The following is a 57671-nucleotide window of genomic DNA, read 5'->3' on the forward strand; positions in this document are numbered from 1 at the left end:
CGCCGACCACCAGCTGCCGGAGCCGCTCTCGAAGGAGAAGGTGAACCGCCGCTCGGGCTGCGGCAGTCCGCTGACCCCCAGCTCCTCCTCGGCCTCGCGCAGCGCCGCCTCGTCGTAGGTCTCGCCGGCGCCGAGCACCCCGCCGACGAACATGTCGTACATGGAGGGGAAGACCAGCTTGCGGGCCGTGCGGCGGTGCACGAAGATCCGGTCCTCGGCGTCCCGCACCAGGATGAAGGCGCACCGGTGCCGCAGCCCGCGGGCGTAGGCGTCGGCGCGCCGCGCCTGGCCGACGACGCGGTCCTCCTCGTCGACGATGTCGATGATCTCGTCCGCGGACAGCGGGGCCTGGTCGTCGGGGGAGCACGCCCGGTCGTCGGGGGAGCCCGGGGAGTCGCTCATACGGTCACCTGTCGGTCTTCCTGTTCGCTCGGTCCGGCGGCCGGCCTCGTTCCCGGCCGGCCACCTCGTGATCTCACGCGTCGGTCCTGCGGATTGAACCATCCAGTACCGACGGCGCGGCCGACCGCAGTTCGCGGATCAGCGCCCGCACCGCGAGCGTGCCGGCCAGTTCCGGGGTGGTGGCGTAGCCGACCGCGCGGGTCGGCCGCCGCGGGCCGAGATCGGTGACCGCGACCGCGGTCGGCGCGCCGAGCAGGGCCAGCCCCGGCATGATCGCCATGCCCAGCCCCCGCGCGACCATCGACAGCACCACGCTGTCGTCCCCGGCGTCAACCGTCGCCCGCGGGATCCAGTCCTGCTCCGACCACCAACGGCGGGTGTACGACGAGCAGTTCTCCGTCCAGTCCACCAGCGGCAGGGCCCGCGGATCGGCCGCGCCCACCGGATGCGCCAGGGCGTACGGCTCGTCGAAGAGGGCGGCCGTGACCAGGCCCGCGGGAGGCGGCGTCGCGCCGTCGAGCGTGGCGATCGCCAGGTCGGCCCGGCCGTCGGCCACCTCGCCCGCGGTGCCGCGCCCCACGTCGGGCACGATCCGCACCTCGGGCGTCAGCAGCGGATGGCTGGCGGTGAGCCGCTCCAGCGCCGGCGGCAGCAGGTGCGCGGCCGCGCTGCGGAACGCCGCGACGCGCACGGTACCGGTGGCCCGGCCGGTCGCCGCGCCGCGCGCCTCGTCGGGGAGGGTGTCCAGCAGCCGCAGGATCCGCCGCGCCTGGGCGGCGGCCCGCTCGCCGGCGGGCGTCGGCCGCGCGCCGTGCCGGCCGCGGTCGAACAGCACGGCGCCGACCTTGCGTTCGCAGGAGGCGATCGCGTGCGAGACGGCCGACTGCGTCAGGCCGAGGCGCCCGGCTGCCGCCGTGAACGAGCCCTCGCGGGCCACGGCGACCAGAACGCGCAGCTCCTGCGGGGCGAGTTCGCTCATGCCGCCACTGTAGGCGGTTCCATCAACGCCGCTCATGGAAGGGGCTCATCCATCGACGGCGGCCCCTGCACCCCGCGGCGGCGCGCTCCTAGCGTGGCCGCCATGACCACGCACCCCGCATCCGCGGCGTCCACCCCGCACCCCGCATCCGCGGCCTCCACCCCGCACCCCGCATCCCCGGCCTCCGCCCCGCGTGCCGTACCGGCCGCGCGTCCCGCGTCCGGCGCCGCGCCGCTCGCCGTCACCGTCCACCAGGTGGCCCGCCCCACCGGCCTGCCCACCCCCGCCGACTTCGCGTTCGCCGAGCACCCCGTCCCGGTCCCCGGACCCGGCACCGCCCTGGTGGAGAACGTCTACCTGTCCGTCGACCCGTACATGCGGGAGGCGATGGAGGAGGGCGGCTGGGAGCTGGGCACGCCGCTGGAGGGCCGTTCCATCGGCCGGGTGGTGCGCAGCCGCACCCCCGGGCTGCGCACCGGGGACCTGGTGTTCCACCGGTACGCCTGGCGCACCCACGCCGTGGTCACCGCCGAGGAGGTGCGGGTCCTGCCGTCGCTGGACGGCGTGCCGCTGCGCGCCTGGCTGAGCGTCCTCGGCGGCACCGGCCTGACCGCGTACGTCGGCCTCACCCGGACCGCACGGCTCGCGGCGGGCGAGACCGTCTTCGTCAACTCGGCGGCGGGCGGAGTCGGCACCGCCGTCGGCCAGTTCGCCCGGCTGCTCGGCGCCGGCCGGGTCCTCGGCAGCACCGGCAGCGCCGCCAAGGCCGCCCACCTGGTGCAGGACCTCGGGTTCGACGCGGCCTTCGACTACCACGACGGCCCGTTCGCCGAACTGCTCGGCGCGATCGCCCCGGACGGGATCGACGTCGGCTTCGAGAACGTCGGCGGCGGTCAACTGGAGGGCCTGATCGCGCACATGCGGCCCTCCGGCCGGATCGCCTGGTGCGGCAGCGTCGCCCAGTACAACGACCCCGCCGACCCGCCCGCCGCGCCCCGCAACCTCTACGACGTGGTCGGCAAGTCGCTGCGGCTGGAGGGATTCCTGGTCCGCGACCACCGCGACGCCCAGCGCGAGCTCGAGGAATTCCTGGTGCCGCACCTGCGCTCCGGGCGGGTCGTCCCCGACGACACCGTGGCCGCGGGCATCGGCACCGTCGTCGACGCGTTCATCGGGGTCTTGCGCGGGAGCAACACCGGCAAGATGATCGTCCAGGTCGGTGACCCAGAGGAGAAGTGACGGGAGAGTACGGTGACCGCACGCCAGACGCCCCGCCCGACGCCGCACCAGGCACCCCTGCGGGTCGCCAACTGCTCCGGCTACTACGGCGACCGCCTCGCCGCCGCCCGCGAGATGGTCGAGGGCGGGCCGATCGACGTGCTCACCGGCGACTACCTCGCCGAGCTGACGATGATGCTGCTGTGGAAGGCCCGGCAGCGCGACCCCGGCGGCGGCTACGCGCTGTCCTTCCTCGCGCAGATGCACGAGGTGCTGGGCACCTGCCTGGCGCGCGGCATCAAGGTCGTGGTCAACGCCGGCGGCCTCAACCCGGCCGGGCTCGCCGCCAAGCTCCGCGAACTCGCCGCGGCCGGCGGCCTGCAGCCCTCCGTCGCCCACGTCGAGGGCGACGACCTGCTCGCCCGGCTCCCCGAACTCCAGGCCCGCGGACACGACTTCGCCCACCTGGCGACCGGTCTGCCGCTCGCCGGGTCCGGTGTGGAACCGGTCACCGCCAACGCCTACCTCGGCGGCTGGGGCATCACGCAGGCGCTGCGGGCCGGCGCCGACGTGGTCGTGTGCGGCCGGGTCACCGACGCCTCGCTCGTCGTCGGCCCGGCCGCCTGGGCGTTCGACTGGGCCATGGACGACTGGGACGCGCTCGCCGGCGCGGTCACCGCGGGCCACATCATCGAGTGCGGCACCCAGGCCACCGGCGGCAACTACTCCTTCTTCACCGAGATCCCCGACCCCGTCCACCCCGGCTTCCCGCTCGCGGAGATCCACCCCGACGGCTCCAGCGTCATCACCAAGCACCCCGGCACCGGCGGTGCCGTCACCGTCGGCACCGTCACCGCCCAACTCCTGTACGAGACCGGCCATCCCGCCTATCTCAACCCGGACGTGGTGGCCCGGCTCGACACCGTGAGGCTCACCCAGCAGGGCCCCGACCGGGTCGCCGTCGGCCCGGTGACCGGCGAACCCGCGCCGCTGGACCTCAAGGTGTGCCTGAACCACCGCGGCGGCCACCGCAACTCCGCGACGTTCGTGCTCACCGGCCTCGACCTGGACGCCAAGGCCGACTTCGCCGAGGCCGCGCTGCGCGACGCCACCGGCGGGCCCACCGCCTTCGCCGTGTACGACCTGCGGCGCGAGCACGGCGGCGAGGCCGACCGGCTCACCCTCACCGTCAAGGACCCCGACCCGCACGCCGTCGGCCGCGGCTTCTTCACCGCCGTCGCCGGCACCGCGCTCGCCGGCTACCCCGGCCTCTACCTGGAGCACGCCACCGCCAAGGCCACCGAGTACGGGGTGTACTGGCCCGCGCTGGTGCCCTCCGCCGAGGTCGAGGCGGTGACCGTGCTGGGCGACGGCACCCGGCTGCCGGTCCCGCGGCCGCCCGCCGAACGGCCCGCCCGCGCGCTCCAGGCCGACGCGGAACCGCCCGCGCCGCCGTCGCTCGCCGACGTGCGGCCGCAGCCGCTGCGCCGCACCCGGGGCGACGTCCACGGCAGGGCCGGCCGCACCGTCCGGCTGCCGCTCGGCACCCTGATCGGCGCCCGCTCCGGCGACAAGGGCGGCGACGCCAACGTCGGGCTGTGGGCCAGGGACGACGACGCCTGGCGCTGGCTGCGCGGCCACCTGGACGTCGAGCGGCTGCGCGCCCTCCTCCCGGAGACCGCGAAACTGCCCGTCAGCCGCTACGAACTGCCCCGTCTGCGGGCCGTCAACTTCGTGGTGCACGGGCTCCTCGGCGACGGCGTCGCCGCCTCCACCCGGGCCGACCCGCAGGCCAAGGCGCTCGGCGAGCGGCTGCGCGGCTGCCTGGCCGACATCCCCGAGGACCTGGCCGACCCGGCGGCCGCGGAGTTCACACGGGTGCCGGAGGGATGACGCCGCCACACCGGGCGGCGGGCGGGTGCGCTCCCGTGCCGCGCGCGCGGAGGGGCATCATCGGGGCATGAGCAATCTCGATGTGAAACCGGCGGCCACGGTCTGCGGTGGCCGCGGCGACGTCTCCGGCAGCCCCGTCCGCGAACTGCTCAACCCGAGGACGGTGCCGCTGGGCGAGAGCACCGTCGTCCGCCGCCTGCTGCCCAACCTCGGGCGGCGGATGGTGGGCGCGTGGTGCTTCGTCGACCACTACGGGCCGGACGACATCGCCCACGAGCCCGGCATGCAGGTCCCGCCGCACCCGCACATGGGCCTGCAGACCGTCAGCTGGCTGCACGACGGCGAGGTCCTGCACCGCGACAGCCTCGGCAGCAAGCAGACGGTGCGGCCCCGCGAGCTGGGCCTGATGACGTCCGGGCGGGCCATCGCGCACTCCGAGGAGTCGCCCCGCGACCACGCCCGCTACCTGCACGGCGCCCAGTTGTGGGTCGCGCTGCCCGACGCCCACCGCGGCACCGAGCCGGCGTTCGAGCACCACGCGCAACTGCCCGAGGTCACCGGCGGGGGAGGGCTGCACGCCACCGTCATCCTCGGCGAGCTGGACGGCGCGGCCTCGCCCGGCACCACCTACAGCCCGATCGTCGGCGCCGACCTCACCCTCGGCGAGGGCACCGCCGCGCGCCTGCCGCTCGTGCCGGACTTCGAGTACGCCGTCCTCACCATGTCCGGCGAGCCCGAGGTCGACGGCGTGCGGCTCGCCCCCGGCTCCATGCTCTACCTGGGCACCGGACGCAGCGCCCTCCCGCTGGACGCGGCCGTGGAGAGCTCCCTGGTCCTGCTCGGCGGCGAGCCGTTCGAGGAGCAGATCATCATGTGGTGGAACTTCATCGGCCGCACGCCCGAGGAGATCGCCGAGGCCCGCGAGGCGTGGCAGTCCGGAGACCGCTTCGGCGAGGTGCACGGCTACGCCGGCGACCGCCTCCAGGCCCCGGCCCTCCCGCCCACTCCCCTGAAGCCGCGCGGACGCGTCCGCTGACCCTCAATCGCAGGCCGCCTGACGGCGACGGGCGCCGCAGACGTGGGCGACCTGGCCGACAGCCTCATCCGTGCCCAGCACACACCGGAGAGCCACGACGACACCGCCCTGCTCCTCATCCGCCGGCACTCCGCACCGCCACGACCGCCCTGCGCGGGCACCGGGCCGCGGTCACAGAAGCGAGCGGAGTTCACGCGCACTGGAAGGAGGCCGCGCCGGCGTAGCCGGCCATCGGCGCCCAGCCCTGCCACGTCCCGCCGGAGTAGCGGATGTTGTGGTAGACCCGGTTGTCCAGCCCCACCGCGACGATCTGCGCGCTGCCGTCGGTCATGCCGGTGATCGAGAGAGCCCGGGCGTTGAACTGGGTGGCGCCGGCGTACCCGCTCATGGGCTTCCAGCCCTGCCATGTCCCGCCGGAGTAGCGGATGTTGTGGTAGATGTCGCCGTCCAGACCGGTCGCGACGACCTGCGTGCTGCCGTCGGTCATGCCGGTGACCGACAGGGCCCCGGCATTGAACGTGCTGGCGCCGGCGAACCCGCTCACCGGCTGCCAGCCGGCCCATGTTCCGCTCGTGGCACGGGTGTTGTGGTAGATGTTGCCGTCCTTGCCGGTGGCGGCGATCTGGGTGGTGCCGTCGGTGAGGCCGGTGAGGGAGAGGGCTCCGGCATTGAACGTGCTGGCGCCGCCGTAGCCGCTCATGGGTTTCCAGCCCTGCCATGTTCCGCTGGTGGCGCGGATGTTGTGGTAGATGTTGCCGTCCTTGCCGGTGGCGGCGATCTGGGTGGTGCCGTCGGTGAGGCCGGTGAGGGAGAGGGCTCCGGCATTGAACGTGCTGGCGCCGCCGTAGCCGCTCATGGGTTTCCAGCCCTGCCATGTTCCGCTGGCAGCACGGATGTTGTGGTAGATGTCGCCATCCGTACCGGTCGCGGCGATCTGGGAGCTGCCCGTCCCGTCCGGCATCGTGGCCAGCGACACCGCGTCGGCGTCGAAGGCGCCCGCACCGGCGTAGCCGCCCATCGCCTTCCACCCGGCCCACGTCCCGCCGGTGGCACGGATGTTGTGGTACACGCCGCCGTCCAGACCGATGGCCGCGACCTGCGACTGCGTTCCGCCCTGGCCGCCGATCGACGTGACCTGGGTCCTTCGCCCCATCGGCGTGGTCGTTCCCCACTGGCCGAAGTCCGCCGCCCATGCCTCGTCCCGATCGCAGTCCGCACCGTCGACCGTGATGCCGTTCTGCACCTGGCGCAGTTGCGCCCGAGGCTCCCACTGACCGCCCGACCACGCGTAGGTCTGCCAGCCCCAGGTGATCTTCCCGTCGTCGAAGAGCCGCTGGATCGGGTAGTAGCCCCCGTACGCGCCGGTGCGGCCGCGGCCGAGGACCGAGGCCACGCCGTCGAAGTACGCGTCGAGCACGGCCTGCTGGCCCGGCGTCGCGTCGAAGTCGACGGCGAAGTAGATCGGCCGGCCCGCCGGCATGCCGCACGACACAGCCAGGCTCTGCGCGTCCCGCGCGCTCTGGGCTCCCACCGCGTAACCGCCGAGCGCCTCCGAGGCGGAGGTCTCCCACACGCAGACGATGTCCAGCCCCGCAGCGATCAGCGCCTGCGCCTCCGACGCCGAGAGGTTCTTCCCCGTGGTGTCGTAACTGAGGTACCGGCAGGCGAAGCGGTAGCCCTGCCCGGCGGTCACGCCCGGCCGCGGCCGGCCCCACGAGTAGTCGACACCACTGGCGACCAGCGACGCGGCCGCCGACGGCGACGCGACCGCCCGCCCCGCGCCCAGCCCCGTGATGACCGCCGCCGAACCTCCCGCGGCGGCCGCCAGCAGTGCGCGACGGGATAACGCCCTCACGTGCTCCGGGGTGCTCTCCATGGGTCTCCAATCCGGGAATTCGGGCCGTACGGCGGGGAAGCCTGGTGTCTGACGGGTGATCAGATGCCGCAGTCGGGGGCGGACCAGTTCTGGTAGTCCTCGCTGTCGACGTGGACATGGGTGTCGTGGCCGGGGAATCCGGGCCCGAAGATGCCCTGGAAGCCGTGGTACCGGGCTTCCTGCGCCAGGGAGCACAGCGAGTAGCCGGAGGGGACCATGTCGGCGGCGTCGCCGTAGAGGTGGCGGCTGTCCGGGACGCCGCCGACGTCGTCGTTGCAGGAGGAGGAGCGGAAGCCGTCGGTGATGGTGATCGGGTAGTCGCCGAGGGCGTGCCGCAGGGCCTCCAGCTTCCACATGGTCTTCAGCTCGTTGTACTGCGCGGTCGCCGGATCCACCGCGCCGCCGGACCAGTCGCCGTTGCACTGGTTCATCTCGCCGTAGGAGAAGTGCAGGGGCGTGCAGTCGGGGCTCTGGAGGGCGTAGATCTGGCCGAACGTCTGCGGGCCGGCGATACCGTCCGCGGTCAGGCCGTAGGCCGCCTGGAAACGGGAGACGGCAGCCGCCGTGGCCGGGCCGAAGTCGCCGTCGATGGCGAGGGCATCGCCGTAGCCGGGGTAGCCGGCCACGCGGATCTGGAGCTGGGCGACATCGTCCCCCGCCATTCCCTCGGACAGCGAACGGCCCCAGGTGTAGCAGGAGTCCGCGTGCGCCGGGGCGCTCGCGACGACCGAGGCGGACGCCAGGCCCACGGTCAGCAGGACGGAGCTGAGTAAGACGCGGAGCATTCGGCGCAGCATGTCTGACCTCCGGGTTCGGCGCGGGCACGGTGCCGGCGGTTCGTCGGGACACCGACATGCAAGAGCATTGACCGTCCACCGACAACCCAACGAAAGCGCGGGAACCCCCATCGCCCCGCCAGGCCGCTGCCGGGCATCGCCCGCGGGCCGCCCGTGACCCCCCGCGAGCCGGATCCTGCTCCGGACGCCGAGGGGCCGGCGAATTCGTCCCAGGAGTACCGGCGGCGGCGCTCCCACCGGGAACTCCACGCGTGTCCGGGAAACGCGAACGCGTTCCGAAGGGGCGGTTCGCCGCATTCGGACCGGCGCCCCGGACGGCCCGCTTCCATTCAAATCACCATGGTTGTAGGGGTAGGTCGCCCATGCTAGGGTCGGATTCCGCTTGTAGGCAGCTGAAGTTCGGGGGCTAGCGATGCAAGAGGAGGCCGCCAGAGTTTTTCTGGTGGATTCAAGAGCTGTTTCGAGAGTGGGCCTGAGCGTCCTGCTGGGCCGGGAATCCGGTCTGGACGTGGTCGGCGCCGCCGCGGATCTGGCAAGTGCCCTGCCGAGTCTGGCGAGACTGTCGCCGGACGTCGTGATCATCGACAGCCAGGATCTCGAGCCGTGTTCATCCGCCGAGATGCGGCTGCTCATCGGCGGAGTTGCCGATGTCAATCCAAAAGTGCTGGCCATCGTGCGGCAACTGGACCAGGTCGCGCACAGCTGGCAGACGGCGGGTTCGTGGGGGGTGCTGGACAACCGGGCCAGCCCCGAGCGGATCGTCGCCGCCGTCCGCATGATCAGTGCCGGCTATCGGCTCGTCGTGCCGCACTGCGCGTGCGAGGAGCCGAAGACCGAAGAACCCGCCGGCATCGCTGATGCGGGTTTGTCGGAACCGGACCTGGAAGCCATCGGGATAACCCGGAGGGAACGCGATGTTCTGGAACTCGTCATCCGCGGCTACTCGAATGCAGAGATTTCAGCAGCGCTTTTCCTGAGTGAAAGCACGGTGAAATCGCACGTACAGCGGATGCTGGACAAGCTGGCCTTGCGGAACCGGGTGCATGCCGTCATCTACGCGTACGAGAAGGGCATCGTGCGGGCGGGCGGCAGCGTCCGATCGGCACCGTGAGCCCTCTGCGTGCGGCGGCACCCGCCATCCAAGACCGGGCCCGCGAGTGCGGCAACCCAACGAAAGCGCGGACTTGCCGTACCCGGCGCCTCCGGTCGCGCCCGGGCGGCCGGCGGCCGCGGCGAAGTCCGCGCTTTCGTTGGGTTGAGGGCCGGCGGTGGAGGGCCCTTGAATGTCGCCACCCATCAGGTTCGCGGGGCGGGTGCGCCGCCCGGCGGACCACCTGGCGTGTGCCGGCGACTTCCCCCTCCCATCGCCGGCACACGCCCTCTTGTTCGCCGAACATGCGTCCGCGCGGAAGGGTGTTGAGACAGGATGTCGTGGTGATCACGGGGAGCGTGGCGAACGGCTGCGGCGGGGCGCGGTGTTGCGGGGCCGGCTGACGGCGTCGACGTCGGCCGCCGGGGTGGAGAACGTGCTCGCGCTGGCGTACGGCGGTGCACGCGTCGCGACGATCCTGCAGATGCTCCCTTCGCTGCCGCGCGGCATGAAGGTGAGCCAGGAACCGCAGCTCTACCTGGTGTTGTGGCTGCTGGCCGCGGTGAACGCCGCGGGCGTGGTCACGTTCGCCCTGGTACGGCGGCGCGGACTGTCACCGGCCGGCGTCGCCGTGGACGTGGTGTTCTGCGCCGCGTTCCTGGTGCTCGGCACGCTCGCGGTGCCGGTACAGGACCGGATCGGGTCCTGGGTCGGCTGGGCACCGGGCTACTCGCTGGCCGTGGTGGTGGGCGTGGCGGGACTGGGCACGGCCGCCTGGTGCGCGGCGGTCGCCACCGTCAGCGCCGCCTACGTGTTCTTCGTCGCCGACGCCGCCACGATCGTCAACCGCTCGACGATCGTGGGCAACACGCTGACCCTGCTGGTGCTCGGCGGGGTCGCGCGGATCGTCGTCCGCTACATCCGCCGGGTCGCCGCCGACGCGGACGAAGCGCGTGCCCGGGTCGCCGAACTCGCACGGCGCGAGGAGAAGCAGCGCGCCCAGCTGACCATGCACGACGCCACCACGATCATGCAGCTGCTCACCGACCCGACCCTGCCCGCGGACACCCGCGCCCAGTTGTGCGAACAGGCCGCCGTCGAAGTCCGGCGGATGCGCGCCTACCTGCGGGGCGGACCCGACGCCCCGCGCAGGCCCGCCACCGGCGGCCCCGGGGAGCCGGGAGAGGTGATGCTCCGCGACGTCCTGGAGTCGGGGATGTCGGGGTTCGCGGACCTCGGCCTGGAACCGGCCCTGGACCTCGCCGACGGCGTGGTCGTGGACGCGGACGCCGGTGAGGCGGTGCGCGGCGCGGTGGCCGGCGTGCTGCACAACGTCCGCCGGCACGCCCGCGCCTCGATGGTCATCGTGCACGCCGACGCCGAACGGGACCGCGGCCGCTGGGTCGTCACCATCCGCGACGACGGCATCGGTTTCGACGTCGCCACCACCGCCCTCGGCACCGGACTGCGCCGGCAGGTGCTCGCCGAACTCGAACGGCACTCGCTGACCGCCAGCATCGCCTCGACCCCGGGCCTCGGCACCCAGATCACCATGGAAGGGAAGCTGGGCCCGTGACCGGCGGCCTCACCGCGATCCTCGTCGAGGACGCCACCGCGATCCGGCTGGGACTGCCCGCCCTGCTGCCCGACATCACCTTCGCCGCCGCCTTCGCCCGGGCCGAGGAGGCCCTGCAGGCCCGCCCGGCCGCCGATGTCGTGGTCCTCGACCTCCACCTGGCCAACAGCGGCCAGCAGGACGCCACCCAGGGCGTTGCCGCGGTCTCCGACCTGGTCGCCGCCGGCTACCGGGTCTGCCTCTACACGCAGGAGGAACGCCGGTTCGTGCTGGCGGCCTGCCTGGCCGCCGGAGCGCGCGGCCTGATCCGCAAGTCGGCGCCCCTGCCCGAGGTCGCCGAAGGCATCGCACAGGTCGCCGCGGGCAAGGTCGTGGTCCCGCAGAGCCTCATCGCGCTCACCGAACTCCTGGTCCGCAGAGGCTCGCTCACCATCCTGTCCCCCCGGCAGCGGGAGGTGCTGGCGGGCCGGGCACGCGGGCAGACGTACACCGAGATGAGCCGGACCATGCACCTGTCGGAGTCGACGCTGCGCGGGTACTGGGCCGACCTGACCGCCATCGTCGCCGACCATCTGCAGCAGACGGCTCCGGCGGACATCGAGCGCTGCCTGGGCCTCGCGCCGGGCGATCTGCTGGACTTCTGGCCGGCCCGCCGCCCCGGCCCGCCCGGATGACCGGACCGCCGCCAGGCGGCGACGGCCCCGATCTGCCCCTTCATGCCAGGGACTCCTTGCGGGTGGCGGGCAGGGCGACGGCGCACACCAGGGCGGCGGCGACGCAGGCCGCGGCGTTGACGGCCAGGGCCACCTCGACGCCGTGGAGCACGCGGCCCGCGGCGGCGGCTCCCGCGGCCGTGGCGGCTCCCGCGGCCGTGGCGACGGCGGACATCACCGGCGTGCCCAGGGTGATCCCCACCTGCTGGCTCATGGTCGCCAGCCCGGTGGCCAGTCCTTGCTCGCTGTCGGGGAGACCGGAGGTGGCGGTCACCATGAATCCGACGATCGCGACCAGGTTGGCCACGCCTCCCAGGAAGGTCGCCGCGAGCAGCAGGGCCGGCCACCCGGCGACGTCGTCGAGGAAGACCAGCGCAACGGTGGCCGCGGCCTGCACGGCGAAGCCGGTCACGATGGCCCGCTTGCCGCCGATCGCGCCGATGACGCGGGGTGCGGCCAGGCCGCCCAGGACGGTTCCGGCGCCCAGGACGGAGAAGGCGAGCCCGGCCTGAAGGGGCGTGTATCCGCGGACCTCCTGCAGGTACAGCGTCAGCAGGAACACCACCGACGTCTCGGTCGCGAAGGCGAGGACGCCGGCGAGGTTCCCCCAGCCGACGGCGCGACGCGTCAGGATGCCCAGCGGAACCAGGGGCCGGGCGACGACCCGCTCGGTGACCACGAACGCGGCGAGCAGCGCGCCGGCCACCGCCAGCGACCCCCAGCAGGTGGGATCTCCCCAGGAGCGCTCACCGGCCTGGGTCAGTCCGTAGACGCCGGTGACCAGCGCGAGCGTCACCGTCACCGCCCCCGGGACGTCGAGCCGGACCCGCTCGCTGCTCCGGCTCTCCTGCAGGACGACGGGGCCCGCGACGAGCACGAACGCCGCGACGATCACGTTGACGAAGAAGGCCCATCGCCAGCTGACCAGGTCGGTCAGCAGGCCGCCGGCGACCGCCCCGGTGGTGAACCCCGCCGCCATCAGGGCGCCGTTGAGGCCGAGCGCCCGCCGGCGCATCGGGCCTTCGGGGAACGACGTCGTCAGCAGCGACAGGGCGGCCGGGGTCACCGCCGCGGTGGCCAGGCCCTGGGCGACACGGGCGAGCAGCAGCATCCACGGCGCCTCCGCCAGACCCCCGAGCAGCGAGGCGGCGCCCAGCACGGCGATGCCGGTGAGGAACTGGCGCCGGCGGCCGAACAGATCGGCGCAGCGGCCGAAGAAGAGCGTGAAGCCGGCGGCACAGACGGCGAAGGACGTCGCGATCCACTGCAGGCCGGCCAGGCCGAAACCGACCTCGCTGCCGATGCGCGGCAGGGCGACGTTCAGGATGGAGAAGTCGACGGCGAGCGTGAAACTCGCGGTGAGCAGGACGAGCAGGGCGACGCGGTCGCGGGGGCGGACGGCGGGGGAGCCGCTCCGCCCGGCCAGGCCGGGCGGAGCGGCTGGGGTGTCGGTGGTCATGCTCCGACCCTCGGCCGCAGGACCCGGCCCAGCCAGCACCCGCTGCTTGGTACCCCTGACAGGGTCAGCCGCAGGAGCGGCGGGTACCGCAGACTGGAGCCATGCCTGCACACCTCCAGCGCACCACGGCCAGCAACGAGCTCGGTGACTTCCTGCGCACCCGGCGCGCAGCCGTCAGCCCGGAGGACGCCGGCATCACCACCTGGGGCACCCGTCGCGTGCCCGGGCTGCGCCGGGAGGAACTGGCCCAGCTCGCGGGGATCTCCGTCAACTACTACATCCGGCTCGAACAGGGGCAGTCGGCCAACGCCAGCGACGCGATCATCGAGGCCCTCGCCCGGGCCCTGCGTCTCGACGACGCGGAACGCACCCACCTCTACGCGATGGCCCGCCCCACCACGGCCAAGCGGCGCAGGACGGCCCGCACCGAGTCACCGACCACCGGGGCGGTCCGCCTGCTGGCGTCCATGCCGGACGTTCCGGCGATGCTCCTCGGTCGGCGCAACGACGTCCTCGCGTGGAACCCCCTCGGCCACCTGCTGCTCGCCGGCCACCTCGACCCGGCGGCGCCAGAGCGGCCCGGGACGCGCCCCAACCACCTGCGCCTGCTCTTCCTCGACCCCCACACCCGCGAGCTGTACCGCAACTGGGCCGACGAGGCGGCACTGGCCGTCTCGTCCCTGCGCTACACCGCGGCGGACTACCCCGACGACCGGCTCCTCGCCGAACTCATCGGCGACCTGTCCATCAACAGCCCCGAGTTCGCCCGCCTGTGGGCCAGGCACGATGTCCGCCTCTGCTCCAGCGGCACCAAGCAGCTGCACCATCCGGAAGTCGGCGACCTCGACCTCCACTACGAGGTCCTGCACCTCCCCGACAGCCACGGCCAGCGGCTCCTCACCCACACCGCGGCCGCGGGCTCGGCCGCCGCGGACGCCCTCAGCCTCCTGCGCCCGACGCCCGGCACGTCCGGCTGAGAGCCCCGCGCCGACCGCTGGGGGACGTCAGCGGATGATGGACACTACCTGGCACGCGGCTTCGGCGAGCCGGTGATCCCCCCGCACCTGGGCGCGGGACAGGGCATTCGCAGGTGTGATGCTCCGCGTGGGCAACCGCCAGGCGGTCTCGGTGTCCAGCCGTACGGAGGCGAGGGGCAGGCCGCGCCGCGGCTCGGCCAGCGACCAGCGGTCCGCGGTGGCGGTCACCGTCCAACTGCCGCCGCCGGGGCCGGAGACGACCACCCTCAGCTGGGCCCCGATCGGTGCTGACGTGTCCCGGAGGGTGTGGGGCAGGGCCCGCATGAAGGTGTCGAGGACCATGGCCAGGGCACGCGGCTCCGGGTCGGTGGCCTGGCCGACGGCATGGCGGATCTGCTGCCGGTGCGTCCACTGCTCGGTGAACTCCCGGGCGATGTCCAGCCACGCCGGCGCGGGGTCGACGCCTGCCCACGACACGCCCAGGGCGGGCGCGCCGAGGTCGGCCGTGGCGAAAGCCCGGGCGAGTCGGGTGCCCGCGGCTTCCAGGGCGTCGACGAGGGACTCAGGGCTGTCCCCGGCGTGCAGCTCGACCCACTCCTGGTTCGTGCGGTGGATGAACTCCACCAGTGTCTCGCCGGGGGCGAACCCGTTGCGGTGGTCCTGGCCGAGACGGCCGTAGCAGTCACCGAGCAGGTGGGCGGCGACGTCGTGCACCGTCCAGTGCCCGGCCGCCGTCCTGTCCCAGTCGGAGGGTGCCAGACCGCGCAGCGTCTTGAGCAGTGCACCGAGCTCCGGCCCGAACAGGGCGCGCGCGTCGACCGGATCACCCAGCCAGGAACTTCCGGACATGCCGTGGGACTCGGGAGTCATGTCCCCAGCCTGGCAGCCGGCAGCCGCGGCCTGCCATCGGATACCGCACGGGCGCCGGCGTCAGTCGCCGCCGTCCTCGTCCTGCTTCTTGTCGTCCTTCCCGTGCTTCGGCCCCGGGCCGGTGGCCGGGTTCCCGGACTCCGCGGTGCCCGGATCCGGGGAGGTGGGACCGGTCGAGGGGGTGGCCGCCGACGAGGAGGGACTCGTGTCCGGCTGCTGCGACCCGCCGTCACCGGAGGCCCAGGCCGTGCTGATCAGTACGGCCGTCACGAAGGCCGTGATCCCCGCGACCACCGCGGCCAGGGTCTTGTGCCGCCGCAGATGGGTGCGTATCCGCACGTGGATCTGCTCGTCCGGCCGTGCCGTGCGGCCGCGCGATCCGTGGGGAGCACGGCGCGTGGGTTGGTCGGCGCCCTGCCAGACACTCGTCGGCGGCAGGGCGTACGTCGTGGCAGCGGTCGGCGCGTGCGGTTCGGGCGCCGGGCGGGTCCCCTCCCGCCACCCGGTGCCGGCGAACCAGTCGGCCACCGCCTGGGTGCTGGGGCGGTCCTCGGGGTCCTTGGCGAGCATCCGGAGGAGGAACTCCTCGAAGGCGCCCGGTAGCTGGGGGCACCGCAGTGAAGGTGGCGCCGGCGGGGCCTCGACGTGGAGGTGCAGCACGCCTGCGGCGGTGTCCGCCTGGAACGGCGGCTCGCCCACCAGCAGTTGGTAGAGGACGCAGCCCAGGGCGTACACGTCGGATCCGGGCCCCGCCGGCCTGCCGAGCGCGCGCTCGGGAGCGAGGTACAGGCTGGTACCCACGATCTGGCCCGCGCCGGTGAGTGCCGCCGACGCGTCGTCGACGAACCGGGCAATGCCGAAGTCGCCGATCTTCACCGTCCCGTGGCCGTCCTGCATCAGGTTGCCGGGCTTGATGTCGCGGTGGATCACTCCCTGGCGGTGGGCCGCGGCCAGGCCGGCGGCTGCCTGGGCGGCGACGCCGGCGACGTGCTCCGGGCTGAACCGGCCCTCCGCCAGCAGGCGTTGGGCCAGGCTGACGCCCTCCACCAGTTCCATCACCAGATAGAAGCGGTCCTCCCAGGAGCCGAAGTCGAAGACGGTCACGACGTGCGAGTGGTTCAGGCGCGCCGCGGTCTGCGCCTCCAGGCGGAAGCGTGCGGCCGCCTGCGCGTCGGAGTCGCCGCCCAGCAGCAGCTTCACCGCCACGGGCCGGCCGAGCACTTCGTCCGAGGCGCGCCAGACCTCCCCCATCCCGCCGCGGCCGATCGCTGTGTCCAACCGGTACCGCCCCGCCACCAGCACTGTCGCGTACCGTCCTCGATGTGTCGTTCAGTCAGCTCGACGACCGCATGCCGACGTCCCCGGATGTCGCCATCGGGCGCACGGGAACGGACGCGGTGGACCTCAGGGTACAGATCTTGCGGGTCCCACCGCGCCGCGGTGGAGGGAGGCGGGAAGCCGGCCGTCCCGCGCTCACCGCGGGCCGTCTTCCGCTCCCTGGAGGAGCGGGCCGCGGCCTTTCCGCCCGCCGGTCCGCGCGGCGCCCGGGGCGGAGCCGGCGCGGCGCCAGGCGCTGTCGGCGAGCAGGCGCAGGCCGTTGAGGCCGACGATGACGGTGGAACCCTCGTGGCCGGCGACGCCGAGGGGCAGGGGGAGGTGCCCGGCGAGGTCCCAGACGACGAGGCCGGTGATGAACGTCCCGGCGATGACGAGGTTCTGCACCACCAGGCGGCGGGCCTGCCGGGACAGGTGCACGACGGCGGGGACGGTGGCGAGTTCGTCGCGGACGACGACGGCGTCGGCGGTCTCCAGCGCGAGGTCGGAGCCGGCGCGGCCCATGGCGATGCCGGTGTGGGCGGCGGCGAGGGCGGGTGCGTCGTTGACGCCGTCGCCGACCACGAGGACCCTGCGTCCGGCCTTCTCCAGCTCCTGGACGGCGGTGACCTTGTCCTGGGGCAGGAGCCCCGCGCGCACGTCGGTGATGCCGACCTCGGCGGCCAGCCGCGCGGCAGCGCGCGGGTTGTCGCCGGTGACGAGGATCGGCGCGGTGCCGCTGAGCGCGGTCAGCGCGCTCACCGTGCCGGCGGCCCCGTCGCGCAGGCGGTCGGCGATGCCGAGGACGCCGGCGGGGGTGCCCCCGACCTCGACCAGGACGGCGGTGCGTCCCTCGGCCTCCAGCCCTGCCGCCACGGCGGCGGCCGGACGGGCGTGGCCGCCCCGCGGCCGGGCCGGGCTGCCGACCGCGACCGCCGTGCCGTCGACGGTGGCGGTGACGCCGGTGCCGGGGGCGGAGGCGAAGCCGTCCGCGGAGGGGATGTCCAGGCCGCGGATGCGGGCGGCGTCGACGATCGCACGGGCCAGCGGGTGCTCGCTGGCGTGCTCGGCGGCGGCCGCGAGGCGCAGCAGCTCGTTCTCGCTCAGGCCCGAGGCGGGCAGCGGGCGGATGTCCGTGACGTGCGGGGTGCCCTCGGTCAGGGTGCCGGTCTTGTCCAGGGCGACGGCGTCGACCTGGCCGAGGCGTTCCATCACGACGGCGGACTTGACCAGCACGCCGTGCCGTCCGGCGGTGGCGATCGCGGACAGCAGCGGCGGCATGGTCGCCAGCACCACCGCGCACGGCGAGGCGACGATCATGAAGGTCATCGCGCGCAGCAGGGTCGGCTGCAGCGCGGCACCGAGAGCCAGGGGGAGGACGAACAGGGCGAGCGTGGCGGCGACCATGCCGATCGCGTAGCGCTGCTCGACCTTCTCGATGAACAGCTGGGTGGGGGCCTTGGTCCGGGAGGCCTCCTCGACCATGGCGACGATCCGGGCGATCACCGAGTCCGACGGGTCGCGCTCGACCTTCACCCGCAGCGCGCCGGTGCCGTTGAGGGTGCCGGCGAACACCTCGTCCCCGGGCCCCTTGGCCACCGGCAGCGGCTCGCCGGTGATGGTCGCCTGGTCGACCTCGCCGGCCCCGTCGAGCACCCGGCCGTCGGCGCCGACGCGTTCGCCGGGCCGTACCAGGATCGTGTCGCCGACGGCGAGTTCGCCGGTGGGCACCGTCTCCTCGCCGCCGTCGTCGCGCAGCCGTGCGGCGGTCGCGGGGGCGAGGTCGAGCAGCCCGCGCACCGAGTCGGCGGTGCGGGCGGTGGCGACGGCCTCCAGGGCGCCGGACGTGGCGAAGATGACGATCAGCAGGGCGCCGTCCATGACCTGGCCGATCGCGGCGGCCCCCAGCGCGGCGACGATCATCAGCAGGTCCACGTCCAGGGTCCTGGCCCGCAGCGCCTGAAGGCCGGCTCGGCCCGGCTCCCAGCCGCCCGCCGCGTAGGCCAGCGCGAACAGCGGGCCCCACGCCCATGTCGGGGCGCCGGTCAGGTACAGCGGCAGCGCGACGAGGAACAGCGCCAGGGCGGCCGCCGCCCAGCGGGCCTCGGGCAGCGCGAAGATCCGGGTGCGCCGGCGCGGGGCGGGGACAGGCGTGCGGCTCGGCGGGGCCTGGGCCGGGCGCTGGGCGAGAGCAGGGGACATCGCGGGGATCGTTCCTTCACGAAAGGCGGGGCCGTCCCCCTCACCGTAACAGGAATACTTGAAGACTCGTTCATGCATTCATTCCGTAGGATGGTCCCATGGGCCACGGAGCGAAGACCCCCGACAGCACGCCGCCGCGCACCCGCCTGACGTCCGCCAACGCGGCACAGGTCGCCACCACCCTGCAGGCCCTGTCCACGCCCTCGCGGCTGCTGATCCTGGCCCGCCTGCGCGAAGGGCCCTGCGCCGCGACCGAGTTGGCGGCCGCGGTCGACATGGAGCAGTCCGCGTGCTCCCACCAGCTGCGGCTGCTGCGCAACCTCGGCCTGGTCACCGGCACGCGCCAGGGCCGTTCCGTCGTCTACGCCCTGCACGACAACCACGTCGCCGAACTCCTCGACCAGGCCGTCCACCACATCGAGCACCTCCGCCTCGGAGTCGCCGACGCCCCGGCCGCCGCGGACGGGACCGCCGCCGGCCCGGAGCCCTCGCTGCGCTGACTCCGCCCGCCGAGCAGGGCGGCCGCGCCGAAGGCGGACAGGAGCTGACCTACTTGCGGCCTACCGTCGCTGCCGTCCAGCACCACCGACGGAAGGTCATGTGATGTCCGAGCAGACCAGCGCCGCGCCGGCCGGCTACACCACCGTGGCTCCCTGGGTCGTCACCGACGACACGGGGGGCTTCCTCGACTTCGTCTCCCAGGCGTTCGGGGGTGAGGAGCTGGGGCGGGTGCCGACCGAGGACGGCCTGATCGGGCACGGTGAGATCAGGGTCGGCGACACCGTCGTGCTGGCCTTCGACCGGCACGCGGACTGGCCCGCCATGCCGAGCCTGCTGCGCGTGTTCGTCGCCGACGCCGACCGGGCCTTCTCGCACGCCGTCGCCGCCGGCGGCCGGGTCGTCACCCCGGTGGCCGACGACGCCTTCGGGCAGCGCGGAGGCCGCGTCAAGGACCCGTTCGGGAACGTCTGGTGGGTGGTCAGCCGCGTCGAGGACGTCTCCGAGGGCGAGATGTGGCGGCGGCTGCAGGACCCCGTGTACGCCGAGGTCATGCGCGTGGCCCAGGAGACGCTCGACGCCGAACTCGGCGGCCGGGACCACGGACGCAGCAGTGCTCCGGTGCGGACGACCGGCTGACGGCCGCGGGCACGGGCAGCGGCCGCTCCCCGCTTCCGCCGGTGCTCGGCACCGCGAAGCGCGGGGAACGGCCGCCTGCCGGCGTCGGGTTCCCGGCTCAGACGAACGCCCAGTGCTGGTCCGGGTAGGGACCGCAGGGCCAGGTGTTGACGGGAACGGACCAGCCGGTGTTGGCCCCGGGAATCGACAGGCACCAGTCATCGACCCAGGAGCGCATCTCGTTGGCGCCGAAGCTCGAGTCGTAGACGTTGTACCAGAGCTGGTTCAGGGTGCCCTGGCTGGCGTCCCAGCCGCACCAGCTGACGGTGAGCTGCGAGTTCTGGAAGGGCGTCAGGTGGGTCAGGCACAGGTTCTGGTCCTCGCTGAGCACCACGTAGTAGAAGCCGGGATGGCTGTCGGACCCGGAGGTCATCCAGTACTGGTCGCCGTAGCCACCGCAGCCGTACTGGTCGACGACCTGGCCGTCGTAGTAGTTGTTGCCCGGGATCGACAGGCACAGGGCCGTGTACTGGTTCTGCAGGAAGTTCCCCGACAGCGCCGAGGCGTCGGGTGCGGTGACACCGGCGATGGCGAGAACGCCGAGGATGCTGGTGAGCAGCGCGATGAGGGATAAGCGGCGACGCCGCTTGGGCTGAAGCACTGAATGTTCCTTCCGTCGTGCCGTGCGGCGGCGGACGCCCGTGGGACGTCGCGCCGCCTGCCCGCTCACGGGCCGGCCCCCTTCCGGTCGGGGGCGAACCCGCCTGACTTTTCCAGGCTGGCCGGTCCCGCACGGCGCTGACCAGGAAGAACGAGCGGAAGAAGGGGCGGAAGAAGGACCGGCGGTTTCCCCCGGCAGAAACCCTGTGGTGTACTCAGCTGAGCAGGTGCTGTTCATCCCGGGGGGGGCGTGATGAGCAATGTCGGTTTCGGGGCGCTGTTACGCGCCCGGCGCTGCGGGGCGGCGCTGACGCAGGAGGAACTCGCCGAGCGTTCGGGGCTGAGCGTGCGGGCCATTCGCGATCTGGAGCGCGGCAGGGTCGCCCGGCCCCGGCGCGAGACGGTACGGCTGCTGGCCCTGGCACTCGAACTGGGCCAGGACGCCCACGAGGAACTCCTCCGCCTGGCCCGCCAGGCGGCACCGCCGGCGCCGCCCGGTCCTGCCGCGGCCGAACCACCGGCTGAGCCCGGCCCGTTGGGCGCCGCGCCACCGGCCCCTCCCGGCAACGAGCCACCGGCCGGCCACGACGGTCCGCCCGCCGCGGCCGCCCCGCCCGCCGCACCGGCGACGCCCCCGCACACCCGGGCCGGCCGCAACCGGGCCGGACGCAGCCGCGGCGGAAGAAGGCCCGCGGCCGGCTACGCCCTCCTGCTCACCGCGGTGCTGGCCGTGCCCGTCCACTCCTGGGTGCGCGGCCCAGGCACCGCTGCTCCCTCCCCCCACCAGACGCCCGCCACCCGCAACGCCGGCAGGGCCGTCTCCGCCGCCTGGGTCGCCGGCGACGACATGCCCCCGCTGGATCCGTCCAGCACCGGCGACGACTTACAGGTCCTGCACCCGGTGCCGCGAGGCGACGCGCTGATCGTCACCGTCGCGCTCACCGGTGCCGGCGCGGGACCGGTCACCGTGACCGACACGGCCGCCAACCGCTACCGGGCGGCCGGGAACATCGTCTCCAGGGACAACCGCCACCGGCTGCTGCTCTTCGCCTTCATCGGCGCCAAACCGCTGGACACCCTGGACCAGATCACCGTCCGCTGGCCCAGGGCCACCGACTCCCACACCACCGTCGACGCCTTCCGCGGGATCACCACGGCCGGTCCGTGGGGCGGCTCCCAGTCGGCCGGCGCCCCGTCCGGCGGCAGCGAACCCTTCACCAGCGGCGACCTTCCGCTGTGCCCGTCGGGCGACCTGCTCTTCACCGCGGTGAGCACGCCGAAGGGCACCAACGCCCAACTCGACACGCCCTGGAGAACCCTGACCGGATCCCCCCTGCCGGGACCGCCGCTCACGACGGCCTACCGCACCATCGCCTCCGGGGAGGACCGCTGCGAGGAGCGCGGCACCGAACCCGCACCCTGGCAGTCCCTCTCCCTGCGCCTGCACTGAACGGCCACCGCCGCGTCCCGCCGCGGCTAGACGACGGGGAAGTCGAAGTAGGTGTCCGGGTACGGCTCGTCGGCGAGCGTGTAGTGCCACCACTCGCTCTCGTACGGGGTGAACCCGCAGGCTTCCATGATCGAGCGGAGGTGCCGGCGGTTGCCCGCCTCCGCCGGGGTGATGCCCGGTGCTCCGTGATGGGAGCGGGCATCCATCAGGTCGTGGCCGCCGCCCATGGGGGCGAGTTCACCGGTGGACAGGTGGAAGAGCGTCAGGTCGACGGTGCCGCCGCGGCTGTGGCCGGACCTCGCGGCGACGTATCCCCGCTCGAACATCTGGGCCCGGTCGATGTTCGGGTAGTGCCGCGCCTTCGTCCTGCCGTCCTCCGGCTGACGCGACCAGCGCACGAAGCAGTCGACGGCGCGCTGCGGACGGTAACCGTCCCACAGGAGCAGACCGAGGCCGAGGAGCGCGGCCCCTTCCCGTGCCCTTTCCAGGGCCGCGCACAGCGCCCGCGTGCCGACGATGCGGTTCGCCAGGTACCCGTCCACCGGTTTGCCGGTGAAGTTGTCCCAGGTGGCGTACTTGGCGTCCCACCGTATGCCGGGCACGAGCCGGTCCACGAAGACGAAGCCGTCGTTCATCGCGCCCTCCCGGCCAGCGTCAACGACACCAACCGGTCGACCACTTCGGAGAGCGGCAGCCCCGCGGCCGCCATCATCCGCGGGTAGCGGCTGTACGAGGTCAGGCCGGGCAGCGTGTTGACCTCGTTGAGGACGACCTCTCCGCCGTCCTTGAGGAACAGGTCCACCCGCGCCAGGCCGCTGCACCCCAGGGCGCGGTACACGGCCATCGCGGTCTCCTGGACGCGCGCTCGCGACTCCGCCGGAATACCGGCGGGGACGACGGCCGTGGAGTTCTCCGAGCCGCTCTCGGGTTCGCTCTCCTGATGGATCCTGAAGAAGCCGTGGGTCAGGGCGATGTGGTCCACCTCGCCCGCGAGCAGGTCGGGATCGTCGCCCAGCACGGCGCACCCGATCTCGCGGCCCGTGACGGCCTCCTCGATCAGCACCTTCGTGTCGTACACGCGGGCGGCGTCCACCGCAGCCGCCAGGTCCTCCTTGCCGGCCACCTTGGTGACGCCGAACGACGAGCCCGAGCGGGCCGGTTTGACGAAGACGGGGTAGGCGAGCCCGTCGGCGTCCGCCGGCTCGTCCGCCGTGACGGTCCGGAACTCCGGCGTGGCGATGCCCGCGCTCCTGGCCACGGTGTAGGCGAGGGACTTGTCCATGCACAGCGCGGAACTCTGCACGTCGCAGCCGGCGTACGGGATGCCGGAGAGTTCCAGCAGACCCTGGACCGCACCGTCCTCGCCGAACCTGCCGTGCAGGACCGGCAGCACGACGTCCAGCCTGACGGTTCCGTAGCGCCCCTGCTCCAGGACGAGCAGCCCGTGGACGTCGCTGTCCGGCGAGAGCACCACCGGACGGCAGGCACCCTTCTCCCAGTCCCCGTCGGGGCCCTCGCAGAGCCTCCAGGCGCCGCTCCTGGTGATCCCGATCCAGAACGGCTCGTACCTGCCGGCGTCGAGGTTCCGTGCCACCTCCCGGGCGGACTTGACGGAGACGGGGTGCTCCTCGGAGCGGCCCCCGAAAAGGATTCCGATCTTGAGCCTATCCATGCTGGTTCCTGCTTTCGAATTCCAGGCAGTTGGTGAGGGAGTTCTCGACGGTGTCGCTCAGGGCGTGGTCGGTGTAGTAGGCGGTGTGCGGGCTGATGAGCACGTTCGGCATTTCCTGCAGCCGCACCAGCGCGGTGCTTTCCACGGGTGCGTTCCTGCGGTCGGCGTAGAAGATCCCCTCCTCGCCTTCGAGGACGTCCAGCGCGGCGCCGCCCAGCCGTCCGCTCTCCAATGCCGGAACGAGCGCTTCGGTGTCGATCAGGGCGCCGCGTCCGGTGTTGACGACGAAAGCGCCGCGTTTCATCCGGCCGATGCGGCGGCGGTCGAGGAGATGGTGGGTCTGCGCGTTCAGCGGGGTGTGGAGCGTGACCACGTCGCTCTGCCGGAGCAGTTCGTCGAGGGGAACGTATGCGGCGCCGGCTCCGGGGTGACTGTCGAAGGCCAGCACCCGGCAGCCGAAACCCCGGAGCCTTTCCCCGACCGCCGCGCCGATGCGTCCCGTCCCGACGACCCCGACCGTCAGATCGCGCAGCTCCCGCCCGCGCACGTCGAGCAGCCGGTAGTCGTGGGCATCGGCCCGGCGGATCACGGACTTCGCATGCCGGACCGCCATCAGCATCAGCATCAGCGTGTAGTCGGCGACGCTGTCGGGCGAGTACGCGATGTTCTCCACGGTGATGCCGACGCTCGCCGCGTACTCCACGTCGATGTGGTTGTATCCGATGCTTCTCGTGGAGATGTACGCGACGCCGGTCCTGCTCAGTGCGAGAAGCGTGGAACCGGAGACGTCGGTCTTGTGGCCGACGCTGATGCAGCGGTTTCCCGACGCCAGTGGAGCGGTGGCTTCCGAGACCGCCGCCTCGGTGATCACGGGCAGGACGCCGAGGCGCGGCGCCAACTCCCGGAACAGCGCCGCCTCGTCCTTCTCGCAGCCGTATACGGTGATTCCCGCGGCCGGTACGGCTGGGGGAGGAGAGGGTGTCGGAGAGCGATTCATGCCCGCAGTCAAGGCGATGACGTGTTGCCGTCGTGTATGCCCTTTTCGATATGCGGACGACATGCCGCCGGGCACGGCCGGCCGGTGACATGTCGTCCGCATATCGAAAAACGCATACCTCGCGGAAACAGCGGTCCGCATTGACTTCAGGCATGACATCCAGCGAATTCCGCGGCCGTGGCGCCGCCCGCTCATGATCCCGCTCCGCCTTCGCGAGATCGCGACGATCACCGGCGGGACCGTCGTGGGCGACGGCGCCGTCACGGTGACCGCGCCGGCCGTGCCCGACGGCCGGCAGGCCGCGCCGGGCGGCCTCTTCGCCGCCTTCACCGGCGAGCGCGCCGACGGCCACGACCACGCCGGGCAGGCCGCGCGGGCCGGCGCCGTGGCCGTGCTCGGCTCCCGGCCCACGGCCCTGCCCACCGTCGTCGTCGCGGACACGAGGGCGGCGCTGCAGGCGCTCGCCGCCCATGTCGTGGCGCGGCTGCGCGGCGGGCTGACCGTCGCCGGGGTGACCGGCTCCCAGGGCAAGACCGGCACCAAGGACCTGCTCGCGGCCGTGCTGTCGGGCGCCGCGCCGACGGTCGCCACGGCCGGCTCGCTCAACAACGAGATCGGGGTGCCGCTGACCATGCTGCGCGCGGACGCGTCCACCCGGTTCCTCGTCCTGGAGATGGGGGCCCGCCACATCGGCGACATCGCCGCGCTCACTGGTCTCGCCGCGCCCGACATCGCCGTCGTCCTGAACGTCGGCCGGGCCCACCTCGGCGAGTTCGGCTCGCGCGCGGCCATCGCCACGGCCAAGGGCGAGATGGTGCGGGGGCTGGCGCCCGGCGGGACCGCCGTCCTCAACGCCGACGACCCCCGGGTGGCCGGGATGCGCGCGCTCACCGGCGGTCCGGTGCTGACCTTCGGCCGGGCGGAGCACGCCGACGTGCGGGTGCGCGACCTGGCGCTGGACCGGCTCGGGCGGCCGTCCTTCACGCTGCGGACCGCGGAAGCCTCCGCCCGCGTCGAACTGCCGCTGGTCGGCGCCCACCAGGCGCTCAACGCGGCGGCCGCGGCGGCGGCGGCGGGGCTGGCGGCCGGAGTGCGCCTCGACGACGCCGCGGCCGCGCTGGCCACCGCCGTGCTGTCGAGGGGGCGCATGGAACGGCGCGAGCTCGCGTGCGGCGCGACGCTGCTCGACGACTCCTACAACGCCAACCCCGACTCGACCCGCGCCGCCCTGGACGCCCTGGCGGCGATCGAGGGCCGGCGCCGCATCGCCGTCCTCGGCGAGATGCTCGAACTCGGCGACGGCAGCGAGGCCGAGCACCGCGCGGTCGGGGCGTACGCCGCCGCCCGCGCGGACGTGGTGGCCGCGGTCGGCGAGGGCGGCCGGCCGATCGCGGACGGCGCGGGGGAGCGGGCGGTAGTGCTGGCCGGCAACGACGCGGCCGTCGACTGGCTGCGCGGCCGGCTCGCCGCCGGCGACGTGGTGCTCGTCAAGGCCTCCCGCGGCGCGCGCCTCGACGAGGTCGCCGCGGCGCTGGACTAGGCGGTGCCCGGCGCGTCCCGCCCGCCGGGCGGACAGCGCCGGGCGGACAGCGCCGCCCGCCGGGGCACGGCCGCGGGCTCACCGCCCGCGCCGCCGCCTCATGTACAGGTCGAACGCCCGGTAGACCAGCGGCCGCAGCGGCAGGTCCCACTCGCCGACGTACCTCACCGCCCGGCCGCCGGTGCCGACCTTGAACTGGATCAGCCCGACGTGCGGGTCGTCCGCGTCGAGGGTGGGAGTGATGCCGCGCAGGTCGTAGACGTCGCAGCCGGCCGCCAGCGAGTCGCGGATCATCGCCCACTGGCAGGCGTTGGAGCCGCGCACCTCGCGCTTCCCGGTGGACGAGGCGCCGTAGGAGTACCAGGCGTGGGCGCCGACCCGCACCAGGACGGTGGCGGCGACCAGGTCGCCCTGGTGGCGGGCCAGGTAGAGCCGGGCGCGCTCGGGGTCCTCGGCGCGCATCGCCGCGAACATGGTCGCGAAGTAGTGGGCCGGCCGGGGTGTGAAGCGGTCCCGGGCGGCGGTGCGGACGTAGAGGTCGTGGAACACCTTGAGGTCCTCGCCGGCCGCGACGTCGCCGACCGTGACCTCGACGCCTGCCCGCGCCGCCTTCTTGATGTTGCGGCGCCAGAGCTGGTTCATGCCGCCGAGCAGGTCGTCCTCGGTCCTGCCCGCCAGCGGGAGCTCGTACTTGACCTGCGGCTGGCCGGCCCCGAAGCCGTCCTCCGGGCTCTGCGGCAGCCAGCCCGCCGCCCTGAGCCGGCCGGTCACACGGGCGCCGACCGGGTCGGGCAGGCCGGCCATGTCGGTCAGCCGCCTGACGCCCGGGTCGGCCAGGCCCTGCTTGACCTGGGCGGCGCTCCAGGTGTCCGTGCGCACCGGCGGGCAGAGCCGGACGGCGAACGCGCCGCGCGCCTTGAGATGGGCGGCCAGCGGGTCGAGCCACGCGCCGATCTCGCCGGTCCAGTCGATGGCCGGGCCCTCGGGCAGGTAGGCCAGCGTGAAGCGGTCGAGCCGCGGCACCGGGCGGTACAGGACGAGCCCGGCACCCACCAGCCGCCGCCCGTCGAACCAGCCGACGGACTCGCTGCGCCACTCGGTCTTGACGCGGCCCCACGCCGGGGTCTGCAGGAAGCTGACCGAGGCCCGCGCCCGTACGAACGCCAGGTGCTCGGCGGCGCTGATCGGCCGGACGGTCACGTTCTCGTAGGTCACGCCTCCACCCAAGGCGGGGCGGTGTTGCCGGCGCGTATGCGGATTCCGATACGCCGGCGATAAGGACGGGCCGGTGCCATGCGCCGTCGGCCATACGCCGGCGATATGTGCCGGCTCGTAGCCTCGACGGCATGCGCGTGCTGATCGTCGAGGACGAACCCCTGATGGCTGAGGCCATCCGCGACGGCCTGCGGCTGGAGGCGATCGCGGCGGATGTCGCGGGGGACGGCAGCACCGCCCTGGAACTGCTCGCCGTCAACGCCTACGACATCGCGGTCCTCGACCGCGACGTCCCCGGGCCGTCCGGCGACGAGATCGCCCGGCACATCGTCGCCTCCGGCAGCGGCATGCCGATCCTCATGCTCACCGCGGCCGACCGGCTCGACGACAAGGTCTCCGGGTTCGAACTCGGCGCCGACGACTACCTCACGAAGCCCTTCGAGCTCCAGGAACTCACCCTCAGGCTCAGGGCGCTCGACCGCAGACGCGCCCACAACCGGCCGCCCGTACGGGAGATCGCCGGGCTGCGGCTCGACCCCTTCCGCCGGGAGGTCTACCGGGACGGCCGCTATGTCGCGCTGACCAGGAAGCAGTTCGCCGTACTCGAGGTCCTGGTCGCCGCCGAGGGCGGTGTCGTCAGCGCCGAGGAACTCCTGGAACGTGCGTGGGACGCGAACGCCGACCCGTTCACCAACGCCGTGCGCATCACCGTCTCGGCCCTGCGCAAACGCCTGGGCGAACCCTGGGTCATCGCCACCGTGGCGGGTGTCGGCTACCGCATCGACGCCGAGCCGACGGCCGGGCACGGGGGAGGGGACCGTGGATAGGGCGCCCGGGATGAGCGTGCGGCTCAAGCTCACCCTCAGCTATGCCGGCTTCCTCATGGTGACGGGTGTGCTGCTGCTCGCGGCCGTGTGGCTGTTCCTGCTGCGCTACGTCCCCGACCGGGCCGCGCTCCTCATCCCCGAGGGCACCCCGAACCTCACCAACGGCGTCTTTCCCGTCCGGTCCAGCCTGCTGCACGTCTTCGCTCCCAGGGCAGCCGCCGTGCTGGCGCTGCTGCTGGTGATCGGCCTCGCGGGCGGGTGGATCCTGGCGGGGCGGATGCTCGCCCCGCTGACCCGGATCACCGACGCCACCCGGCTGGCCACGGACGGATCGCTCTCCCACCGGATCCGGCTGCCGGGTCCGCGCGACGAGTTCCGCGAACTCGCCGACGCCTTCGACACGATGCTCGCGCGGCTCGAAGCGCACGTGGCCGAGCAGCGGAGGTTCGCCGCCAACGCCTCCCACGAACTGCGCACCCCGCTGGCGATCTCGAAGGCGCTCATCGACGTGGCCCGCACCGATCCCGGCCACGACCCGGTCGCCTTCATCGACCGGCTCCACGCCGTCAACACCCGGGCGATCGACCTCACCGAGGCACTCCTCCTGCTCAGCCGCGCCGACCAGCGGTCCTTCACCCGGGAACGCGTCGACCTGTCGCTCCTGGCGGAGGAGGCCACCGAGACGCTCCTGCCCCTCGCGGAGAAGCACGGCGTCGCGGTCGAGACCCGGGGCGACGTCACCCCCGCGACCGGCTCGCAGGCGCTGCTGCTCCAGCTCACCACGAACCTCGTGCACAACGCGATCGTCCACAACCTCCCCGGGCAGGGCGCGGTGTGGGTCAGTACCGGCGTGCGCCCCGGCAGCGTGGTGCTCACCGTCGAGAACACCGGTGAGACCATCACCCCGGAGCTGGCCTCCACCCTCACCGAGCCCTTCCAGCGCGGGACCGAGCGCATCCACACCGACCACGCGGGCGTCGGCCTCGGCCTGGCCATCGTCAAGACCATCACCCGCGCCCACGACGGAACCCTCACCCTCACCCCCCGCCCCACGGGCGGCCTCCGCATCACCGTCCAACTCCCCGCCCCACCCCCCTGACCCGCACACCCCGCCCCCGCCGGCCGCCGCAATCCCGGATGCGCCCGGCCGCCCGGCACCCCCATACTCGCTGCAGGCCCAGCCCTCCGCTGCCGACGGCTCGGCAGGGCGGGCGGGCCGCACCGCGGGGAGCGCGGTCGCAGCGCTCACGGGAGAGGGGTCGGGCGACGATGCAGGCGGCGGAGGGCTCGCGGGCGGTGGACGCGGTCCTGGCGACCGTGTCGGGGCTGGGGCTGGCGGCTGACGAGGCGCGCGTGCTCCATGACTCGAACAAGCTCACTCTGCGGGTGCTGCCCTGCGACGTCCTGGCGCGGGTGGCGCCGGTCGCGGATCAGGTGGCCGGGTTCGAGGTGGAGCTGGGGCAGCGGCTCGCCGGGGCCGGGTGTCCGGTGGCCGCGCTCGATCCCCGGGTGGAGCCGCGCGTCCATGAGCGCGACGGCTTCGCGACCACGCTGTGGACCCACTACGAACCCGTGGCACAGGGAGAGGTCCCGGCAGCCGGATACGCCCGTGCGCTGGAGCGGCTGCACGCCGGCATGCGCACGCTCGACGTCCCGACGCCGCACTTCACGGACCGGGTGGACGAGGCCCGGCGACTCGTCGCGGACCGCGACCGCACTCCGGACCTCGCCGAGGAGGACCGGGAGCTGCTCGGCGGCACCTTGCGGAACCTGCGGCGGGTGATCGGCGAGCACGGCGGCCCCGAGCAGCTGCTGCACGGCGAGCCGCACCCGGGCAACCTGCTCGCCACGAAGGACGGGCTGCTCTTCATCGACCTCGAGACGTGCTGCCGCGGCCCCGTCGAGTTCGACCTCGCCCACGCTCCCGAGGACGTCGCCGAGCACTACCCGGGCGCCGACGCCGACCTCCTGCGCCAGTGCCGGATCCTCGTCCTGGCGATCGTCACCGCATGGCGCTGGGACCGCCACGACCAGTTCCCCGACGGCCGCCGCATGGGCACCGAGTGGCTCGCCCGGATCCGGGCGGAACTCGACCGCAACGACCCGGACACCCACGGCTGACCACCCGGTCCTTCGAGGCCGCCGGCACCCCGCGTCCTCCGCCCATGTTCGCGTTCACCCTGGTGACGGGACGTCAACGCGACGCCGTAGAAGGAAGGTTGGCCCAGGTCATGGGCCTGGAGGTCGGGCCCGTCCACAGCGGGCCGAGCCCGAATCGTGCAGGAAACCTTGACGCAACTTCGTCAAGTGCCATACGTTAACACGCACGGGAATGTTAGCGCTAACAGAACAGGGATGCTCAACCACGAACGTCCCCCCACACCTGTGCGCCCTTCTGTCCTGTGCGCTGCTCTGCGACGGTCCGCCCCCGAACCTGCGTGGCGGCGAAGCCGAGTCGGCGCCGGCGCGATCTTCGTCAAGGTGACTGAACGACGCAGGAGTTGATTCCAGAGATGTTCAGACCCGGCACCACCCGCACCTTCCGCAGAATGATCACCGCGCTCGCGGCGATCCTGCTCGCGCTGATCGGTTTCTCGGTCACGACCGCCTCGCCGGCCACGGCGAACCCGACCGCTCCGGCGCGGCCCCAGGGCCCGTGCGACATCTACGCCAAGGCCGGCACGCCGTGCTCGGCCGCGCACAGCACCACCCGCGCGCTCTACGCCTCCTACGACGGGCCGCTGTACCAGGTCCGCCGGACGTCGGACGGCAAGGTCCGGGACATCGGGGTGACCGCCCCGGCGTCCCAGCCGGTGCCGGACGCGGGCGGCTACGCCGACGCGGCGGCCCAGGACAAGTTCTGCGCCGGCACCACGTGCCTGATCAGTGTCGTGTACGACCAGTCCCCGAACCACAACGACCTCACCCAGGCGCCGCGCGGCGGGTTCAGCGGGCCGGCCATGGGCGGGGCCAACAACCTGCCGATCGCCGACATGGCGCCGGTCACCGTCGGCGGCCACAAGGCCTACGGCGTCTCCATCGAGCCGGGCATGGGGCTGCGGAACAACGACACCCGCGGCATCGCGGTGGACGACCAGTCCGAGGGCATGTACTGGATCATCAACGGCCAGCACTACAACAACGGCTGCTGCTTCGACTACGGCAACGCCGAGACCGACAGCCGCGACGACGGCAACGGCACCATGGAGACCGCCTACTTCGGCGACTCCACCGGCTGGTACCACGGCGCCGCACCCGGCCCGTGGATCATGACCGACCAGGAGAACAACCTGGTGGGCTGCGTGAACCCGGGCAGCTCGTCCAAGCTGTGCGCCGACCTGCCGAGCGTCACGGACCGCTTCGTGACCGCGGTCGCCAAGGGCGAACCGCACCACTGGGCGACCCTGGGCGGAGACGCCCAGCAAGGCGCCCTCACCACGATGTTCGACGGCCAGCGGGTCAACTCGACCTACGACCCGATGCGCAAGCAGGGCGCCATCGTGCTGGGCAACGGCGGTGACAACAGCAACGGCTCCCAGGGCACCTTCTACGAGGGCGTCATGACCTCCGGGTACCCGTCGGACGCCACCGACCAGGCGGTGCAGGCCAACGTCGTCGCCGCCCGCTACGGCGTGCAGCAGCTGAGCCTCGCGCCGGCCGCGGCCACCGACACCCCGCCGGGACTGCAGACCTTCGCGCCCGGCACCTCGCAGGACTCCACCCTGACGTTCACGAACACCGGCCGGTCGCCGGCCCTGGGCGTGCGGTTGAACCTCGCGCTGCCCGGCGGCTGGGACGCCAGGGCCAAGGGCACGCACGTCTTCGCGTCCGTCAAGCCGGGGCAGAGCGTGAGCACCACGTTCACCATCACCTCCGGGGCGGGCGCCTTCGAGGGCGACCTGGGCGGCCGCGCGACCTGGACGGACCAGGCATCGGCCGTGGCCGGCTCGGCGACGACGGCCGAGCACGTGCGGAACACCGACGCGATCAAGATCAACGAGTTCCGCACCCGCACCTCCGCCGACTCCACCGACCAGTTCATCGAGCTGGCCAACACCGGCACGACGGCGGTCGACATCTCGCACTGGACGCTGACCGAGCACCCGACCCAGCAGGCGGTCTCCTCCACGGTGACCGTCCCGCCGGGCACCACGCTGCCGGCCGGCGGGCACTACGTCCTGGGCCTGTCCACGTCCGGTCTGGCCGTGCCCGCCCGATCCGGCGACACCACCGTCGAGCTGAGGAGCACCACAGGGCTGAACGCGGGTGACCGGATCACGCTGGACACCGGTTTCGGCGCCGAGACCCGCACCATCGCCGGAGTCGGGACGGCCGCTGCCGCCAGTACCCCGCTCTGGCAGCCCCTTCCCGACGGCCCGATCCTCACCGTCCCGGCCGGCTCGACGAACGTCCCGGTGACCAGCACCTCCGGCTTCACCGTGGGGCAGAAGGTGGCTCTCGGCCACGGCGACCAGCTGGACGTCGCGACGGTCACCGCCGTCGGCAAGCCCGGAACGCAGGCCCGGCTGACGGCGGACGCCGCCGCCGGTGCGACCAACATCAAGGTCTCGTCGACCACCAACATCTCGGCCGGCGACACCATCAGGCTGGACATCGGCTCGCGGATCGAGAGCGTGACGGTCGCCGCGGTCGGCACCTCGGGTGCCACGGGAACGGGGGTCGACCTGACCGCGCCCCTGAAGTCCGGCCACTCGTCCAACCTGCCGTTCAGCGACCGCGGGACCGGCGTGACCTTCACGCCCGCCACGGCCTTCGCCCACGCCAGCAACGAGCCGGTGCAGGCCCTCGGCTCCGGTGTCACGCTCGACCAGCCGCTCCAGCACCGCCACGCGATCGACGCACCCGTGCGCGACGCGGCCGCCACGACCGCCGGCTACCAGGGACAGGACGCGCCGGACCAGTGGTTCGGCGGACCCGCGCTGTCCGCGAGCGCGGGCAACATGGTGCTGACCGACGGCAAGGGCCACGTCGCCGACAGCCTCAACTACGGCAGCCTCGTGGATCCCTGGACCGCCGAGGGCTACCAGGGCACGTCGGGTTCGGGGCAGGGCGGCTGCCGCGTCCCGGCCCCCGGTGCGGGCAGCAGCGCCGGCCGCTTCCCGGACGGCGTCGACACGGACAGCAACTGCAGCGACTTCACCACGTCCAACAACCCCACGCCCGGCGCCGCCAATAAGGGCTTCTCGCTCGACCCGGGGCCGCTGGTCTCGCTGCAGATGACGACGGCCGGCAGCACGTCGAACTACGTCGTCCACGACGACGCCGACGACCTCGTGACCACCGCCCCGGTGACGGCGAGCAGCCCGGCCGCGGTGAAGCAGGACGCCACCTGGGTGGAAGCCCCGGGCCTGGACGACCCGAGCTGCGTCTCGTTCGAGTCGGTCAACAAGCCCGGCAGCTACCTGCGGCACCAGAACTTCCAGTTCCACCTCCAGCCGAACGACGGCAGCACGCTGTTCTCCCAGGACGCGACGTTCTGCCAGACTCCCGGCAACAGCGGAACGGGAGTGTCGTTCCAGTCGGTGAACTACCCGACGAAGTACATCCGGTCCTTCAACGGCACCGTCTATCTGGCGAGCAACGGAGGGAGCAACGCCCAGGACGCCCCGGCCGGCTGGGCCGACGACTCCAGCTGGATCGCGGGCACGCCGTGGGCCCAGGCTCCGCAGTCCTGACCGCGCGGTAACGACGAGGGCTCGGGGTGCCCGCTCCACGGAGCGGGCACCCCGAGCCCTGCTGCGGTGACGGCGCCGCCCGAACGGGGCCGACCTGCACGAGAGTTTGCGGTGCGGGCCTTGACGACCCAGTCTGTGAACGCTAACAATGGCGTTAACAGTGATCGGAGTAGCATGTCGCAGACCGCGCAAAGCACTGGTCCCCGCCGGGCCCCCACGATGGCGGACGTCGCTCAGCGTGCCGGGGTGTCGCACCAGACCGTGTCACGGGTCCTGAGTGACCACCCCAATGTACGGGACACGACGCGGGACGCCGTGCTGCGGGCGATCGAGGAGCTGGGTTACCGGCGGAACTCCTCCGCGCGGGCCCTGGTCACCCGGCGGACCCTGACGCTCGGCGTGGTGGCCTGCAACCCGACGCTGTTCGGTCCGGCGAGCATGCTCTTCGGGCTGGAGGAGGCCGCCCGCGACGAAGGGTTCATGGTCTCCGCCGTCACGCTGCGCCGCTACAGCGCCAAGGCCCTCTCCGACGCGATCGACCACCTCAGCGACTGGGGGGTGGAGGGCATAGTCGTGATCGTCCCGCACAGCGCCGCCGTCGCCGCGCTGGCGGAGCTGCGGCTGCCGTTCCCCGTGGTCACCGTCGAGGGCGGCCACTCCCTTCCGATCCCCGGCGTCTCGGTGGACCAGGACCTCGGCGCCCGACTGGTGACCGGCCACCTGCTGGGCGCCGGGCACCGCACGGTCTGGCACGTGGCGGGCCCCTCGGACTGGCTGGAGGCCGAGGCGCGGGAGCGCGGCTGGCGCGACACGCTGGAGGAGGCGGGCGTCGAGGTGCCCCCGCCGCTGGTGGGGGACTGGACGCCGCTGTCGGGCTACCGCGCCGGCCAGGAACTGGCCGGCCGGGTCGCGGCGAGCGGCGCGCGGCGGCGTTCCGCGGACGTGACGGCGGTGTTCGTGGCGAACGACCAGATGGCGCTGGGCGTCATGCGGGCGTTCCGCGAGGCGGGCCTGTCGGTTCCCGGGCAGGTGGCCATCGCGGGCTTCGACGACATCCCGGAGGCGGAGTTCTTCGCGCCGCCGCTGACGACCGTCCGGCAGGACTTCGCCGCGGTCGGCCAGGCCAGCATCCGGCTGCTCGTCAGCCGGCTCGAGTCGAGCGGGCTGCCGGACGACGAGCGCGTGGTGATCGAGCCGCGGCTGATCGTCCGCAGCAGCACCACTCCCACCTGACACGCACACACTTATGGGGAAGTTCCGGCGGCCGGCCGGAACTTCCCGCATATCTGGAGACAACCATGACGACCGATCTACCCGCCGTCACCGTCGGCATCGACTTCGGCACCCTCTCGGGCCGTGCCCTGGTCGTCGCCGTCGAGGACGGGCGGGAGCTGGGCACCGCGGTGCACGAGTACGCGCACGGCGTGGTGGAGTCGGCCCTGCCGGACGGCCGCGCGCTGCCGCCGGACTGGGCGCTGCAGATCCCGCAGGACTGGCGGGACGTGCTGCGCTTCGCGGTACCGCGCGCCCTGGCCGCGGCCGGCGTGCTGCCCGAGCAAGTGGTCGGCGTGGCCACCGACTTCACCGCCTGCACGGTGCTGCCCGCCACCTGGGACGGCACGCCGCTGTGCGAGCTGCCCGGGTACGCCGACCGGCCGCACGCCTACCCGAAGCTGTGGAAGCACCACGCCGCCCAGCCCGAGGCGGACCTGATCGTGGAGCGCGCGCAGGAGAGCGGCCAGCCGTGGCTGGCCCGCTACGGCGGGAAGATCTCCAGCGAGTGGCAGTACGCCAAGGCGCTGCAGATGCTGCGCGAGGACCCGGAGGTCTACCGGGCAGCCGACCGGTGGATCGAGGCCGCCGACTGGATCGTCTGGCAGCTGACCGGCGCCGAGAACCGCAACCTGTGCACCGCCGGCTACAAGGGCATCCACCAGGACGGCCGTTACCCCGACGACGCGTACCTCGCCTCCCTGCACCCGGACTTCGCCGGCTTCACCGCCAAGCTGGACCACCCGCTGTCCCAACTCGGCACCCCCGCGGGCGCGCTGAGCAAGGCGGCCGCGGAACTCACCGGTCTGCGCGAGGGCACGGTCGTGGCGGTGGGCAACGTCGACGCCCACGTCACCAGCGCCGCGGCCCGGGCGCTCGACCCCGGCCACATGCTGGCGATCATGGGCACCTCCACCTGCCACATCATGAACTCCGACGTGCTGGCCGACGTGCCCGGCATGTGCGGCGCGGTCCAGGACGGCGTCGTGTCGGGGCTGTGGGGCTACGAGGCCGGCCAGAGCGGCGTCGGCGACCTCTTCGCCTGGGCGGTGCGCACGGCCGCCCCGCACGCCTACGCCCAGGAGGCGCGCACCCGCGGCATCTCGGTGCACGAGCTGCTGACGGAGAAGGCCGCGGCCCAACCGGTGGGCGGGCACGGCCTGATGGCGCTGGACTGGCTCAGCGGCAACCGGTCGGTACTGGTCGACCACCACCTGTCGGGACTGATCGTCGGCCTGACGCTCGACACCAGGCCCGAGGACATCTACCGGGCGCTGATCGAGGCCACCGCCTTCGGCACCCGCACCATCGTGGAGACCTTCGAGGCGTCCGGCGTGCCGGTGGAGCAGTTCACCGTGGCCGGCGGGCTGCTCAGGAACGGCTTCCTCATGCAGACCTACAGCGACGTGCTGAACCGGCCGATCAACGTCCTCGCCTCGGAGCAGGGACCGGCGCTCGGCGCCGCCATCCACGCCGCGGTCGCCGCGGGCGCGTACCCCGACATCCGCACGGCCTCCGCGTCGATGGGCAGGATCGAGCGGGAGGCGTACCGCCCCGACCCGGCCCGCGCCGCCGTCTACGACGAGCTCTACCGGGAGTACCGCGCGCTGCACGACCACTTCGGCCGGCGCGGTAGCGACGTCATGCACCGCCTCCGTACGCTGCGCGGGCAGGCGGACGGTCTGCCCGGCACCGCGTCCTGATTTGTTAGCGCTCACCATGAATGTGAGCGCTCATCCTTCGAAGCGAGGTCAGCCTTCCGTGAGTAGTAGCCCACCGCCCCCGGTGCCCGACGAGACGGTCGCCTCGCTGCGGCAGCAGGTCAGCGACCTGCACCAGGAGCTCGTCCGCTACCAGCTGGTGGTCTGGACGGCCGGGAACGTCTCCGCGCGGGTCCCCGGTCGGGACGTGTTCGTGATCAAGCCCAGCGGCGTCGACTACGACCGGCTCACCGCCGGGAACATGATCGTCTGCGATCTCGACGGCCGGGTGGTGGAAGGCGACCTCGCGCCGTCCTCCGACACCGCCGCCCACGCCTACGTCTACCGGAACATGCCCGAGGTGGGCGGCGTGGTGCACACCCACTCGACCTACGCCTGCGCCTGGGCGGCCCGCGGCGAGGCGGTGCCCTGCGTGCTGACCGCGATGGCCGACGAGTTCGGCGCGGAGATACCGGTCGGCCCGTTCGCCCTCATCGGCGACGACTCCATCGGGCGCGGGATCGTCGAGACCCTCCGGGACCACCGCTCGCCGGCCGTGCTGATGCGCAGCCACGGCGTCTTCACCATCGGCAAGGACGCCCGCGCCGCGGTGAAGGCGGCCGTGATGTGCGAGGACGTGGCCCGCACGGTGCACATCTCCCGGCAGCTCGGCGAGCCGCTGCCGCTGGTGCAGCCCGACATCGACCGCCTCTACGACCGCTACCAGAACGTCTACGGCCAGTCCGGGCCGTCCACCCTGCGAGGAGCCTGAACCATGACATCGTCGGACGTGCGTGAGGTCTGGTTCCTCACCGGGAGCCAGGGCCTGTACGGCGAGGACACCCTCCGCCAGGTCGCCGAGCAGTCCCAGGGCATCGCCGGGCAACTGGCCGCGGCCGCCGGCTCACCGGTCCGCGTGGTGTGGAAGCCGGTCCTGACCGACGCCGCCGCGATCACCGCCACCGTGCTGGACGCCAACGCCAGCGCCGCGTGCGTCGGGCTGATCGCCTGGATGCACACGTTCTCGCCGGCCAAGATGTGGATCGCCGGACTCGACCTGCTGCGCAAGCCGCTGCTGCACCTGCACACCCAGGCCAACGCCGGCCTGCCGTGGGCGACCATCGACATGGACTTCATGAACCTCAACCAGGCCGCCCACGGCGACCGGGAGTTCGGGTACATCCAGTCCCGCCTGAAGGTGGCCCGCAAGACGGTCTCCGGCCATGTGTCGGATCCGGCCGTGCTGCCCAGGATCCACGCGTGGATGCGCGCGGCGCTGGGCGCCACCGCGCTGCGCGAGCTGCGGCTCGCCCGCTTCGGCGACAACATGCGGGACGTCGCCGTCACCGAGGGCGACAAGGTCGAGGCCCAGCTGCGCTTCGGCGTGTCCGTCAACACCTACGGCGTCAACGACCTGGTGGACGTGCTGGACTCGATCGACGACGGCGCGGTCGGCGAGCTGGTCAAGGAGTACGCCGCCGACTACCGGCTGGCACCGGAACTGGCCGAGGGCGGCGACCGGCACGACTCGCTGCGCTACGCCGCCCGGATCGAGCTGGGCCTGCGCACCTTCCTCACGGACGGCGGCTTCGGGGCCTTCACCACCAACTTCGAGGACCTCGGCGGGCTCCGGCAGCTGCCGGGACTCGCCGTGCAGCGGCTGATGGCCGACGGCTACGGCTTCGGCGGCGAGGGCGACTGGAAGACCTCGGTGCTGCTGCGCACCCTGAAGACCATGAGCGCCGGGCTGCCCGGCGGCACGTCGTTCATGGAGGACTACACCTACAACCTGGTGCCCGGCAGCGAGGTGATCCTGGGCGCGCACATGCTGGAGGTCTGCCCGAGCATCGCCGCCGAGCAGCCGTCGTGCGAGATCCACCCGCTGGGCATCGGCGGCCGCGAGGACCCGGTGCGGCTGGTCTTCGACGCCCGCCCGGGACCGGCGGTCGTCGTCGGCATGGCCGACATGGGCGACCGCTTCCGGCTGGTCGCCAACGAGATCGACGTCGTCCCGCCCGCCGAGCCGCTGCCGCGACTGCCCGTCGCGCGGGCCGTGTGGCGGCCGGCTCCCGACCTCAGGACCTCCACCGAGGCGTGGCTGACGGCCGGCGGCCCGCACCACACCGTGCTGTCCTCCGCGGTCGGCGCCGAGGAGCTGGGCGACCTCGCCGACATGCTCGGCACCGAACTGCTGATGATCGACAAGGACACCACGGTGCGGCAGTTCGCCAAGGAGATCCGCTGGAACCAGGCCTACTACCGCCTCGCCGGCGGGCTCTGACCCCGGCCCGCACCGCTTGCGCTCCGCCGGGCGGCGCCCTGCCGAAGGGCCCGCCCGGCGGACGCGTGCCGTGGCCCGCCCCCCTCGACAAGCCCCATCGACGGTGGGCGCCGCGCCCCGCCGTCCCACCTGCCCGGAGCGCCATGCCCACCGTCACACCATCGATTGCGGCCACCCTTCCCGACGGCCGCACGGTCCGCCGCTGGCGGCTCGCCGCCGGCCGCGTCACCGCCGATGTCCTCGACCTCGGGGCCGCCCTGCACTCGGTGCGCTGCCCCGATCGCGCCGGGCAGGTCGCCGAGGTGCTCGTCAGCCCACTCGACATCGCCGAACGGTTCGGCGCCGCACGGTACTTCGGCGCCACGATCGGCCGGTACGCCAACCGGATCGGGCACGCCCGGCTGCCGGTGCCCGGCGGGGCGCTCCGGCTGGACGCCAACGAGAACGGCAACACCCTGCACGGCGGGGCGGACGGGTTCGACCTGCGGTCGTGGTCGGGCCGCCCCGCGGGCGACGGGTCCCGGGCCGGCGTCGAGTTCCGTCTCGTCAGCCCGGCGGGGGACCAGGGCTTCCCCGGGACGCTGGAGGCCGCCGTCACCTACACGCTCGGCGACGAGGGCGACCTGCGCATCGACTACCGCGCCAGCACCGACGCACTCACGGTCGTCAACCTCACCAACCACGCCTACTGGAACCTCTCCGGCGGCGTGGAGGGGACCGTGCTCGACCACGCGCTGCAGGTGGCAGCGGACCGGTACACCCGCGTGGACGCGGACCTGCTGCCGGTTCCGGAAACGCCCCGGGCGGTGGCCGGGACGCCGTTCGACCTCACCGCGCCCCGCACGCTCCGGCACGTGCTGGACACCGATGACGAGCAGGTACGCCTGGCCGGTGGCGGGTTCGACCACAACTGGGTCCTGGGCCCGGGGGATCCCGGCGCTCCTGCGACGGCCGCGCGGCTCGTCCATTCCGCATCCGGCCGCCGGCTGGAGTGCCTGACGACCGAACCGGGCCTCCAGGTCTACACGGGCAACGCCTTCGACGGCTCGTTCCCGGACCTGCACGGCCGTCCCGTCGCGCCGTACGGCGGCATCGCCCTGGAGACCCAGCACTTCCCCGACGCGCCGCACCGCCTGGACTTCCCGTCGACGTGGCTCGAGCCCGGTGGGATCTACCGGTCAACGACGGTGTACCGGCTCGGAGTTGAGCCGTGACGCAGCTGCCTTGACACCTCTGGGGCGCCGCCACCGCGGTGTCCGCACCTCCCAAGACCCGTTGCCAGCAGCGTCGTTGCCCGACGCTGCTGGCTTCTGTCATGGGGGCCGCACCCGCGTGATTGCGTTCAGGACACGGCCAACTTTTCTTCCGTGTAACACCTTGACGCAGCGGCAGTGAACGCTAACAATCTCAGCGAAGCAGTGAAGCGGGAAGCACGACAGGTTCCTCGCGTGCGCCGGCAGTGCCTCCGGGTACTGCCCGGGCGGGCGAGGCGGGCTCGTTCCGCGGGCGTCCGGGTGGACGGGGCGTCGCAGGTCGAGGAGGTCGCCGCCTTCGTACACGTCGGTGACCTCACGTGCGGATCCCACGATGCGTGCGCTCGTGCCGGCCGGCGGCCGGCGCCAGATCCGTTCTCGACCCGAAAAGTGTGTGAGCGCTAACAGAGGCCAAGTGGGCCCTCGGAACAGGATGTTGAAGATGCGTGATGTGCGGACCGGTAAGCGCAGACTGGGACACTCGGCCGCGGTCGCCGTGGTGGCGGCGGCGATGCTCGCGGGCGTCGGCGCGTGCAGCAAGACCGGCGCGGGCGGCGGCAACTCTACGTCCGACAAGGGAAGTTCGGGGACGACCTCGGCGGCCGGCGCCCCGGCGATCCAGGGTGACATCACCTTCAACGACGCCAACCTCGCCAAGCTGGACGACGCGCTGAAGCAGGCGCTCGCGGGCAAGGACCTGTCGAAGCTGCGCGAGGCGATGGTCGTCAACGTCGCCGTGGACTACTGGAACGCCGGCAAGGTCGGCTTCAACAAGGGCCTGGCCGACCTCGGGGTCAAGGGCACCTACCAGGCACCGGCCAACGGCCGCCTCGACCAGCAGCTGTCCATCATCCAGACGCTGCGCGGCCAGGGCATCACCGGTCTGAGCGTCTCCGCGATCGACCCGACGGCCATCAAGGCGCCGATCAGCTCGGCGAACAAGGCCGGGATCCCGGTGCTGGCGATCGACTCCCCGCTGCCCCCGGAGGACGGTGCCGCGCTCTACCTCGGCACGCCCAACTACCAGGCGGGCCAGAAGGCCGGCGAGGCGATGAAGCAGGCGCTCGGCGGCAAGGGCCAGGTCGTGGTGCTGGTCGGCTCGCTCACCGCGTCCAACGCGGTGGAGCGCATCCAGGGCTTCGAGGACGCGCTCAAGGGCACCGACATCAAGGTCGTCCAGAAGCTCAGCGACAACATGGACGCCTCCAAGGCCCTGTCGAACGCGCAGACCGCGATCCAGACCAACGCAGGCGTCAACGGCCTGTACGGCGTCTACTCGTACGACGGCCCGTCCGCCGGCCAGGCGGTCCAGGCCGCGGGCAAGACCGGCAAGGTCAAGGTCATCTCCGACGACAGCGACCCGCAGACGCTGAAGTTCATCCAGTCCGGCGTCATCCAGGCCACCGTCCTCCAGCAGCCCTACCAGCAGGGCTACACCGGCGCGTACCTGCTCGCCGCGCTGAAGGTGCTCGGCAAGGACGCCACCTTGAACCTCGTCAAGTCCTACCTGGAGTCGGACGGCACCACGCTGAGCTCCGGCGTCGGCCTGGTCACGCAGGCCAACCTCGCCGACTACCAGGCCAAGCTGAAGCAGATGGGCCTCGGCTGATGGATTCCCAGCCCGCCGTCCGCCTGCGCGACGTGAGCAAGTCCTACGGCCCGGTGAAGGTGCTGGACATACCGAGCCTGGACATGGCGCGTGGGCAGATCGTGGCCGTGGTGGGGGAGAACGGCGCCGGCAAGTCCACCCTGATGGGTGTGCTGTCCGGCACCGTCACCCCCACCACGGGGACCATCGAGATCGCCGGCAGCCCGCTGGCGGCAGGCCGGCCCGAGCACGCGAGGGAACTCGGAGTCGCCCTGGTGGCCCAGGAGTTCCCGCTCGTGGGCCAGATGAGCGTCGCGGAGAACCTGCTGCTGGGCCGCCGGCCCGCCGGCAGCGGCGGGCCGCTGGGCCGGGTGGTCTTCGACCGCGCCCGCACCCGCGCCGAGGCGCGGATCCTGCTGGCCGAGGTCGGCGTCACGGGGGTGGACGTGGACCGGCCGGTGGAGCGCTTCCCGGTGCCGGTCCGGCAGATGATCGAGATCGCCAAGGGCTGGGGACAGCGCCCGGTGGTGCTGATCCTCGACGAGCCCACCTCCTCGCTCGGCCCGGTCGAGGCCGAGCGGGTGCTGAACCTGGCCCGCGAGCACGCCGCCGCCGGGGGAGTGGTGCTCTTCATCGGGCACCGGCTCGACGAGGTCCAGGCGGTAGCCGACCGGGTGATCGTGCTGCGCAGCGGCAAGCTCGTGGCGGACCTGACCCCGGCGGAGGCGACCGAGGAGCGGATGATCCGCGAGATGGTCGGCGCCGAACTCGCCCGCGCGGACCTGGCGCCGCCGTCCTCGGTGGAGCGCGCGGCGACGCTGTCGGTGCGCGGCCTGACCGCCGACGGGCTCGGCCCGGTCGACCTCGACGTGAAGGCCGGCGAGATCGTCGGCGTGGCGGGGCTGATGGGCTCGGGCCGCAGCCGGCTGCTGCACACCGTGATGGGCGCGCAGCCGCGCACCGGCGGCACGGTCGCCTTCGACGGCGCCGACTTCCGGCCCCGCCATCCCGCCGACGCGGTGGAGGCGGGCATGGGTCTGGTGCCCGAGGACCGCAAGGTGCAGTCGCTGCTGCCGGCGCACTCCGTGCGCTGGAACGTCACGCTCACCACCCTGCGCCGGATCAGCCGCCGGGGCGTGCTGCGCCCCCGGTCCGACAAGGAGCACGCCGCCCGGATCGTCAAGGACCTCGGTGTGCGGCTGCACACCCAGGAACAGCCGATCAGCGACCTGTCCGGCGGCAACCAGCAGAAGGCGGTCTTCGGCCGCTGGCTCGCCACCGAACCGAAGCTGCTGCTGCTCGACGAGCCGACCCGCGGCGTGGACGTCGGGGCCAAGGCCGAGATCTACCACCTCATCGACGCCGAGGCGGAGAAGGGCCTGTCGGTGCTGGTGGCCTCCTCCGAACTGGAGGAGCTGATGTGGATCTGCCACCGCATTGTGGTGATGGCGCACGGCCGGGTGGTCGCGGACATCCCGCGGGACAGGTTCAGCAAGGAAACGATCATGACGGCGGCGGCCGGAACGAACGCCGGGGCGTCCACGCAGGGGAAGGCAAGCGCATGAATACCAGTACCGCTCCGGCACCTACCGAGGCCGGTGCCGGCAAAGCGTCGCGGACCCCGCTCGCCCGGCGGCTGCTGGAGACCCCGGAGGTCGGCGTGGTCGCCGCCTGCGTGGTGGTGTTCGTCGCCCTGGCCCTGGACAAGTCCACCTTCGCCGGCGCGGTCAACCTGCAGGGCATGGGCTTCGACCTGGCGCAGTACGGGCTCATCGCCATCGGCGAGTCGCTGGTCATCCTCACCGGCGGCATCGACCTGTCGGTGGGCGCCCTGCTGGGCACCAGCGTCATCCTGATGTCCTGGTTCAACGTCCGCGCCGGGCTGCCGCCGGTGCTCGCGATCCTGGTGACGCTGGTGATCGCCGGCTGCGTCGGGCTGATCCACGGACTGGCCGTGACCCGGCTGAAGATGCCGCCGTTCGTCGTCACCCTGGTCACCTACACCGTGGCCCAGGGCGTCACGCTGGCCATCACCTCCGGCACCTCGATCATCGGCATCGGCGGCCTGTTCTCCGACGTCGGCCAGAGCTACGTCGCGCAGATCCCGCTGCCGCTGATCCTGTTCGCCGTCGTCGCAGTCGCCGCGTGGTTCTTCCTCGAACGCACCTACGTCGGACGGCAGGTGTACGCGGTCGGCGGCAACCCCGAGGCGGCCCGGCTGGCCGGCATCCGCGGCGACCGCCGCATCATCTCGATGTACGTGACCAGCTCACTGCTGTCCGCCTTCGCCGGGATCATGGTGCTCGGCCGGATGGGCGTCGGCTCGGCCAGCGGCGTCGGCGTCGGCTGGGAGCTGTCGGCGATCGCCGCGGCCGTCATCGGCGGCGTGAGCCTCGTCGGCGGCCAGGGCCGGATCCTGGGCATCGTGGCCGGCACCGTGCTGCTCGAACTGATCAACAACGGTCTGACCACCCTGCAGATCAACTCCAACTACACCAACATCGTCCTCGGTTGCGTCCTCGGTCTGGCCATCACCGCCGACCGGCTGCGTGCCCGGAGCGTCGCCAGACGCGGCTGACCCCGACCGGTCGCGCACCGGCGAGGGCGGCCCCCCAAGCCTCCGCCCCGCATCTGACACGGCCCACACCTCGTGGGGCGGCTCCCGTACTTGGCACGGAGCCGCCCCACCGGTCCGTCGTGCCCGCGAACGTCCGCGGCCACCGTGTGGCCGCGGCCGAACCACCAGGCCGGGCGCACGCGCCCGGACCCCCCCACACAAGAGGAGGACTTCGTGTCCGCACTCGCACAGGCCCATGTCCACCGGCAGTTCAGAAGGTGGGCGCTGGCGTTCCTCGCCGCCGCCGCCCTGATCGCCGGGGTGCTCGCCGGGACCTCGCCGGCCTCGCAGGCGGCCGGTTCGCTGCCCTGCGACATCTACGCCTCCGGCGGGACGCCCTGCGTCGCCGCGCACAGCACCACCCGAGCCCTGTACTCCGCCTACAACGGCTCGCTGTACCAGGTCAGGCGGGCCTCGGACAACGCCACGCAGAACATCGGCGTGCTGAGCGCCGGCGGCTACGCCGACGCCGCCGCGCAGGATTCCTTCTGCGCCGGCACCACCTGCGTGATCACCGTGATCTACGACCAGTCCGGCCGCGGCAACAACCTGACCCAGGCACCGGCGGGCGGCGCGGCGGGCGGCCCCGACAACCTGGCCAGTGCCACCGCGGCCCCCACCATCGCCGGCGGCCACAAGGCCTACGGCGTCTTCGTCGCCCCCGGCACCGGCTACCGCAACGACCACACCAGCGGGATCGCCACCGGTGACAGCCCCGAGGGCATGTACGCGATCCTCGACGGCACCCACTACAACGGCGGCTGCTGCTTCGACTACGGCAACGCCGAGACCAGCAACAACGACACCGGCAACGGCCACATGGAGGCCATCTACTTCGGCAACATCAAGGTCTGGGGCTACGGGGCCGGCAACGGCCCCTGGGTGATGGCCGACCTGGAGAACGGCCTGTTCTCCGGCGTCAACGCCGGGTACAACGCCAACGACCCGACGGTCAACCACCGCTACCTGACCGCCATGGTCAAGGGCGGCCCCAACCAGTGGGCCATCCGCGGCGGCAACGCCCAGTCCGGCGGCCTGTCGACCTACTACAGCGGCGCCCGCCCCAACGTCTCGGGCTACAACCCGATGCACAAGGAGGGCGCGATCATCCTCGGCATCGGCGGCGACAACAGCAAGGGCTCGGCCGGCACCTTCTACGAGGGCGTCATGACCTCCGGCTACCCGTCCGACGCCACCGAGAACGCCGTCCAGGCCAACATCAACTCCGTGAACTACGGCAGTGGTTCGACCGGAGGGACGGGGCTGACGCCGGGGTCGCGGATCTCGCTCCAGGCGACCACGTCCTGCTGCACCGCGGACTACGTCCGGCACGACGACAGCGACAACAACGTCGTCATCTCGGGCATCACGTCGTCGAGTTCGGCGACCGACAAGGGCGACGCCACCTGGATCGTGCGCGCCGGGCTGGCCAACAGCGCGTGCGTGTCCTTCGAGTCGGCCAACCAGGCAGGCCACTACCTGCGCCACTCCAACTACCAGCTCCAGCTGGCGACGAGCGACGGCACGTCGCTGTTCCAGCAGGACGCCACCTTCTGCCCGCAGGCGGGCCACAACGGCCAGGGCTACTCCTTCGCCTCGGAGAACTACCCCGACCGCTCCATCCGCCACTACGCCTACACCGTGTACATCGCGTCCGACGGCGGCGCGAACGCCTTCGACTCCAGCACCCTCTGGAACGACGACACCAGCTGGAACGTCGCCGCCGCCTGGAGCTGACCCCTTCCGCAGGACCGGAAGCCGCCGGCGGTGACCACCTCACCGCCGGCGGTGCGGGCGAGGTCGGCATCGTCCACCTTTGGATTTGACCATTTCATTACTGTATTAATGAATGGCGTTGATCTCTGAGTGGAGGAGCTGATCATGGTGGACGCGGCACGCACGCGGTCGACGGCACTGCCCGGAGTGGGCACCCGGTGCGACCTGGACACGGAGTCCGGCCAGCACCTGTCCGTCGTCGTCCACTTCGACGGCCGCCGCACCATCGGCTTCCACGATCCGCGCGACGACGACAGCTGCCGGGACACGGTCGTCCTCGGCCCGCAGGAGGCGGCCGCCCTCGCCCAGGTGCTCGCCCCCGACTCGCTGCGCAGCCTGCGCCAGCAGGTCGAGATCGACCTGGTCACCGAGCGCATCCCGGTCTCCAAGCACTCGCCCTACGCCGGCAGGCAGCTCGCCGACACCCAGGCCCGCACCCGCACCGGGGCGTCGATCGTCGCCGTGCTGCGGCGCACCGGAGCCCACCCCTCGCCGACGCCCGACTTCCGCTTCGCCATCGGCGACGTGCTGGTCGTCGTCGGGACACGCGAAGGCGTCAACGCCGTCAGCACGCTGATCGCGGGAGGGTAGGGCCGGTGCAGGACACCTCGCTGCTCATCGAACTCGGCGCCATCGTCCTTGCCCTCGGCCTCGTCGGCCGCCTCGCCGGCCGCATCGGGTTCTCACCCATCCCGCTCTACCTGCTCGCCGGACTCGCCTTCGGGGAGGGCGGCCTGCTGCCGCTCGACGCCAGCGAGGACTTCGTCGCCACCGGCGCCGAGATCGGCGTCATCCTCCTCCTGCTGATGCTCGGGCTCGAGTACAGCGCCTCCGACCTCGTCACCAGCCTCAAGACGCAGTACCCCACCGGTGCCGTCGACTTCGTCTTCAACGCGCTCCCCGGGGCCGCGGCCGCGCTCCTGATGGGCTGGGGGCCGGTGGCCGCCGTCGCCCTGGCCGGTGTGACGTGGATCTCGTCCTCGGGTGTCATCGCCAAGATCCTGGGCGACCTCGGGCGGCTCGGCAATCGCGAGACGCCCGTCATCCTGGGCGTCCTGGTGATGGAGGACCTGGCCATGGCGGTCTACCTCCCCATCCTCACCGCCCTGCTCTCCGGCGTCGGCCTGGCCGGCGGCAGCCTGACGCTGCTCATCTCGCTCGGCACGGTGGGCGCCGTGCTGTACGTCGCCCTGCGCCACGGCCGGATCATCAGCCGCGCGGTGTCCTCCGACGACGCGGAGATGCTGCTCCTGGTGGTCCTCGGGCTCGCACTGCTCGTCGCGGGCATCGCCCAGCAGCTCCAGGTGTCGGCCGCGGTCGGCGCGTTCCTCGTCGGCATCGCGCTGTCCGGCGAGGTCGCCGAGGGCGCCGTCAGCCTGCTCGCCCCGCTCAAGGACCTGTTCGCCGCCGTCTTCTTCGTCTTCTTCGGGCTGAGCACGGTCCCCGCCGACATACCGCCGGTGCTGCTGCCCGCGCTGCTGCTCGCCGTCACCACCGCGCTCACCAAGGTGGCCACCGGGTACTTCGCCGCGCGGCGGGCGGGCATCAAGACCGCCGGACGGTGGCGGGCCGGCGGGGCCCTGGTCGCCCGCGGCGAGTTCTCCATCGTCATCGCGGGGCTCGCGGTCGGCGTCGACCCCAAGATCGGGCCGCTGGCCACGGCCTACGTCCTGCTCCTGGTGATCCTCGGGCCGATCAGCGCGCGCTTCACCGAACCCGCGGCGCGCCGCCTCGCCGAGCGGCTGCGCCGCCGCTCCGGCCTGCCGGCCCCCGACGATCCGCCGCCTCCCTCCGTGCGTACGGGAGTTCCGGACGTCCCCGACGCCCCGGACGCCTCCCTCCCGGACGTCTCCGTGAGCGAGAGCCCCTCGTAGATCTTCCTCGGGATTCGTCGGACCGTCGTGTCAACGGTGGGCTACCGTACGGACACACCGCGCGACCGGCGGTCTGCCGAGGAGGAACCTTGTCATCGCCCTGCGACCCCCAGTACGCCCCCCTCGGCGACGTCGGCGCCGCGCTCATGATGGTCGACTCGCGTCTGAAGTCCATCTACGACAACAAGGTCGAGCCCGACGCCGTCGAGGAGGCGCTCACCGAGCAGTTCGTCGCGTCGCTCGGCCCGAGCGGGGCCGACGACGTGCTGGACGGCGCCTGCACGCTCATCTACATGTTCATGCAGTGGCTGCGGATGGCCTACGAGGACCACGGCAAGGACGTCATCGAGTACGTGGTGCCCAACCTCGTGGCGACGATGCGGCTGATGCCCAGGAGCGTCCGCCCCGAGGCCATCCCCACCATGGCCGGCTTACTCGTCGCCGCGGGCATGGGCCAGAGTCCCGGCCTGTGGCGCAAGCAGTACGGCTACTGGACCAACGACGAGATGAACCCCCTGGAAGCCACCGCCTTCCTGCTCGCCGAGCACATCAACCGCCTCACCGAAGACCGCGACTTCGCCACCCGCATGATCACCGAAGCCCTCACCCGCGCCGACGACCTCTGATCCTTGGAGTGGGCCGGCCGCACTGCGAAAGCCCCGTACTTCGCGCCGTCGAGCGCTGCGGCGCGGATCTACTGCGGGGCGTGGAGGGGTGGGGGAGTGGGGGCGGGGCCCAGGGTGACGGTGCCGGGGCGGGCGAGGCGGGTGAGGGCGTGGCGGTAGGCGGTGACGGCCTCGTCCGTGCGGCCCTGGCGGTGGAGCAGGTCGCCGAGCAGGCGTGAGGTGTCGGCGAGGTCGCCGATGACGTCGGCCTCCTCCTGCAGCGGGATCGCCGCCCGGTAGTGCCTTTCGGCCTCGCCGGCGTCGCCCCGCTCCTCGTGGATCAGGCCGAGCAGCCGGTGGGCCGCCGCGGCGTGCACCGCGCCGCGGCCCGGGCCGAGTTCCTCCAGCAGGCCCTGCAGCAGGCGTTCCGCGTCCGCGTGGTGGCCGAGCCGCCGCCGCACGTCGGCGAGCTCGACCTCGACCTGCGCCGCGTAGAACGTCCCCCCGGTCTCCCGCAGCATCGTGAGGGCCGTCCGCAGTTCGTCCTCCGCGTCCGCCAGCCGGTCGTGCTGGGTGTGCAGATAGCCCCGCATCCAATGGCACTGTGCCAACTCGGAGCGGATCTCCCGCCGTTGGTACAGCTCCTGGGCCTTGACCAGGTAGCCCTCGGCGTCCTCGTACCGCCCCCGGGCGGCCAGCGTGCGGGCCACCGCGCGGTGCAGGCCGGCGACCGCGACGGGGTCCTTGACCTGGGGCGCCAGGTCGAGGGCCAGGCCGGCGGCCCTGGTGGCGCGCTCGTAGGCCCCGAGGTCCATGTACGGCGTGATGACGGTGGCGTACATGAGCAGCAGGGCGTCCGGGTCGGGCAGCCCGTCCGCGTTCAGCTCGTTGATGCACTTCTCCAGCAGGAAGCAGGCGTACCGCACGTCGCCCTCCAACTGGTGGGCGGTGGCCAGGCCGCGCACCGCGCGCACCCTGGCCGGCAGCGGCTCGTCGGCGAGCAGGACCTGAGCCTGCTCGAACTGCTCGCGCCCGACGGCCAGTTCACCCCTCCGCAGCAGGCAGTTCCCGAGGGCCACCCGCAACTGCGCTTCCAGGTCGTGGAGTCGATGGCCCGCCGCCTGCGCGACGAGCGCTGCCAGCAGCCGCTCGGCGTCGTCGCCGGACCCGGCGTCCACCAACTCGGCCGCCCGCACCAGGCCCTCGCGCAGTTCGGCGCGCAGCCCGGCCGGGACGCCGGTCGCCAACTGCTCGAAGGTGGTGTCGAGTTTGCCCGCGAAGTAGCGCAGGGCCGTCTCGGACGCCCGGACCTTGCCCGCCTCGACGGTGGAAACGTAGGCGGCCGTGTACCGGGGCTCGGCCAACTGCCGCTGGGTGAGCCCCAGCCGGGTCCGCAGGGCCTGGACGCGCTCCCCGATCCCCTTGGCGTCGCCGTGCGCGGACTCCTCCGTACCAGCCGTCGGCATGAGCACCTTCCTGTCGTCGGGCGGTCCCGCCCGGCCCACTCCTATCACGCCTGGAGCCGGTTGGTACGAGGGCGAGTTGACGCCCCGGCGGCCCTTGTCCCGCTGCCGGATTGGCCCTAGCTTAACTCGCAACGTAAGGCGACTTACATACCGACTTACGCCCCTGGTCGCCGCCGGCACCACCCCGCCGCCCCGACGGTCCGGCACGCCCTCGCCCGTCCACGACACCCACCGGAGCACCGCCATGCGCATACGCCCCGCCCTTGCCGGAGCCCTCGCCACCTCGGCCCTGATCCTGCTGTCCACGCTCTCCTCCGCCCCCGCCGAGGCGTCCTCCTCCGCCGCGCCCACCGTGCCGCCCACCGCCGCCGCGGCCCCGACCGGCCCCACCTGCTGGTACGGCGCCTGCTACGACTACGTGTACGGGCGTCAGATCACGGACACCGCGGGCGCCGCCGTCCGGATGAAGATCGAGGCCCCCGAGGTCGACCCGGCGCAGAGCGGCGAGCACTCCCTTCAAGAGCTGGCGCTCCAGGACACCGACCGGGTGTCCACCGTCGAGATCGGCTGGACCGTCGACCCGGAACTCAACGGCGACAGCGCCCCGCACCTGTTCGTCTACCACTGGGTGAACGGGCAGGAGTCCTGCTACAACGGCTGCGGCTTCGTCCCCGTCTCGAAGAAGGTCACGGCCGGCATGGCCCTGCACCCTGGGCAGGTCGCCGAGTTCGCCCTCCGCAACGTCGACGGCGACTGGTGGGTCCTCTACAACCACCAGGAGGTGGGCTACTTCCCCGGCTCGCTGTGGGACGGCACCTACACCCGCGCCCAGGTCGTCACCGCGTTCGGCGAGGTCGCCCTCAACAGCGACGACCTGCCCTCCTGCACCGACATGGGCAACGGCAGGCCGGGCAGCGGCCCCAACTCCTCGTGGATCGACGGCTACCGGCTCCAGGGCGCCGCGGACAGCCCCCGCTTCACCGTGACCGCGAGCAGCCCCGACAGCTACGACTACGGGAAGGCGACCGCCACCTCGTTCCACCTGGGCGGTCCGGGCTCCGGCGCCTGCTGACGCCCGCGGACGATCCGCGCGGGCGGCGGGAGCCGGGCAACTCCCGCCGCCCGTAAGGCCGGTCACGCGGCCGGTCCGACCACGCTCAAGCCGGTCGCAGCGGACCCGCGGTCAGCCACGCCGGCTGCCAGCCGGTCGCGGCCGCCCACCCCTCGGCCGCCGCCATCAGCACCTGCGTCGCGGGCGCCTTGATCTGCCCGTAGTCGAGCAGGTCCGGCACGCTGAGGGCCAGGCGCTGCTTGAACGCGCCCCACGCCTCGCGTGCCCCGGCGTCCGCGCGCAGGTAGTCGCGGAACAGCAGCGCGAACCGGGCGTTGGGGCCGCCCACTTCGCGCAGATGGACGTTGCACCGGCGCGCACCGGCCGGCGGCGCGAACACGAGCTTCGGGCAGCGCCGGCCGCCCGCGGTCTCCGCGCGGTTCCAGGGCTCGGGCCGGCAGCGGAAGCCGGCGGCGGTCATCAGCGGCACCTGCCGGGCCTGGTCGACGGCGTCGACCAGGACCTGGACGTCCACGCAGTCCTTGGCCGCCAGGCCCGGCACCGCGGTGGACCCGACGTGCTCGACCGCGCGGGCCTCGTCCCCCAGCGCACCGCGCAGCACGGCCGCCAACCGCTCGAATTCCCCGGCCCATTGGGGCCGGTGGTCCACCACGGCCACCGGGGCCGACTCGTCAGGAAAGGGCATGCCGTCCAGCATGGGCGGGACCGCCAGAGCCCGTCACCGGAATCGCGGGCCGGGCCACCCGCGGCCCGAGGCGGTCCCGCACGCCCCGAACAACGTCTCGGCGCGCGCCGCCCCCGACCGGTGGAACCGTGGGACGACCCGGACGGGTGGCTGGGCAACGGGCGCCTCCTCCTCGGGCGGGAACGGGACCGACGACCGGCGCGGCCCGAAGGAAACGCCCGCAGGTCAAGGACCGGCGTGGCCGACGGCCCGCCGGGCCGGGCGTAGGATCGGGGGCCGATATCGGCTTCGTCACTGCCGGTCGGCGGCGTGGAGGTGGGAGATCCGGTGCGGGAGTTCCAGCGCGGCGCCGTGCGGCTGCACATCCTGCACCACGCGGCCGAGGGGGAGATCCACGGCGCCTGGATGACGGCGGAACTGGCCCGGCACGGGTACGACATCAGCCCCGGCACGCTGTACCCCACCCTGCACCGGCTGGAGGCCGACGGGCTGCTCACCTCGGAACAGCACGTGGTCGACGGCCGGACGCGGCGCGTCTACACGGCGACGAAGGCCGGGCGGACGGCATTGGAGGAGGACCGCAGGGCGCTGCGCGAACTCGCCCGCGAGGTCCTCGGCGACGACACAACTCCGTAGCCCTGCCGACCGGGCGGCGTGCGCGTCCCGGGGTCAGGCGGCCGAACGGCCGGTCAGCACGCGGCGGACGGCATAGGCCGCGGCGCCCGCCGCCAGCACCGCCGCGCCCGTGACGACCGACGCGCCGGGCAGCGCGAACGCGAGCAGCAGGCACCCGGCGAGGCCCGCGCCGGGGACCAGCCGCGGTGGCCGCCCCTCGCCCGAAGTGAGCGTCCACGCCGAGGCGTTGGCGATCGCGTAGTACACCAGCACCCCGAAGGACGAGAAGCCGATCGCCCCGCGGACGTCCGCCACCGCCGCGAGGACGGCCACCACCGCGCCGACCGCCAGCTCCGCCCGGTGCGGCACCTTGAAGCGCGGGTGCACGGCGGACAGCACGTGCGGCAGGTGCCGGTCGCGGGCCATGGCCAGGGTGGTCCGTGAGACGCCCAGGATGAGCGCGAGCAGCGAACCCAGCGCCGCCACCGCCGCACCGACCCGGACCGCCGGCGCCAGCCAGTCGGCGCCCGCGGCCCGTACCGCCTCCGACAGCGGCGCCGAGGCCCGGCCCAGCTGCTCCGGGCCGAGCACCGCCAGGCACGACACGGCCACGAGCGCGTACACGACGAGGGTGATGCCGAGCGCGAGCGGGACGGCGCGGGGGATGGTCCGCGCCGGATCGCGCACCTCCTCGCCCAGCGTGGCGATCCGCGCGTAGCCGGCGAACGCGAAGAACAGCAGCCCGCCGGCCTGCAGCACCCCGCCGAACGAGGCGTCGCCGCGCACGTCCAGGCGGGCCGCGGACGCGGCGCCCGACGTCAGCGAGGCGATGACGACCGCGGCCAGCACCGCCAGCACGATCGCGACGACGACGCGGGTCAGCCACGCGGACTTCTGCACGCCCGCGTAGTCCACCGCGGTCAGCGCCACCACCGCGGCGACCGCCACGGCGTGCGCCTGCCCGGGCCACGCGTACGCGCCGACGGTCAGCGCCATCGCGGCGCACGACGCGGTCTTGCCCACCACGAACGCCCAGCCGGCCAGGTACCCCCAGAAGTCGCCCAGCCGCGCCCGCCCGTACACGTACGTGCCGCCGGACGCCGGATAGCGGGCGGCCAGCCGCGCCGACGAGGTGGCGTTGCAGAACGCGACCACGGCCGCCACCGCCAGACCCGGCAGCAGTCCCGACCCCGCGGCACGCGCGGCCGGGGCCAGCGCGGCGAAGACCCCGGCGCCGATCATCGACCCCAGGCCGATCACCACCGCGTCGTTGAGCCCCAGCCGCCGCTCCAGCTCCTCCGGCGCCCGCCCCGCCGCCACCCTGCCCACGTCCACTCCCTCGCCCGAGCATTACGGCACCCGATATCGGAGAACGATAGACGAGGCACCCGCCCGGGCCCAGCGCGTCCCGGACCGGAACCGCGGCCGCATCCGGCGGCCGCCGCGCCGCGCCGCACCGGTCCGCGCCGCACCGGTCTGCGCCGCACCGGTCCGCGCCGGCGCCGGCGGACCGGCGCTCCCCGCTGCCTGCGTGCGGCGATGCTGGGCAGAACTGGCCGTGCCTGCCGGTCCGGTGGAGGTCCGGGCCGCCACCGGAACTGATCCGGGCGTGAGTTGGTGCGTGTTCGCAGGTGGATGCGCGCCAGGGGCGCGCGTGAGGGCGCGGCGGCGCGCATCACCGGACGAGGACGAGACGCCCGCGCAGGGGCCCGAACCCGCGGCGCGTGGGACGGCGTTCAGGGGGTGAGGAGGCGGTCCTGCTCGGTCAGCGGGGCGCCCGCGTGCCACGGCAGGGCCTTGCCGAACTGGACCAACTCGCCGTACAGGGCCGGGTCCGCGCCCTCCGCGAAGACCAGGTCGAGCACGGCCTCCGCCGCCTGCTCGGGCGTCTGCGCCTGGCTGTAGTCGCTGAACCAGGGGCGGGAGGTGGGCGTGTCGACCATGCCGGGGCACACCGAGGCGATCAGGGTGCCCGCCGCCAGGTCCTGCTCGCGGCGCTCCGCGGCGACCGCGCGGACGGCGGCGACCTGGGCCACCTTCGAGGGGATGTTCAGCCAGCGCGGCCACCCGGCCTCCTCGGAGGTGCCGTGGTGGACCGCGCCGCGCCACGACTCGACGGCGTACTCGACCTGGTCCAGGCTCGCGCCGTCGAACAGGGGGTGCAGCCGCGGGTCGAGGTGGCCGAGGGTGCCGAGCCCGCTCGCCACGACGAGCAGCCGGCCGCCGGGGCGCAGCACCGGTCCGAAGGAGCGCAGCACCGCGTGGGTGGCGGTGTTGGAGACGTCGATGAACTCGTCGGCCCGCGCGGACTGCGACTCGTCGGGCAGCACGCGCGCGACCGCGTTGGACAGGACCACGTCGACCCCGCCGTGGCGGGCCCCGAGGTCCTCGGCGAGGCGGGCGATGGCCTCGGTGTCGGTGACGTCGAGGACGCGGCCCTCGACGCGGGCGCGGGTGCCGGGCAGTGCTGCGACCTCGCGGGCGGCCGCCGCCACCCGCTGCGGGTCCCGGCCGGTGAGCAGGACCAGGTCGCCGGGGTCCATCCGGGCAGCGAGCCCTTCGGTGAATGCGCGGCCGAGCCCCTGGTTGGCGCCCGTGACGAGGGCGAGACGGGAAGCGTTCATGAGGACCACGCTAGGAACCCCGCATCCATGAGTCCAACGAAAGTTGGGCACCGGTAGTATGCGTGATCGTCATGGACTTCACGGAAGTGTCGCTGACCGCGCTGCGGGTCTTCCGCGCGGTGGTCGAGCAGGGGACGTTCACCGCGGCCGCCGCGACGCTGGGCTACACCCAGTCGGCAGTGTCCCGGCAGATCGCCGCGATCGAACGGGCCGCGGGCGCCGAGCTGCTGGAGCGGCGCCGCGACGGGGTGCGGCTCACCGCGGCCGGCCGGGTCGTGATGCGGCGCGCCACCGTCGTGCTGGACGAGATCGACGCGGCCGCCCGGGAGCTGTCCGGCCTGCCCGGGCAGGCCGGCACGGTACGGCTGGGCTGGTTCCCCAGTGCCGGCGCCGTCCTGGTGCCGCGTGCGCTGGCCGCGCTGCGCCGAAGCGACCCCGGACTCCAGGTCGTCGGCCGGGAGGGCAGCACCCCCGCCCTGGCGCGGGCGCTGCGGGCCGGAAGTGTGGACCTGGCGCTGCTCGCGTCGGCGCCGCCGTTCCGGCCGCCGGACGCCGAGTCGCCGCCGCTCGCCCTGCACACCCTCACCGAGCGCGCGCTGTGCCTGGCGCTGCCCGCCTCCCATCCGCTGGCCCGCGGCGACTACGTCGACGTGGCGGACCTGCGCGGCCTGCGCTGGATCGCCGGGCCCTCGGCGGACGGCGACCGGGCGATGGGCGTGTGGCCGGGGCTCGACGAGCGCCCCGAGATCGCCCAGACGGCGCGGGACTGGCTGGCCAAGCTCCATCTGGTGGCCGCCGGGTGCGGGGTGACGACCGCGCCCGCCGTCCTTGCCGCTGCCGCGCCGCCCGGAGTGCGCATCCTCCCGGTCCGCGGCGGCCCGCAGGAGCTGCGCCGGCTGATGCTGGCGCGGCTGCCGCAGCCGCCGTCCGAGCCGGTCCGCCGTGTCGCGGCGGCCCTGCGTGCCGCCGCCCTCGACGCCGACACTCCGGTGCCGCCCGCCGCGCCCGCCTGACCTGCACCTGCGCCCGCGCCCGCTTCTCCCGCGCCCCGCCGGCCGGACGGGCGCGGCCTCACGGGGTGAGGACGACCTTGCCGGCGACCGTGCCGGACTCCGCCAGGCGCAGCGCGTCCGCGGCCTGGACGAGCGGGACCTGAGCGGCGATCTGCGCGGTGACGTCGCCGCGCCGCAGCGCCGCGAAGACCTGCGTGAGGTCGTCGCGCAGCCGGGCCCTGAAGCGGTTCCTGCTCAGCGCGCGCCCGGCCCAGACGTTGAAGAAGTACGCGTGCCGCCCGTTCGGCAGCGCGTTCCACAGCCACACCCGCCCGAGCAGCTTGAGTACCGGCCACTGCTTGCTGCCCTGGTCGTCGCGCGTGGAGGCGCTGCCGTACGACACGAGCGTGCCGCCGGGCGCCAGCAGGTGCCAGGAGTCGACGACGCTGCGGCCGCCGATGTGGTCGAACACCGCGTCCACGCCGCCGGGAGCCAACTCGCGGACCCGGGCGGGCACCTCCTCGGTGCGGTAGTCGACGGGGACGGCGCCCAGCGCGCGCAGTGCGTCGTGGTGGCGGGCCGACGCGGTGCCGATCACCTTGGCCCCCGCGGCCCGCGCGAGCTGGACCAGCACCGAGCCGACGCCGCCGTTGGCGCCGTGCACCAGGACCGTCTGCCCGGCGCGGACGCGCGCCTTGCGGTGCAGCATCTGCCAGGCGGTGATGCCGTTGACGACCAGGGTCTCCGCCTCCGCCGGGTCGATCCCGTCGGGCACCGGCACCAGGTCCGCCGCGTCGACCACGACGTGGCTGGCCCAGCCGCCCACCTTCACCAGGGCGGCGACCCGGGTGCCGGCCAGGTCCGCGTCGACGCCCTCGCCGGTCGCCGCGACCGTGCCGACGAGGTCGTAGCCGGGCACGAAGGGGAACGGCGGCTGGTCGTAGTACCGGCCGCGGCGCATCTGCTGCTCGGCGAACGAGACGCCGGTCGCCTCCATCCGCACCACGACCTGGCCCGGGCCCGCGGCGGGCGCCGGGCCCTTCCGGATCTCCAGCCCCTCAGGCTCGACCTTGCCCGGCAGGACGACCTCGACGAGTCCTTCGGCGTTCATGACGGCCTCCACGCTTTCCGCGCTCCCGCGCTCCGCTGATTACTGGTTCTTGCTTCTGTAAGAAGTTGTAACTCCCGAGCGCGGGCAGCGTCAAGCCGTTGCGTGATAACCTCTCACTGAATCTTGAAGGTGTAGCAGATTGAAGGGTGGCAGCAGGATGGCGGCCATGCCGGAGACCGGCGCGGCGGGTGCGGCGAGCCCGCGCGAGCGCTACCGCACCCAGGTGTGCGCGGAGATCAAGGAGCGCGCCTGGGACCAGCTCGGCACGGCCGGGGCCTCGGCGCTCTCGCTCAACGCGATCGCCAAGCAGATGGGGATGAGCGGGCCCGCCCTCTACCGGTACTTCGACAATCGCGACGCCCTCATCACCGAGCTGATCAGGGACGCGTACCGCAGCCTCGCCGACACCTTCCACGCCGCCGTCGCCGACGGCGCGCACGCGTCCGCCGAAGGGGAGGCGGCAGTCGACGCGGATGCGGATGCGGATGCGGACGCCAAAGCGGATGCGGGCGCCGGCCGGCGCCCCGACGCGGCCGTCCTCGCCTACGCCCTGCGCCGCTGGGCC

The 57671-nt window shown here is 73.2% G+C and carries 49 protein-coding genes (2 of these 49 cut by a window edge); 31 read left to right on the plus strand and 18 right to left on the minus strand.

The annotated features are described in order from the left end of the window. Positions 1-402, minus strand: partial view of an NUDIX hydrolase gene (locus ACH4TG_RS29900; protein ID WP_398245677.1) — the 5' portion only. 174 nt of this gene lie to the left of the window's left edge; 402 of the gene's 576 nt are visible here — the first part of the coding sequence; its start codon is at positions 400-402; its stop codon lies off the left edge, out of view. Between the two features lie 73 nt (positions 403-475). Further along, positions 476-1381 carry a LysR family transcriptional regulator gene (locus tag ACH4TG_RS29905; RefSeq protein ID WP_398245678.1) on the minus strand — a complete coding sequence of 302 codons (906 nt, stop codon included), beginning with the start codon at positions 1379-1381 and terminating at the stop codon, positions 476-478. Positions 1382-1483: 102 nt separating this feature from the next. Between ACH4TG_RS29905 and ACH4TG_RS29910 the strand changes: the two genes are divergently transcribed. From ACH4TG_RS29910 to ACH4TG_RS29920, 3 genes are all read left to right on the plus strand, one after another. After that, the gene (locus ACH4TG_RS29910) at positions 1484-2620 is read left to right on the plus strand and encodes a zinc-binding dehydrogenase (RefSeq protein ID WP_398245679.1); all 1137 of its coding nucleotides are present in this window, start codon (positions 1484-1486) and stop codon (positions 2618-2620) included. Between the two features lie 12 nt (positions 2621-2632). Then, positions 2633-4492 carry an acyclic terpene utilization AtuA family protein gene (locus tag ACH4TG_RS29915; RefSeq protein WP_398245680.1) on the plus strand — a complete coding sequence of 620 codons (1860 nt, stop codon included), beginning with the start codon at positions 2633-2635 and terminating at the stop codon, positions 4490-4492. A gap of 67 nt (positions 4493-4559) precedes the next feature. Next, entirely contained in the window at positions 4560-5528 is a 969-nt protein-coding gene (locus tag ACH4TG_RS29920) for a pirin family protein (protein ID WP_398245681.1), read from the plus strand. A gap of 190 nt (positions 5529-5718) precedes the next feature. Here the strand turns inward: ACH4TG_RS29920 and ACH4TG_RS29925 are convergent, their stop codons facing one another. Both ACH4TG_RS29925 and ACH4TG_RS29930 read right to left on the minus strand, forming a co-directional pair. Continuing rightward, positions 5719-7404 (minus strand): glycoside hydrolase domain-containing protein, encoded by a 1686-nt coding sequence (locus ACH4TG_RS29925; protein ID WP_398245682.1) that lies wholly within the window; start codon positions 7402-7404, stop codon positions 5719-5721. Between the two features lie 59 nt (positions 7405-7463). Further along, positions 7464-8201 carry a D-Ala-D-Ala carboxypeptidase family metallohydrolase gene (locus ACH4TG_RS29930; RefSeq protein WP_398245683.1) on the minus strand — a complete coding sequence of 246 codons (738 nt, stop codon included), beginning with the start codon at positions 8199-8201 and terminating at the stop codon, positions 7464-7466. A 466-nt stretch (positions 8202-8667) separates the two neighbouring features. On the opposite strand from ACH4TG_RS29930, the gene ACH4TG_RS29935 reads away from it, so the two are divergent. The 3 genes from ACH4TG_RS29935 (at position 8668) to ACH4TG_RS29945 (ending at position 11541) form a co-directional block, all read left to right on the plus strand. After that, complete coding sequence (locus ACH4TG_RS29935) at positions 8668-9312, plus strand: LuxR C-terminal-related transcriptional regulator (RefSeq protein WP_398245684.1); 645 nt, start codon at positions 8668-8670, stop codon at positions 9310-9312. Between the two features lie 367 nt (positions 9313-9679). Then, positions 9680-10867 carry an ATP-binding protein gene (locus tag ACH4TG_RS29940; RefSeq protein ID WP_398245685.1) on the plus strand — a complete coding sequence of 396 codons (1188 nt, stop codon included), beginning with the start codon at positions 9680-9682 and terminating at the stop codon, positions 10865-10867. Next, a complete protein-coding gene (locus tag ACH4TG_RS29945; RefSeq protein ID WP_398245686.1) occupies positions 10864-11541 on the plus strand; it encodes a DNA-binding response regulator in 678 nt (225 codons plus the stop codon). Before ACH4TG_RS29940 ends, ACH4TG_RS29945 begins: the two co-directional genes overlap by 4 nt. Positions 11542-11581: 40 nt before the next feature. Here ACH4TG_RS29945 and ACH4TG_RS29950 read toward each other — a convergent pair whose 3' ends face one another. Then, positions 11582-13039, minus strand: coding sequence for an MFS transporter (locus ACH4TG_RS29950; RefSeq protein WP_398245687.1), 1458 nt, complete (start codon positions 13037-13039; stop codon positions 11582-11584). Between the two features lie 101 nt (positions 13040-13140). Here ACH4TG_RS29950 and ACH4TG_RS29955 point away from each other — a divergent pair, with 101 nt between their 5' ends. Further along, positions 13141-14016, plus strand: coding sequence for a helix-turn-helix transcriptional regulator (locus ACH4TG_RS29955; protein WP_398245688.1), 876 nt, complete (start codon positions 13141-13143; stop codon positions 14014-14016). Between the two features lie 27 nt (positions 14017-14043). On the opposite strand, the gene ACH4TG_RS29960 is transcribed toward ACH4TG_RS29955, so the two are convergent. From ACH4TG_RS29960 to ACH4TG_RS29970, 3 genes are all read right to left on the minus strand, one after another. Then, on the minus strand, positions 14044-14886 hold the full coding sequence (locus ACH4TG_RS29960) for a maleylpyruvate isomerase family mycothiol-dependent enzyme (protein WP_398245689.1): 843 nt from the start codon (positions 14884-14886) through the stop codon (positions 14044-14046). A gap of 60 nt (positions 14887-14946) precedes the next feature. Next, positions 14947-16164, minus strand: coding sequence for a serine/threonine-protein kinase (locus tag ACH4TG_RS29965; protein ID WP_398245690.1), 1218 nt, complete (start codon positions 16162-16164; stop codon positions 14947-14949). 195 nt (positions 16165-16359) lie between these two features. Then, entirely contained in the window at positions 16360-18402 is a 2043-nt protein-coding gene (locus ACH4TG_RS29970) for a heavy metal translocating P-type ATPase (RefSeq protein WP_398245692.1), read from the minus strand. Between the two features lie 98 nt (positions 18403-18500). Here ACH4TG_RS29970 and ACH4TG_RS29975 point away from each other — a divergent pair, with 98 nt between their 5' ends. Next, entirely contained in the window at positions 18501-18902 is a 402-nt protein-coding gene (locus ACH4TG_RS29975; protein ID WP_398245694.1) for an ArsR/SmtB family transcription factor, read from the plus strand. A gap of 103 nt (positions 18903-19005) precedes the next feature. Beyond that, positions 19006-19539 (plus strand): VOC family protein, encoded by a 534-nt coding sequence (locus ACH4TG_RS29980; RefSeq protein WP_398245695.1) that lies wholly within the window; start codon positions 19006-19008, stop codon positions 19537-19539. A 97-nt stretch (positions 19540-19636) separates the two neighbouring features. Here the strand turns inward: ACH4TG_RS29980 and ACH4TG_RS29985 are convergent, their stop codons facing one another. Then, positions 19637-20179 carry an RICIN domain-containing protein gene (locus tag ACH4TG_RS29985; RefSeq protein ID WP_398245696.1) on the minus strand — a complete coding sequence of 181 codons (543 nt, stop codon included), beginning with the start codon at positions 20177-20179 and terminating at the stop codon, positions 19637-19639. Between the two features lie 252 nt (positions 20180-20431). Here ACH4TG_RS29985 and ACH4TG_RS29990 point away from each other — a divergent pair, with 252 nt between their 5' ends. Continuing rightward, a complete protein-coding gene (locus ACH4TG_RS29990) occupies positions 20432-21628 on the plus strand; it encodes a multiprotein-bridging factor 1 family protein (RefSeq protein WP_398245697.1) in 1197 nt (398 codons plus the stop codon). A gap of 26 nt (positions 21629-21654) precedes the next feature. On the opposite strand, the gene vanX is transcribed toward ACH4TG_RS29990, so the two are convergent. From vanX to ACH4TG_RS30005, 3 genes are read right to left on the minus strand one after another with little or no spacing between them, the layout of a single operon-like run. Further along, entirely contained in the window at positions 21655-22263 is a 609-nt protein-coding gene (gene vanX, locus ACH4TG_RS29995; RefSeq protein WP_398245698.1) for a D-Ala-D-Ala dipeptidase VanX, read from the minus strand. Further along, positions 22260-23300: a D-alanine--(R)-lactate ligase gene (gene vanA / locus ACH4TG_RS30000; protein WP_398245699.1), complete on the minus strand. Its 1041-nt coding sequence runs from the start codon at positions 23298-23300 to the stop codon at positions 22260-22262. The genes vanX and vanA overlap by 4 nt, the downstream gene beginning before the upstream one ends. Continuing rightward, the gene (locus tag ACH4TG_RS30005; RefSeq protein WP_398245700.1) at positions 23293-24297 is read right to left on the minus strand and encodes a D-isomer specific 2-hydroxyacid dehydrogenase family protein; all 1005 of its coding nucleotides are present in this window, start codon (positions 24295-24297) and stop codon (positions 23293-23295) included. The genes vanA and ACH4TG_RS30005 overlap by 8 nt, the downstream gene beginning before the upstream one ends. Before the next feature lie 193 nt (positions 24298-24490). Here ACH4TG_RS30005 and murF point away from each other — a divergent pair, with 193 nt between their 5' ends. Further along, positions 24491-25837 carry a UDP-N-acetylmuramoyl-tripeptide--D-alanyl-D-alanine ligase gene (gene murF, locus ACH4TG_RS30010; RefSeq protein WP_398245701.1) on the plus strand — a complete coding sequence of 449 codons (1347 nt, stop codon included), beginning with the start codon at positions 24491-24493 and terminating at the stop codon, positions 25835-25837. Positions 25838-25915: 78 nt separating this feature from the next. Here murF and ACH4TG_RS30015 read toward each other — a convergent pair whose 3' ends face one another. Beyond that, on the minus strand, positions 25916-27052 hold the full coding sequence (locus ACH4TG_RS30015) for a lipid II:glycine glycyltransferase FemX (RefSeq protein ID WP_398245703.1): 1137 nt from the start codon (positions 27050-27052) through the stop codon (positions 25916-25918). A gap of 131 nt (positions 27053-27183) precedes the next feature. On the opposite strand from ACH4TG_RS30015, the gene ACH4TG_RS30020 reads away from it, so the two are divergent. The 16 genes from ACH4TG_RS30020 to ACH4TG_RS30095 all read left to right on the plus strand — a co-directional run bounded on the left by ACH4TG_RS30020 (position 27184) and on the right by ACH4TG_RS30095 (position 48562). Next, positions 27184-27879, plus strand: a complete 696-nt coding sequence (locus tag ACH4TG_RS30020; RefSeq protein WP_398245704.1) for a response regulator transcription factor — start codon at positions 27184-27186, stop codon at positions 27877-27879. A gap of 10 nt (positions 27880-27889) precedes the next feature. Then, positions 27890-28978, plus strand: a complete 1089-nt coding sequence (locus ACH4TG_RS30025; RefSeq protein WP_398245705.1) for a sensor histidine kinase — start codon at positions 27890-27892, stop codon at positions 28976-28978. Positions 28979-29148: 170 nt separating this feature from the next. Next, positions 29149-30000 (plus strand): phosphotransferase, encoded by an 852-nt coding sequence (locus tag ACH4TG_RS30030; protein ID WP_398245706.1) that lies wholly within the window; start codon positions 29149-29151, stop codon positions 29998-30000. 392 nt (positions 30001-30392) lie between these two features. Then, positions 30393-33575: an arabinofuranosidase catalytic domain-containing protein gene (locus tag ACH4TG_RS30035; protein ID WP_398245707.1), complete on the plus strand. Its 3183-nt coding sequence runs from the start codon at positions 30393-30395 to the stop codon at positions 33573-33575. Between the two features lie 174 nt (positions 33576-33749). Continuing rightward, positions 33750-34808, plus strand: a complete 1059-nt coding sequence (locus ACH4TG_RS30040; RefSeq protein ID WP_398245708.1) for a LacI family DNA-binding transcriptional regulator — start codon at positions 33750-33752, stop codon at positions 34806-34808. Between the two features lie 65 nt (positions 34809-34873). Beyond that, positions 34874-36550 carry a ribulokinase gene (gene araB, locus ACH4TG_RS30045; RefSeq protein WP_398245709.1) on the plus strand — a complete coding sequence of 559 codons (1677 nt, stop codon included), beginning with the start codon at positions 34874-34876 and terminating at the stop codon, positions 36548-36550. Between the two features lie 58 nt (positions 36551-36608). Then, positions 36609-37319, plus strand: coding sequence for an L-ribulose-5-phosphate 4-epimerase (locus ACH4TG_RS30050; RefSeq protein WP_398245710.1), 711 nt, complete (start codon positions 36609-36611; stop codon positions 37317-37319). Positions 37320-37322: 3 nt separating this feature from the next. Next, positions 37323-38828 carry an L-arabinose isomerase gene (gene araA / locus ACH4TG_RS30055; protein WP_398245711.1) on the plus strand — a complete coding sequence of 502 codons (1506 nt, stop codon included), beginning with the start codon at positions 37323-37325 and terminating at the stop codon, positions 38826-38828. A gap of 143 nt (positions 38829-38971) precedes the next feature. Further along, a complete protein-coding gene (locus ACH4TG_RS30060) occupies positions 38972-40042 on the plus strand; it encodes an aldose epimerase family protein (protein WP_398245712.1) in 1071 nt (356 codons plus the stop codon). A 481-nt stretch (positions 40043-40523) separates the two neighbouring features. After that, a complete protein-coding gene (locus ACH4TG_RS30065) occupies positions 40524-41690 on the plus strand; it encodes a substrate-binding domain-containing protein (RefSeq protein WP_398245713.1) in 1167 nt (388 codons plus the stop codon). Next, complete coding sequence (locus ACH4TG_RS30070) at positions 41690-43234, plus strand: sugar ABC transporter ATP-binding protein (RefSeq protein ID WP_398245714.1); 1545 nt, start codon at positions 41690-41692, stop codon at positions 43232-43234. The genes ACH4TG_RS30065 and ACH4TG_RS30070 overlap by 1 nt, the downstream gene beginning before the upstream one ends. Next, positions 43231-44247: an ABC transporter permease gene (locus ACH4TG_RS30075; protein WP_398245715.1), complete on the plus strand. Its 1017-nt coding sequence runs from the start codon at positions 43231-43233 to the stop codon at positions 44245-44247. Before ACH4TG_RS30070 ends, ACH4TG_RS30075 begins: the two co-directional genes overlap by 4 nt. A gap of 213 nt (positions 44248-44460) precedes the next feature. Further along, the gene (locus ACH4TG_RS30080) at positions 44461-46023 is read left to right on the plus strand and encodes an alpha-L-arabinofuranosidase B (RefSeq protein WP_398245716.1); all 1563 of its coding nucleotides are present in this window, start codon (positions 44461-44463) and stop codon (positions 46021-46023) included. Between the two features lie 144 nt (positions 46024-46167). Further along, positions 46168-46653 (plus strand): cation:proton antiporter regulatory subunit, encoded by a 486-nt coding sequence (locus ACH4TG_RS30085; RefSeq protein ID WP_398245717.1) that lies wholly within the window; start codon positions 46168-46170, stop codon positions 46651-46653. 5 nt (positions 46654-46658) lie between these two features. Next, the gene (locus ACH4TG_RS30090; RefSeq protein ID WP_398245718.1) at positions 46659-47936 is read left to right on the plus strand and encodes a cation:proton antiporter; all 1278 of its coding nucleotides are present in this window, start codon (positions 46659-46661) and stop codon (positions 47934-47936) included. A gap of 89 nt (positions 47937-48025) precedes the next feature. Continuing rightward, a complete protein-coding gene (locus tag ACH4TG_RS30095) occupies positions 48026-48562 on the plus strand; it encodes a hypothetical protein (RefSeq protein ID WP_398245720.1) in 537 nt (178 codons plus the stop codon). A gap of 68 nt (positions 48563-48630) precedes the next feature. Here ACH4TG_RS30095 and ACH4TG_RS30100 read toward each other — a convergent pair whose 3' ends face one another. Further along, on the minus strand, positions 48631-50007 hold the full coding sequence (locus ACH4TG_RS30100) for a tetratricopeptide repeat protein (protein ID WP_398245722.1): 1377 nt from the start codon (positions 50005-50007) through the stop codon (positions 48631-48633). Positions 50008-50251: 244 nt separating this feature from the next. Between ACH4TG_RS30100 and ACH4TG_RS30105 the strand changes: the two genes are divergently transcribed. After that, positions 50252-51079 carry a neprosin family prolyl endopeptidase gene (locus ACH4TG_RS30105; protein ID WP_398245723.1) on the plus strand — a complete coding sequence of 276 codons (828 nt, stop codon included), beginning with the start codon at positions 50252-50254 and terminating at the stop codon, positions 51077-51079. An 85-nt stretch (positions 51080-51164) separates the two neighbouring features. Here ACH4TG_RS30105 and ACH4TG_RS30110 read toward each other — a convergent pair whose 3' ends face one another. Beyond that, complete coding sequence (locus tag ACH4TG_RS30110; protein ID WP_398245725.1) at positions 51165-51764, minus strand: GrpB family protein; 600 nt, start codon at positions 51762-51764, stop codon at positions 51165-51167. A gap of 327 nt (positions 51765-52091) precedes the next feature. Here ACH4TG_RS30110 and ACH4TG_RS30115 point away from each other — a divergent pair, with 327 nt between their 5' ends. After that, the gene (locus tag ACH4TG_RS30115; RefSeq protein ID WP_398245726.1) at positions 52092-52400 is read left to right on the plus strand and encodes a PadR family transcriptional regulator; all 309 of its coding nucleotides are present in this window, start codon (positions 52092-52094) and stop codon (positions 52398-52400) included. Between the two features lie 33 nt (positions 52401-52433). Here ACH4TG_RS30115 and ACH4TG_RS30120 read toward each other — a convergent pair whose 3' ends face one another. Next, positions 52434-53708, minus strand: a complete 1275-nt coding sequence (locus tag ACH4TG_RS30120; protein WP_398245728.1) for an APC family permease — start codon at positions 53706-53708, stop codon at positions 52434-52436. A gap of 407 nt (positions 53709-54115) precedes the next feature. Beyond that, the gene (locus tag ACH4TG_RS30125) at positions 54116-55003 is read right to left on the minus strand and encodes an SDR family NAD(P)-dependent oxidoreductase (RefSeq protein WP_398245729.1); all 888 of its coding nucleotides are present in this window, start codon (positions 55001-55003) and stop codon (positions 54116-54118) included. A gap of 71 nt (positions 55004-55074) precedes the next feature. Here ACH4TG_RS30125 and ACH4TG_RS30130 point away from each other — a divergent pair, with 71 nt between their 5' ends. Next, entirely contained in the window at positions 55075-56016 is a 942-nt protein-coding gene (locus ACH4TG_RS30130) for a LysR family transcriptional regulator (protein WP_398245730.1), read from the plus strand. Positions 56017-56074: 58 nt separating this feature from the next. Here the strand turns inward: ACH4TG_RS30130 and ACH4TG_RS30135 are convergent, their stop codons facing one another. After that, a complete protein-coding gene (locus ACH4TG_RS30135) occupies positions 56075-57106 on the minus strand; it encodes a medium chain dehydrogenase/reductase family protein (protein WP_398245731.1) in 1032 nt (343 codons plus the stop codon). A gap of 166 nt (positions 57107-57272) precedes the next feature. Between ACH4TG_RS30135 and ACH4TG_RS30140 the strand changes: the two genes are divergently transcribed. Further along, positions 57273-57671, plus strand: partial view of a TetR/AcrR family transcriptional regulator gene (locus tag ACH4TG_RS30140; RefSeq protein WP_398245732.1) — the 5' portion only. 351 nt of this gene lie beyond the right edge of the window; the window shows 399 of its 750 coding nt (coding positions 1-399); its start codon is at positions 57273-57275; the stop codon falls past the right edge of the window.

It is taken from the genome of Streptomyces sp. NPDC020917 (assembly GCF_044333795.1).
Taxonomy (GTDB): Bacteria; Actinomycetota; Actinomycetes; order Streptomycetales; family Streptomycetaceae; genus Actinacidiphila.

Bases quoted from the DNA above. Each gene is read 5' to 3' on its own strand.
- ACH4TG_RS29905 (WP_398245678.1), bottom strand. From the start codon at position 1,381: ATGAGCGAACTCGCCCCGCAGGAGCTGCGCGTTCTGGTCGCCGTGGCC.
- ACH4TG_RS29910 (WP_398245679.1), top strand. From the start codon at position 1,484: ATGACCACGCACCCCGCATCCGCGGCGTCCACCCCGCACCCCGCATCC.
- ACH4TG_RS29920 (WP_398245681.1), top strand. From the start codon at position 4,560: ATGAGCAATCTCGATGTGAAACCGGCGGCCACGGTCTGCGGTGGCCGC.
- ACH4TG_RS29925 (WP_398245682.1), bottom strand. From the start codon at position 7,404: ATGGAGAGCACCCCGGAGCACGTGAGGGCGTTATCCCGTCGCGCACTG.
- ACH4TG_RS29930 (WP_398245683.1), bottom strand. From the start codon at position 8,201: ATGCTGCGCCGAATGCTCCGCGTCTTACTCAGCTCCGTCCTGCTGACC.
- ACH4TG_RS29950 (WP_398245687.1), bottom strand. From the start codon at position 13,039: ATGACCACCGACACCCCAGCCGCTCCGCCCGGCCTGGCCGGGCGGAGC.
- ACH4TG_RS29955 (WP_398245688.1), top strand. From the start codon at position 13,141: ATGCCTGCACACCTCCAGCGCACCACGGCCAGCAACGAGCTCGGTGAC.
- ACH4TG_RS29960 (WP_398245689.1), bottom strand. From the start codon at position 14,886: ATGACTCCCGAGTCCCACGGCATGTCCGGAAGTTCCTGGCTGGGTGAT.
- ACH4TG_RS29970 (WP_398245692.1), bottom strand. From the start codon at position 18,402: ATGTCCCCTGCTCTCGCCCAGCGCCCGGCCCAGGCCCCGCCGAGCCGC.
- ACH4TG_RS29975 (WP_398245694.1), top strand. From the start codon at position 18,501: ATGGGCCACGGAGCGAAGACCCCCGACAGCACGCCGCCGCGCACCCGC.
- ACH4TG_RS29980 (WP_398245695.1), top strand. From the start codon at position 19,006: ATGTCCGAGCAGACCAGCGCCGCGCCGGCCGGCTACACCACCGTGGCT.
- ACH4TG_RS29990 (WP_398245697.1), top strand. From the start codon at position 20,432: ATGAGCAATGTCGGTTTCGGGGCGCTGTTACGCGCCCGGCGCTGCGGG.
- vanX (WP_398245698.1), bottom strand. From the start codon at position 22,263: ATGAACGACGGCTTCGTCTTCGTGGACCGGCTCGTGCCCGGCATACGG.
- vanA (WP_398245699.1), bottom strand. From the start codon at position 23,300: ATGGATAGGCTCAAGATCGGAATCCTTTTCGGGGGCCGCTCCGAGGAG.
- ACH4TG_RS30005 (WP_398245700.1), bottom strand. From the start codon at position 24,297: ATGAATCGCTCTCCGACACCCTCTCCTCCCCCAGCCGTACCGGCCGCG.
- murF (WP_398245701.1), top strand. From the start codon at position 24,491: ATGATCCCGCTCCGCCTTCGCGAGATCGCGACGATCACCGGCGGGACC.
- ACH4TG_RS30020 (WP_398245704.1), top strand. From the start codon at position 27,184: ATGCGCGTGCTGATCGTCGAGGACGAACCCCTGATGGCTGAGGCCATC.
- ACH4TG_RS30025 (WP_398245705.1), top strand. From the start codon at position 27,890: ATGAGCGTGCGGCTCAAGCTCACCCTCAGCTATGCCGGCTTCCTCATG.
- ACH4TG_RS30030 (WP_398245706.1), top strand. From the start codon at position 29,149: ATGCAGGCGGCGGAGGGCTCGCGGGCGGTGGACGCGGTCCTGGCGACC.
- ACH4TG_RS30035 (WP_398245707.1), top strand. From the start codon at position 30,393: ATGTTCAGACCCGGCACCACCCGCACCTTCCGCAGAATGATCACCGCG.
- ACH4TG_RS30040 (WP_398245708.1), top strand. From the start codon at position 33,750: ATGTCGCAGACCGCGCAAAGCACTGGTCCCCGCCGGGCCCCCACGATG.
- araB (WP_398245709.1), top strand. From the start codon at position 34,874: ATGACGACCGATCTACCCGCCGTCACCGTCGGCATCGACTTCGGCACC.
- araA (WP_398245711.1), top strand. From the start codon at position 37,323: ATGACATCGTCGGACGTGCGTGAGGTCTGGTTCCTCACCGGGAGCCAG.
- ACH4TG_RS30060 (WP_398245712.1), top strand. From the start codon at position 38,972: ATGCCCACCGTCACACCATCGATTGCGGCCACCCTTCCCGACGGCCGC.
- ACH4TG_RS30065 (WP_398245713.1), top strand. From the start codon at position 40,524: ATGCGTGATGTGCGGACCGGTAAGCGCAGACTGGGACACTCGGCCGCG.
- ACH4TG_RS30070 (WP_398245714.1), top strand. From the start codon at position 41,690: ATGGATTCCCAGCCCGCCGTCCGCCTGCGCGACGTGAGCAAGTCCTAC.
- ACH4TG_RS30075 (WP_398245715.1), top strand. From the start codon at position 43,231: ATGAATACCAGTACCGCTCCGGCACCTACCGAGGCCGGTGCCGGCAAA.
- ACH4TG_RS30085 (WP_398245717.1), top strand. From the start codon at position 46,168: ATGGTGGACGCGGCACGCACGCGGTCGACGGCACTGCCCGGAGTGGGC.
- ACH4TG_RS30100 (WP_398245722.1), bottom strand. From the start codon at position 50,007: ATGCCGACGGCTGGTACGGAGGAGTCCGCGCACGGCGACGCCAAGGGG.
- ACH4TG_RS30105 (WP_398245723.1), top strand. From the start codon at position 50,252: ATGCGCATACGCCCCGCCCTTGCCGGAGCCCTCGCCACCTCGGCCCTG.
- ACH4TG_RS30110 (WP_398245725.1), bottom strand. From the start codon at position 51,764: ATGCCCTTTCCTGACGAGTCGGCCCCGGTGGCCGTGGTGGACCACCGG.
- ACH4TG_RS30125 (WP_398245729.1), bottom strand. From the start codon at position 55,003: ATGAACGCTTCCCGTCTCGCCCTCGTCACGGGCGCCAACCAGGGGCTC.
- ACH4TG_RS30130 (WP_398245730.1), top strand. From the start codon at position 55,075: ATGGACTTCACGGAAGTGTCGCTGACCGCGCTGCGGGTCTTCCGCGCG.
- ACH4TG_RS30135 (WP_398245731.1), bottom strand. From the start codon at position 57,106: ATGAACGCCGAAGGACTCGTCGAGGTCGTCCTGCCGGGCAAGGTCGAG.